Origin of the sequence: Desulfuromusa kysingii (assembly GCF_900107645.1) — a bacterium.
GTDB lineage: Bacteria > Desulfobacterota > Desulfuromonadia > Desulfuromonadales > Geopsychrobacteraceae > Desulfuromusa > Desulfuromusa kysingii.
The window spans coordinates 1-57,348 of sequence record NZ_FNQN01000001.1; the positions used below are offsets into that span (position 1 = coordinate 1).

The following is a 57,348-nucleotide window of genomic DNA, read 5'->3' on the forward strand; positions in this document are numbered from 1 at the left end:
GCAAATCATGGCGGAACAACTGGGAACGAATTACACCGCTGTTTTCGTATCCACCGGATATCCGCAAGGCGATCTATACGACTAACGCCATTGAGTCGGTCAATATGTCGCTGCGAAAGGTGACGAAGAATCGGGGCTCGTTTCCAAACGACGAGTCGATGATTAAACTGATGTATTTGGCTCTGCAGAATATATCCAAGAAATGGACAATGCCGATCCGCAACTGGCGATCGGCACTGAATCAGTTTTCGATTATGTTTGAAGGGCGGATGCCGCTACTTTAACCGGCGGGCTATTTACACAATTTACTTTACAGGCCCATTTTGACGGTTGCTCAGACATACCTCTAAATCAAATACAATCTGTCGATGGAGAGTCATTGTTGGCAAATGTTCCGGAAGAGTTAATACAATCTTTGAATTTAAAGCTAACAAAGCGACCTGACATATTCTTGTATGCGAGTGAAGAAAAGTGCTTGCTCGTAGAGTTGAAAGAACCTAACGAAGACTTGTCTGATCATCTCAATCAGCTGACCAAATATTGTAATTTAATTGCTAATTATTCTGTCCAAAAAATCAGCAGTTTTCATTGTTGCTTAATTGGTGAGAACATTAACCCAATTACTGATCTTGATGGAGATTATTGAGAAACGGTAAATGGTGACTGGATTAGACCGAATATTTCCATTGTATCAATGGATGCTAGTAGAAATACCATTGCAAATGCACAAATAGAAATTATCAAACTATCGTCAATACATGCTCGCGCACATAGGCGTAATCAAAGTTTTGCAGAAAAGCTGGGACTTCCTGGCCTCATACAAGAACAGGACTAAGGTTGAAGGAATTGTCATCTAATTCCAGATCTGATCAAGTGCCCAACCTGGATGGAATCCAATAGAAGGTAAATATGGGACAACAGCTGGGTACTTTTGGATCAATCCCTGCAGACTGACTTTCATGTTCGCAGGAATGTCGATGTTTTTGCACATGATATGGAGTACTGCAAAAAACAAATAAATTCGATTTCGATTGCGGGGTTGATACCTCTGATCTAACATGCCAAAAACACCACCAGGTTGTCGATAGTTGCAGTTCCAGAGTCTGGAATGGTGTGCACATCTATTTCGAACATCCCGGATCAAAGTTAGCCAGCTGTTTAAAGTTCTAATGTTTCTGGCCCCAAATTCTTTTGAGAGAATATCTAGTTTATTGAGATGGGGAGGATTGTTGAATTTATTTTTATCTATAGCCTTATAGAGGCTTAGAATTGTACCGAAAGTTGTAAGTTCGGCAGCGATCCAGAAGGGGGGCAAGTGCTTGAATCCATCATTAGCTTCATTGAAGTATTTAGATTTAAAATTGTTGGTAAAGTCATCCCTTGAAAATTGAAAGCTAGTGCCAATTTTTGACGCAATAGAATTCATATTAAAATCATTCTCAAAAATAAAACTATTTAGATACCAAAATGGGTCATTTAAGTGTTCTGAAATTGTTTGATCCAGTCTTGACCTGAGTTTTATTTCTAGCCTTCCAATTAATTTAAAGGTTAGGTCTCTTAATTCATCATCAAAGCGATAGAGCTCTAGGCCTTGTTCAAAAGTTGCCCCTTGTCGATAAGTATTGGTAGGTTGATCAAGAAAGGGTCTCAGGTATATTTTGAATCTATAGTAGTTTATTTTTTTAAGTATTTCTTGAGCCTTAGCTGTATCGGTTACAGTCAGATTTTTTGCTTGGAGGTGCTGCACAAGATCAACATAGGTTCTGTATGGTTTATTATATAAAGAATAGGCCATGTCCCTCTCCCTTTGTGCCGTTTGAAGCTCTTTAAAAAATCAGAATATTAAATAAATAAAAAAGGTATCAAGGTTGAGCAATGGCTGTGAAGGACTTGGTTCTATCTAAAAATAAAAAGCCCACTGACGTTCCTCGTAAGGAAGTAGCGGGCGTTGTTGGGGTGATTATCTCCTGAAATAGCACGATTGTCAATATCAAAAGACTAGTGTCATTTCATGCAGAAAAATACAATCAAGTGTTCGTCAGCCACTATCCCAACTTAGCCGCAAGATTCTCGGCTTTAAGGTGGGTATATCTCTTAAGCATCTGTAGTGTTTTATGTCCGGAAATACTAGCAACCTCCATGGGGTTCAGCCCCTTTTCAAATAATCTGGAGCATGCTTCGTGTCGCAGGTCATGCCAGTGTAAATTTTCAATTTTCAGTGTTTCACACGTCTCTCGAAACGTTCTACTGACGTGACCGCCAGTGACACCAAAGACTTTTCCATCTAGACGGCGAGGTAATTTCTTTAAGACCAACACGGCATGAGACGAAAGCGGGATGTTTCTGGCTTCACCGTTTTTTGTTTCAGGTAGGTGGGCGACCTGGCGGGCCAAGTTTATATATTTCCATTCCAGGGCTAGTAGTTCGCTCTGTCGTAAAGCTGTTTCAAGCGCCAGTTGGAATAGGGGCCTCAGTGTTATCCCAAGCGCGCCAAGCAGTTTTTCTTCTTCGCCCGGTTCTAAGCGTCTGTCGCGACCCGAGGGGAGTTTCGGGCGGGAGACCTTTGAAACCGGATTATCAATAGATTCCATGTCCCATTCACGGTGAGCTACATTGAAGAGGCTGGACAGGAGGATAAGTTCATTGTTGACGGTATAAGGGCTCTTCCCTGCCTCTAGTCGCTGATCACGATATTTGGCAATATCGGTGCTGCGGATAGTCGAAAGAAAGCGACTGGCGAGATTGGAGCGCTTGAAGAGATTAATGCGGTTCGTTTCTTGAGCGGCTCCTTTTTTATGAGGGGTTTTCTCGCGGAGATAGCGATCAAGGGCTTCGTCCAAGGTTGTTGTTTCGGCTTCTTTTCGTGAGACAAAAACGCCATCATCCATCTTTGATTCAATCTTTCGAGCCCAGCGGGCAGCATCTTCATATGTTGCAAATGTTTTGGCTTGTTTGGGCCAGCCGCGACGTCTGATTTTGACCTGCCACTGATATGGTCCACGTTTGTTGATCGATGCCAAAATCCCCTCCCTGGAAAACTGCGAGTGTCCCAAAATTGTCCCAATTATGTCATGGAAGGGTTTTTTGCACTAGTAGAAAAAGTAAAAGGCTATGGACTCAATGACCATAACCCTTTGATTTATATGGATTGGCGGAGGTAGATGTGAATCGAACACACCAGGGACGGGGTACGCCCCCCATCGGTTTTGAAGACCGTGCGCCGCACCAGCGAACGAACTACCTCCTGAACAAACTTTGGGGATTCTACTTTTATTCACTATTTTCTTCAATAGCTATTTAGTTGAATTCTATAGCTATTGAGGTCCAAAGAAAATGAAACGCAATATTCCATCGGTGACAAAACAATTTCGTCTGCTCCTGACATGCTCGATGGTTGATTTAACGCAATGCCAGTTCTTGTTTTTCGTACAATAACATCTGATCGCGTATTTCTGCGGCCTTTTCAAAGTCAAGATCTGCGGCGGCAGCGAGCATCTCTTTCTTGAGTTCGATGATCTTCTTCTTAATCTCTTTGGGGGTGCGGTATTCTTCTCCCGATTCAGCAACGAGAGGGAGATCCATATAATCTTTAGCGGACAGGTCGCCAAGGGATGAACCCAGAGATTTTTTCACTGACTGGGGAGTGATCCCATGCTCTTGATTGTAGGCTATTTGCTTGGTGCGCCGCCGTTCAGTTTCATCGATGCAAGCCTGCATTGATTTGGTAATTTTATCGCCGTACATAATAACCCGGCCATCGACGTTACGGGATGCTCGACCACAGGTTTGGATCAGCGAGCGGGTGGAACGGAGGAACCCTTCTTTGTCTGCATCAAGAATAGCGACCAGAGCCACTTCTGGGATGTCCAACCCTTCACGTAAAAGATTGATTCCTATCAGGACATCAAATTCTCCTTCGCGCAAAGCACGAATGATTTGCACGCGCTCAAGGGTGTCAATATCGGAGTGGAGGTAATTGACGCGGATGTTCAATTCTTGCAAATAGCTGGTTAAGTCTTCTGCCATCCGCTTGGTCAAGGTGGTGACCAGAACACGCGAACCTTTGGCCGTTGTCATGCGAATCTCATCAATAAGATCATCAACCTGTTCTGTCGCCGGGCGAATATCTATAGGTGGGTCAAGCAGTCCGGTGGGACGAATCACCTGCTCAACGAAGACCCCTTGCGCTTTTTCCATCTCGTAATCGGCAGGGGTTGCAGAGACATAAACTGTTTGCGGTTGCTGTTGTTGAAACTCTTCAAACATCAGAGGCCGATTATCCAGGGCACTGGGGAGGCGGAAGCCGTATTTTGTCAGAGTCTCCTTGCGTGAGCGGTCACCCCGATACATTGCCCCAACTTGACTGACGCTGACATGGCTTTCATCGATAAACATCAGAGCGTCATCTGGCAGGTAGGAAAGGAGCGTCGCTGGAGGTTCCCCCACTTCACGACCATCCAAAAAACGGGAGTAATTTTCAATCCCTTGACAATAGCCCATCTCTTCAATCATCTCGATGTCAAACAGGGTACGTTGCTCAATCCGTTGTGCTTCAAGCAGCATATTTCGTTCTTGAAAAAATTGAATTCGGAGTTGCAATTCATCCTGAATTTCAGTAATAGCCCGTTTCAGGGTCGGCTTGGTGGCTACATAGTGACTGGCGGGGAAGATTGCTGTTCTGTCGAGGCGATCGATGACCGAACCGCGCAAGGGATCAATTTCGCTGATTGCGTCAATCTCGTCACCGAAAAACTCAATCCGCAGCGCCCGCTTTTCTTCGTAGGCAGGAAAGATCTCAACACTGTCTCCGCGCACCCGGAAGGTCCCCCGATGGAAATCAACATCGTTGCGTTGATATTGTATTTCTACTAGATTGTGGAGAAAATTGTTGCGGTCAAGCTCCATTCCTGTGCGCAGGTTCACCAACATGCCGTAATAGGCCTCAGGGGAGCCGAGACCGTAGATACAGCTGACCGATGCAACAATTAAAACATCACGACGGGATAGCAGGGATCGGGTAGCGCTATGGCGTAGCTTATCAATTTCTTCATTGATGGAACTGTCTTTATCAATAAAGGTATCGGTGGAAGGGACGTAGGCTTCAGGCTGATAATAGTCATAATAGCTGACAAAGTATTCGACGGCATTGTCTGGAAACAACTCTTTGAATTCACTATAAAGTTGAGCGGCCAGGGTTTTATTGTGTGCCAGCACCAAGGTTGGTCTTTGCAACTGGTTCACCATGTTGGCCATGGTGAATGTTTTGCCTGAGCCAGTAACCCCCAAGAGCACTTGATGCCGGTCGCCACGCTCAACCCCCTCGACCAGCTCTTTGATTGCATACGGCTGGTCGCCGCAGGGTCGGTACTCTGATTGCAATTTAAATTGGGCCATTTTTTTCCCTATAATATATATGGATTAAACTTGCTCATCTCGATTGACATAGATCATCTCGAGGTTCAGAATCCCGAGTTTTTGCTGTATTTGCAAAAACAATTAAGTGTCAGGATCATGGAAGGATAAGGTATGGGCGACAATAAACGCAAATTTGTTTATTCGGTTTTTTGGAACTGCGGATTAATCGTTGTTGGTTCTTTGGTGCAAACAGTCGTACTTAAAGGGATTGCGGCTCCTCACCAATTTATTCCCGGTGGTCTCTTTGGGATTGCGGCATTGCTTCATTATCAGACCCATTGGTTGAATCCAGGGCTGCTCTATTTATGTCTTAATCTTCCGATGTTTATTCTCGGTTATCTGTTTGTCTCGCGCCGCTTTCTCTGGTACAGCGGGTTGTCGATGTTGGTTGTTTCCCTTTCGTATCAGTTTATCAACATTCAGATTCAGATTGATAACCAACTCTACGCAGCCATTGTCTTTGGTGCTGTCCTTGGTGTCGGCAGTGGCATTGTTTTGCGCTCACTTGGGTCAAATGGTGGTGCAGATGTTCTGGCAATCATCCTCTATCAGAAATATAACCTGGGTATCGGGAAGTTTTCGTTCTTTTTCAACCTGTTTCTTTATTTGATCTGCGCTTTTTCGATGCCGACTGATCTGGTTATTGCTTCAATGATCGCCGTCTTTATTACTGCACAGACCATGGATTATACCATGTCGCTGTTCAGTCAGCGTAAATTGGTTTTTATTATCTCGCCCCAGGCTGAAAAAGTTGCCGACCAGGTGATGAGTCATTTGAAGATTGGGACAACTTTGGTCCCGGCGGTTGGAGCCTATCGCCGCGAAGCGAAAACAGTGTTGATGGTGGTGATTAATAATATTCAATTGAAGCGGTTGGAGGAGATTGTGTTTACGGTTGATGGCCACGCATTGTTTATTGTTGAGAATACTTTTAATGTCCTTGGGTCGACCTTTTCAAAGCGTAAGCTCTACTGATGTTTTCCTCTGGTGTGACCGGTTAATTTGCTGCGGAGATCGATTTCTGCGGCATGGGTGGGACCAATAACGCAGGGTCAAGACGTTGATCGAACCAGTTAATCCGCCAATCCAGGTGGGGACCTGTTACCCGTCCTGTCGCCCCGACAGTCGCAATGGTTTGCCCTTGAGAGACTTTCTCCCCCTTCTGCACCAGAATTTTAGCCAGATGGAGAAAGCTGGAGGAGAGACCATGGCCATGATCGATTATCAACGTCGCTCCTGAAAAAAACATCCCTTGATGGGCCAATGTGACAATCCCTCCGGCAGGGGCTTTAACTGGAGTTCCTGTCGGAGCGGCGATATCGATACCAAAGTGGGGACGGCGTGGTTCACCATTGAAAACCCTCTGGCTTCCATAAATACCACTGATACGGCCGATTATTGGCCAGCTGAAGTTATCCTTGAAGTGCGGGAGGTCGCTGTCTTGCTGTCGGGCCTGTGCAACCAGGTTGGCTTCCTGTTGAATACGGCGTAGATCTTCTGCATTTGGAGCCATCATCCGTGCGCTAATGCCGTTGATTCTCTGGATATTATATTGACGCTCTTTAAGCTCTATTTGATGTTGCTGCGTGATGCCATCAGGGGTGACCAGCGTGAGGGTTTGTTGCTGTGTGGCATCCCGACCAAAACCGAGGATAAAGTCACCATCCAGGGAAACTTTTAATTGTCGTTCACCATAAAAGATCTGAGTGCCCGGTTCGACATGCCCGTACAGTAGTCCACTTTGCGTGAACGATCCTTCAAGTTGCAGTCCGGCAGAGCTATTTATCGGAGTGGCGATGAACAAGAAAACCATAAGTACTTTGAAAAAATGAAGTTTCATTCAACCCTCTGTTGCTCTATTTACTGCTGATGTTGAATTCTACCCGGCTGATAGGGCCATCTTTGGGAGCTTGGTAGATATCTTCTTTTTTGAGAAAAAGGCGTGGTTTGATCTCTTCGTTCGCGGCAACTAAAGCATCGCGAACGACCATAGCACGCATCTTCGCCAGTTCTTCAAGCTGTTCTTCATCGACAATGATGTTTGCCAGTAGCAGTTTTTCCATTTCTGGAACCGGCAGCTTCTTTAACATCCCGATAAAGTTGCGGGGGCGCGGGAACTCAGCTGCTTCATAAACAGCCAGCAAAATGTCTGGATACTCTGCGTCACTGATGACGATTTCTTCCTGTGTGCCCAGAGTTGATCCCTCTTCGGCCAACTTCTGTTGTTTTGTCCTGACCAACATTTGTCGTAACTGTTCTTGACGATAGCCTTCAGGATCCAGCTTTTTATCGGCAAAGGCGCTGATCTCAAGAATTAATGCCGGCCGTTGGGCGAGCATATCAGCTAAGCTTTTAAGTTTTCCTTGTTGCTTGTCGTCAAGTGTGGCTATTCCCGGTGCAAAGCTGATGGCGGTAAAATCTTCATCCCCACCCAGAGTTGCGGCCAGAAGGGAGAAGGGGGACGTCGCTGCCTTGACCAGCAGGTTTCTGAGCACCGTAAAAATGACGCCACTGATACTGAAGTTTGGATCATTCATATCCCCAGAGACAGGGATGTCGAGGTGAATCTCACCGTTACTGTCTTTGAGTAGAGAGATGGCAAAGGCAACAGGGAGAGAGGTGGCTTTTTCACTTTGAACCGTGTCGCCAAATGTAAATTGATCAATCATGACCTTATTTGTCGCTGCGATCTTCTGATGTTCAATCTGGTAGTTCAGATCGAGGTAGAGTTTTCCTCTGTCGATCACGTAGCCCAGGTATGTTCCTGAGTAAGGAGTCATTGGAGTCAGATCAATCTCTTGAAAACTGAACGTCAGATCGGTGTACAGATCCCGGCTCAAGGGATTGATTTTCCCGCTGATGGTCAACGGCGAATGGTTCTCAAGTTGTCCACGCAGATCGACATCAGCTTGCATCTCTTCTGCTGAAGATAAACCCGTCACCCGTCCACCTAGTTTGTACATAGTTGTCGAAAAAGTTTCTGGCAGATGTCTGTCGATAAAAGAGACGGTGCCACCCTGTAAGGTCAGGGCGTCAATGCTGATGTCCGGCGGTGGTTCGGAGAGCCCTTTTTCCTCAATGGCAACGGTTTCTGCCGAGCTGTTGTTGTCGGGCTCCTTTGTCGCGGTGGTCGTTTGGGCAGTCGTTAAGCTGCTCAAATTGACTTGACCCTCAGGAGTGATCTGAATATTGGCGAGATAATCATTCAAGACCACATCGGTCATGTGGAGAGAAAAGGGGGAAATTTCACCCTTGATCCCGGCAAAGGTAAGATTTTCCCAAGCAAGCAGCTCGCCGCTCCCTATCGGATCACGTAAATCAAAATCTTCAATATTTAATTTGCCGGAGAAACTGCCGCTTAATTTGTCTGGCTGTTGTTCTAGTTTGATTGCCAAAGTTGAGTAGAAGCGACCATCTTTAAGGCTGAGATTGAGGTTTTCTGGAACAAAATCGTTAAGAAGAACGAGCGGAAATGCGCTCATCGTGGTTTGTGCCTGAAGTTGCAGCGGGGTGTGAACGGCGGCGCCGGAAATTTGGATCTTACCTGCTTTGCCAACTTGTGCGGAGAGAGTGAAAGGGCTCTTTTCAGCAGCAGGATAGCTGAGATTTTCTGCATGGAAATTGAAGTCAGGAATATCAATGTGTGGTTGTTTAACCAAACTTTGATCAGTGAGCAATAGGTTGAACTTTGTCAGATCAACACTTGCAACGTGAATATTCCAAGGGGCGCCAATTTCGTTGTCGGTGTCAACAGCTGCCTTTTTTTCAGGTTGCGCTCGTAATAGTTGTTGTGGTGACAAGCTGCCGTCGGCCAGTCGGGTTGCCTTGATCTCTCCCTGGTCTAACTCAATAGCACCAAGGTTGATGAGTTGTTGCTGCAGATCAAAAGAACTGTTGTTGATCCTGAAATTAGCCAGAGTGAACTGGTCTGTATCAGTGAAGGGGACCCGTAAATTGCGGAGATTGACATTTCCTTGTTGAACCTGGATGTTTCCGTCAGCGCTATAGAAAACCTGTCCAGTCAAACTGAAAGTGCCTTCAATGGGAGCGGTGAAGAGCTCTTCCAAGTAAGGATAATAAGGTTTCAGGGGGAGATTCTCTGCCCGTAGATCCATTGCCGCCATGACTGGATTGATGCCCAGATCACCACTGATCTCAGTGATGAAGTCCCGGCCTGTCTTGAACTTGAGTGAGGTCGCAGTGAGTTGTCCCGCGTGGGTGGAGACGTGATCCAAATTTAGATTGATGGCACTGATCTCTTCGGCGAATCCTCCGGGAACGAAAGCGTCACGGTAATGAACCTTGGCATCAATTAAAGCCAGAGATTCAATCGTCAACAGTGGTAAGCTCTGAGCTTCTCCCTTTTTAGGCTCTTCTGCCACCACGGCGTGTTGAGCCGGTATGATACGCTGAAAATTCCAACGCCCTGATTGATCACGGTCGATATAGAGTTCAGGATCAATAATGTCGAGAGAGACCAGATTGAAATCTTGAGTGAAGAGGTTTGCCCAGTCAAGATCGAGGATCATGGTTGGCATCCGGAACAGCTCCCGGCCATCCAGTTCACGCAGGTCAATATCAGAGAGGGCCAGCTCACCACCAAGCATCAATCGGGGTTGTTCCGCAGCGGAGATCTGGTAGGAGAGGTCAATTTCACCGTCGAGAATCCCTTGTTTCACCTCAATCGGTAAAGGGACAGGGGAATGAAATGCGTAGAATGCCAAGTCAACATGATCAAGGGTCAAATAAAGTTTGGTCTCCAGCGAATCCTGAAACGGTTTCAGCTTCCCTTGAGCTTTGACTTCCGCCCCGTTTAAGAGCATCCGCAACATCGGTTCGACATAATCATCTGTCAGATAGGGGATGTTGCCGACAAAAGGCACTGTAACTGTGAGTTCGCGAATTTGATGTTGAGACTCTTTTTCTGTGGTTTTATCGGTAAAATCGATTTTGCCGTTGGTGAGAATAATATTATTGAAGGAGAAATGGAGCGGTTCTTTTGGTTCGGTCGTGACCGGTTCAGGGTTATCGCTCCCCAGACGGGTGAAATCAGAGAAGTTGAATTCCTGTTTGCCGAGCAATTCGACATTGATGAAAGGATTGTCAAGCTCAACCCGATCAAGAACAATCGCTTGCCGGAAGATCGATTGTAGGCTTCCAGAGAGCAGCAGCTTTGAAAAAGTGACGAACGATTGCCCGCTGTTTTGTTCCGTCAGCTTTGTCCCGTTGATTTCAAGCGTCAGGGTGAAGGGGTTGAAGGAGACTTTTTCAATAACCAGGTTGCGAGAGGTATTTTCAGCTATCCAGCTTTGTCCTTGTTTCTTTACTTGCCAAGGAACAATGGCCATGGTTGAGAGCAGCAGGCCAAAAATAACTGCAACAGCGATAAGGGTAATTTTTAACCAGCGTGACATAATTTTCTCCTCTACAATAACATTTACGAAGCCTATCATAAGGGAAAGTTCTGTCTGAGGGAAACACAACTTCAATTGTAACTCTTTTAAGTGAGGATATCTTATGTTTGCAGCGGAAATTTATCGACAACGGCGACTGAACTTAGTGCGGCAACTTAAAGGCGGCATCGTTCTGTTGTTGGGAAATGTTGCTTCCCCTTTTAATGCGGCAGATAATTGTTACCGTTTTCGCCAGGATAGCAGTTTTCTCTATTTTTGTGGTCTGGATCAACCGGGACTTGCCGTGATCCTTGATGTTGATTCCGGTAGAGAAACTCTCTTTGGTCGCCGGCAAAACCTTGATGATCTTATCTGGAGCGGCCCCCAAGTAACATTACAGGAGCGGGCTGAAAAGGCGGGAATTGCTCGGAGTACCGAGCTCAGTGAGCTTTGTGAAATCCTTTCTACCGCCGTTGCGGGGAAAAGAGAAGTTCACTATCTTCCGAATTGTCGCGCTGAGAATAAAATTATCCTTGGTGATTTATTTGGCAGATCTCCAGATGTTATCAGTCAAGGAGTTTCGCCCGAACTGATTAAGGCAACTGTCGCCTTGCGATCAATCAAAAGTGCTGAAGAACTTACGCAACTGGATGAGGCCGCTGACTTAGGTTATCAGCTGCACACAACAGCAATGAGGATGGCGCAACCGGGACGGTACGAATGGGAGATTGCCGGTGAACTTGAAGCCGTGGCCGCGCGAGCTGGACGGATGCTCTCTTTCCCCCCGATTGTGACTGTCCACGGCGAGATTTTGCATAATCACGATCGCAACAGCCAACTGCAACAAGGTGATTTGCTGCTTGTTGATGCCGGCGTTGAAAGCACTCTCCACTATGCCTCTGATCATACCCGAACCTCTCCTGTGGGTGGACGGTTCAGTCCAAGGCAAAAAGATATTTATCAGGTTGTTCTCGCAACCATGGAGTGTGCGCGCGAGTTGATCCGGCCCGGCATGACCTATCTGGATGTTCATCTCGCGGCGTGTCGGACTCTGGTCGAAGGGTTGCAATCTCTTGGGTTGATGCATGGAGATGCGGAAAAGGCGGTTGTTGCAGGTGCCCACGCCTTATTCATGCCTCATGGGCTCGGTCATCAACTGGGGTTGGATGTCCATGATATGGAGTCGCTGGGCGAAGATTTTGTCGGTTACGATGATAATATCCGGCGATCTTCTCAATTTGGCCTCTCCAGTCTCCGTTTGGGGCGAGAGTTACAAAAAGGGTTTGTGCTGACGGTAGAACCGGGAATTTATTTTATCCCGGCATTAATTGCCCAGTGGCAAGATGAAGGTCGACATGCCGATTATATAAATTATGCTAAACTGGAGAAGTACTTAAATTTTGGAGGGATTCGTCTGGAAGACGATATTGTTGTCACCATCTCAGGCAACCGTTTACTGGGCCGCCCACTGCCGTTACAAATCGCTGCCGTTGAAAATACTCTGAATTTAGTTGATAAGAATGGTCAGGATTATTCTTGACAACCCTGTGGACTCACTATAAATTTTTGTGGACAAAAACATCGTGACGTTATTGTAACGTCATTTTAGTTTTGTCTTACCCTATGAAAACAAGAGGAGGTTTCAACAATGCAAAAAATTTTAACGCGATTATTGCCAATCCTACTGCTATTGTTGTTTGTCGGTCAGGTGCAGGCCAAGACGCTGGTCTATTGTTCTGAAGGTAGCCCCGAAGGGTTTAATCCCATTTTTTACACGTCTGGGACAACTTTTGATGCGACTTCAAAAAATGTTTTTGAAGGGTTAACCCATTTTGTTCAAGGGACAACAAAACTTGAACCAGGTATGGCTGAAAGCTGGGAAGTTTCCGCTGATGGCAAGGTCTACACTTTCAAGTTGCGTAAGGGGATCAAGTTTCATTCCGCCAAACATTTTCAACCAACCCGTGACATGAATGCTGATGACGTCATCTTCACTTTTGAGCGCCAGTGGAAGAAAGATCATCCCTTTTATGCCATCTCCGGTGGTAATTACGAATATTTCAATGGCATGTCAATGCCAGACCTTTTGAATACCATCGAAAAAGTCGATGATTATACCGTTAAATTTGTTCTCAATCGTCCCGAGGCACCAATGCTGGCAAACCTGGGGATGGACTTTGCGGTGATTCAATCTGCCGAGTATGCCGATGCTATGATGAAAGCTGGAACACCTGAGAAGGTTGATCAGTGGCCAATCGGTACCGGTCCATTTGTTTTTCAGGGGTATAAGAAAGATGCGCAAATCCGCTATACCGCTTCTGCCGACTACTGGAAGGGTAAAACCCCAATCGACAAGCTGGTTTTTGCCATTACTCCTGATGCCTCTGTCCGTTATGCAAAGCTGAAGGCTGGTGAATGTCAACTGATGCCTTTTCCTAATCCCGCAGATATCGCTGCAATGAAAGCCGACCCGAACATCAACCTGATGCAGCAAGAAGGGTTGAACGTTGGTTACCTTGCCTACAACACCAAGGTTGCACCGTTTGATAATGTCAAGGTTCGTAAAGCACTCAACAAAGCGATGAACAAACAAGCTATTATTGACACTGTTTTTCAGGGCGCCGGTAAAATTGCCAAAAACCCGATTCCACCAACAATCTGGTCATACAACGAAGCAACGGTTGATGATACTTTTGATCCCGTTGCAGCGAAAAAACTGCTGGCAGATGCTGGCTATCCCGATGGCTTTGAAATGAAACTCTGGGCGATGCCAGTGCAGCGTCCTTACAACCCCAACGCACGGCGGATGGCTGAAGTAATTCAAGCTGACTGGGCCAAGGTTGGAGTGAAAGCTGAAATCGTCTCTTACGAGTGGGGCGAGTACCTGAAACGCTCTAAAGATGTTGACCGCGATGGTGCCGTTCTTCTTGGTTGGACCGGTGACAATGGTGATCCTGACAATTTTTTGGCCGTCCTGCTTGGATGTGATGGTATCGGTGGTTCAAACCGTTCTCAATGGTGTTACAAGCCGTTTGAAGATCTGATTCAAAAAGCTAAAATTGTTGCTGACCCTGCTGAGCGAACCCGCTTGTATGAGCAAGCTCAGATTGTTTTCAAGGAGCAAGCTCCTTGGGCAACAATCGCTCACTCCGTGGTCTTTAAGCCGATGAGCAAAGATGTTGTCAATTACAAAGTTGATCCTTTGGGTGGCCATATTTTTTATGGTGTAGATTTGAAATAAATCTAAAGGAATGTTATTTTTCGCCGGGAGGGCAATGTCGCTTTCCCGGCTTTTTTGTGTGGTAGATATCCTTTATGTTCAGCTTTCTTCTTAAACGTATTGGCGTTGTTATCCCGACTTTTATCGGTGTCACCTTGCTGACCTTTTCTCTGATCCGTCTGATTCCTGGAGATCCGGTAGAATTAATGGCAGGTGAACGTGGTGTTGATCCAGTCCGACATGCTGAACTCTTGGCACAAATGGGACTAGATAAACCGTTGCTGCTGCAATACTGGCATTATCTAACCGGGATATTTCAGGGCGATCTGGGAACCTCAATCGTGACGCGTGAACCTGTTGTTCGGGAGTTTTTTACCCTCTTTCCGGCAACCTTGGAATTGAGCCTCTGTGCCATCATTATTGCCGTGGCGATAGGTCTTCCCGCGGGAATCATTGCGGCAGTCAAACGGGGCAAGTTGACCGATTACACGGTGATGGGGTTATCGCTGACAGGTTATTCAATGCCGATCTTCTGGTGGGGCTTGTTACTTATTCTCCTCTTTTCCGTGGGTTTGGGTTGGACACCGGTCTCAGGTCGAATTTCGGCGATGTTCTGGATTGATGAAGTGACCGGATTTATGGTGATCGATGCTTTTCTCTCCGGGGAGGAAGGGGCATTGGTTTCAGCGCTGAGTCATCTGATCTTGCCATCCATTGTTCTGGCCACGATCCCGTTGGCGGTGATTGCGCGGATGACACGGTCATCAATGTTGGAAGTTTTGCGCGAAGACTATGTTCAGGTGGCTCGGGCCAAAGGGTTGTCCATGCCGCTGGTTGTCTGTATCCACGCCTTGCGTAATGCCTTGATCCCGGTCATCACTGTCATTGGCTTACAGATTGGGGTGCTGATGGCGGGAGCAATTTTAACCGAGACAATTTTTTCCTGGCCAGGAGTTGGCAAATGGATGCTTGATTCGATTTACCGCCGTGATTATCCTTCGGTCCAGGGGGGAATTCTGTTGATTGCCTGTCTGGTGATCATTGTCAATCTTACGGTTGATATTCTTTACGGTGTGGTGAATCCACGTATCCGTCATAATCGCTAAGGAAGGGGATGAAAGAATGAATAGTCAAGCCCAGACAGCGGTTGTCGATGAGTTGGTTCCTCCCGGTCCGTTTCGAGAATTCTGGAATTATTTCAGTAGTAATCGCGGCGCATTGATTGGTTTTGTTTTAATTGTTGTGGTTTTGCTGGCCGCTCTATTTGCTAATTTCCTCACCCCGCATTCGCCTTATGAGCAATATCGTGATTATGTTTTAACTCCTCCGGCATGGCAGGAAGGCGGCCTCTGGCAGTTTCCTCTTGGCACCGATGAAGTTGGCCGAGACATCCTCACCCGGTTGATTTATGGGGGAAGGTTGTCACTGTTTATTGGTATGATGGTGGTTTCCCTGTCGTTGATGCTTGGAACCTTGATTGGTCTGGTCTCTGGTTATGCCCGAGGGATAACCGACACCCTGATCATGCGTGCTATGGATATTATTATGGCGCTGCCAAGCCTGTTGTTGGCTTTGGCAATTGTCACGATCCTGGGCCCTGGCTTGATTAATGCCTCGATTGCCATTGCGGTCACATATTTGCCTCATTATGTCCGCATTACCCGTGCTTCGGTGATTGCAGAAACCTCCAAGGACTATGTCATTGCTTCTAAAGTCAGTGGTGCAGGGGTTTTTCGCCTGGTTTTTATTACGATTTTACCTAACTGTCTGGCACCGTTGATCGTTCAAGCATCACTTGGTTTTTCAAATGCAATCCTTGACGCTGCAGCGCTTGGGTTTATCGGTCTGGGAGCACAACCACCGAGCCCTGAATGGGGATCAATGTTGGCCAATGCCTTGGAGTTTATCCAACGCGCCTGGTGGGTCGTGACTTTTCCTGGGTTGATGATTTTATTAACAGTTTTAGCTTTTAATCTGATGGGTGATGGTTTGCGTGATGCGCTTGATCCGAAAATGAAACTGTAGTGGTGGTATAAATTATCCCCTGCAGTATGACTGGTCTCTGCAGATTTTTGCCAGACGTTATGTCTGCCTTCGGTTCTGAAAAACGCCAAGCCCCACAGGGTTGAAATACGATGTTATCTTGTGATTTGTCCCGGAAACTGAGAGAAGATCTTTAATGGCATTATTACAAATAAAAAATTTGACGGTTGAATTTGGCAGCGAAAAAAAACCATTCAGAGCTGTTGATCAAGTTTGTCTGGAGATCGAAAAAGGAGAAGTTCTCGGGATTGTCGGTGAGTCGGGCTCGGGGAAATCCGTGACGGCCAAGGCGTTGATGGGGCTGATTGATTGGCCAGGGCGGGTTGTCGCTGAAAAGCTGGAATTTGACGGACAAGATTTGCAGGAGATGTCAGATAAGCAGCGTAGAAAAATTACCGGGCGTGATATTGCGATGATTTTTCAGGAGCCGATGACCAGTTTAAACCCATGCTTTACCACCGGTTTTCAGATCGCAGAGGCGCTTAAAATTCACGAGGGAGGCAGCCGTTCAGAGCGTCGTATGCGCTCCTTGGAGTTGTTGGAGCAAGTTGGTATCCCTGATCCAAGCGCACGACTTAAAGCTTTTCCACATCAATTGTCTGGAGGGATGAGTCAGCGGATCATGATCGCTATGGCAATTGCATGCAATCCTCGTTTGTTAATTGCTGATGAACCGACAACCGCACTCGATGTCACCATCCAGGCGCAGATTATCGACCTGTTGCTTAATCTGCAAAAACAACGGCAGATGGCTTTAATTTTGATTACTCATGATCTGGCATTGGTTGCTGAAGCCGCGCATCGGATCGTGGTTATGTATGCTGGACAGGTTGTCGAAACTGGACCTGTTCCTGAAATTTTTGAAACACCACGGCACCCCTATACCGCTGCTTTACTTGAAGCGCTACCGGAACGTTCCATTGGTGCAACCCGTCTAAAGACGATCCCTGGAGTTGTCCCTGGCCAGTTTGACCGCCCCACCGGGTGCTTGTTGAATCCACGTTGTGAATTTGCAACGGAGCGTTGCCGACGTGATATTCCGTTACTTCAAACTGATGCCGACGGTCGTCAGGTCCGTTGCCATACGCCGCTGGATAGAGAAGGAAAACCACAACCATGAGTTCTCAGGATCTGATTCTTGAAGCCCGGGATCTAACCCGCTATTACACGGTCTCTCAGGGCCCCTTCAAACCTGCAGCAACGGTTAAAGCCCTTGATGGAGTCAGCTTTGAAGTTGAGGCAGGAAAAACCCTTGCGGTTGTTGGCGAGTCGGGTTGTGGTAAGTCAACTCTGGCACGACAGTTAACCATGATAGAGCGACCGACCAGTGGTGAGTTGAAATTTGATGGCTTTGATCTGGTCAACGATTCAGATTATCAGCTGAAGTTGGCACGGCAGCGGGTTCAGATGATTTTTCAGAACCCTTATGGCTCTCTGAATCCCCGGAAAAAAATCGGCACCATCATTGGTGAACCACTGGTTATCAATCGTCATCTGGCAAAAATGGAAGTCGAAGAGCGGGTTCGCAGTATCATGACCAAAGTGGGGCTACGCCCGGAGCATTATGACCGCTATCCACATATGTTTTCAGGCGGACAAAGACAGCGGATTGCCATTGCTAGAGCATTGATGTTGGAACCCAAGCTGGTGGTGGCAGATGAACCTGTTTCCGCCTTGGACGTATCGGTTCAGGCCCAGGTATTGAATCTCCTCAAGGATTTGCAACAGGAGATGACCCTGGCGTTTGTCTTCATTGCTCATGATCTGTCGGTGGTCCGCTATATCGCTGACAAGATTATGGTGATGTATTTAGGTCAGATTGCTGAATATGGTCAATCGGAGCAAATTTTTTCCCGCCCTCGCCATCCCTACACTCAAGCTTTGTTGGCTTCAACGCCACACTTGAAAGTGCAGAACCGGAAACAGCGGGTGATTCTTTCTGGTGAACTCCCTTCACCACTCTCCCCCCCTTCCGGTTGTGTTTTTCATACTCGCTGCCCTTTTGCAACATCGCAGTGCGCTGAACAAGTTCCTGAAATTGTAGAATTTGATGGTCGTTTGACGTCCTGTTTAAGGGCGGCTGAGATTGCTGCAGAACAGGATTGAGAGCTGGTTAGAACATTGCCTTCTGAGGACTCTTAACCGTTCTTTGTTGCCTGTTTTGTCCCTAATGGAGCCCGTGTCTCACCGAGGCCCTTCATCTAAACCCTATTCGCGTCCACCGTTCACCCACCACTCCTGATCGTCATCGAACCACCATTTGGACGAGTCTGTCTCCCAGATGGTGTCGACCAGTTGTTTGGCAATTTCCGTTTTTATCCGTAATTTGGAAAATGGATACCATTCATCTGCATTGCGATTCCCCAGATCTTTACGTTCTTTGAGCGAGAGCACCATTTCGATCTGATCGGCGTCCTGTGCTAATTGCGATTCAAGAGATTCTTTCGCATTATATTCGTGGAGAGTGTCACGATAATCATCCCCAAAGGGTAACTGTCTGGCTAAGTCTTCCACCGCTTTATCTTCGTTGGCGATCACATATTTTTTGTTGACGTAATTCAGATCCCCCATCCGAGCTTCGGGGAGGTCATGAAATAAGCATAACTGCAATACCCGGCCAACATCTGCATGGCCATCCATCTGGGCCAATGTATAACCAATCATGGCGGCGCGAAAGCTGTGCTCAGCGACAGATTCAGCTCCAGATCCGAGAAACTGAAAACCTGTTCTCGGTGTCCGTTTCAGCATTCCAACTTCAAACAAAAAATTAGCGATGTTTTTCATTTTGTCTCTCCAAAAATATGAGTTATCCATGCCAGATAAATATGACACCTAGCAGTATCAATCCGCTGGATAGTAAACGAATTCGACCAAAAGGTTCCCGAAGAAAAAATAGACCAATCAAAACCCCTATCAGCAAGCTGACTTGTCTTACCGGAACGGCGTAACTGACCGGTGAGAGCTGTAAACCAAAACGAAACGAAAGAAACGATGCCAGCATGACAGGCCCCGACCAGAGGATTAACCCACGACTTTGGTGTAGCTCTTTTAAGACTCGCCCACGGTAACAGGGGCGCAGAAGGTTGAGGGACATGAAGCTGAGCATGAAAAATACCAACACATAGGTAAAATGAAGAGCTGAGTAATTGTCGACCCCGGTCTTGTCGAGCACAGCTCCGATGGAATAGACAAATCCGGCCAGCAGGGCAGCCTGAACGGAGTGGTTCTTCAGTTGTGAAAACGGGCGGAGGAGTTCAGTTGAAGATAGCCGTCTGAGCTGGATACAATAGGTCCCCATGATAATCAATAGAATTCCCAGTCCACCAGCAATAGTTAAACTCTCTCCCAGTAAGACAATTCCCCAGAGCGGCACATATAACATGGCCGTTTGTGCCAATGGGTAGGTCATCGACAGATCCCCTTCGCGGTAGGCGATCCCTGTGAACCAGTGGTAGAGGACAAAGCAAACGGCAGCAGCGGCAGCCAGAGATAATGAGCGCACTGAGAGGGCGGGGAGGCCGATCCCTGCCCCAAACATAAAAGCACTCATCAAGGTCCAGGAACAGAGGAACATCCACCAGATAAAGATGGTCTTGTCGTGGCTCTGTTTGACCAGCAGATTCCAGGAGGCGTGCATGAGTGCAGAAAAAACAATAAGTATGAGAGCTAGATTAGTCATGGTGGGTATCGCAGCTGAAAGTCATTGGAGAAAAAGCTCTTTACAGTCTTCGGGAACACGCTATCATTGAGATAGAGGTAAGATCAACCTTTAGACAAAAAAGGATTTAGATATGGATGATTTTCGCATTGAAAAAGATTCTCTGGGGACGATGCAAGTCCCTGTTGATGCCCTTTATGGGGCACAGACGGCCAGAGCTATTGATAATTTTCCAATTTCAGGGATTTCACTCCCAAGGCCGATGTTAAGGGCGCTTGGATTGATCAAAAAGAATGCGGCGCAGACGAATCAAGGTCTGGGACTTCTCTCCGCAGAGGTCGCCAGTGCGATTGTCCAAGCTGCGGAAGAGGTCATCGCTGGCAAGCAGGATGAGCAATTTCCGGTGGACATTTTTCAAACGGGATCAGGGACCAGCAGCAATATGAACAGCAATGAGGTCATTGCCAACCTTGCCGCTCAATTACTCGGACAGTCGCTGGGGAGTAAGGCTGTCCACCCCAATGATCACGTCAACCTTGGGCAGTCAAGCAATGATGTCTTTCCAAGCGCAATCCACATTGCCTGTGCTGAACAACTGCACCAGAATCTTTTGCCTGCATTAGAGCAATTATTGCAACGGTTGGACAAAAAAACTGATGAGTTTAAAGATGTCCTGAAAATTGGCCGCACCCATTTGCAGGATGCGACTCCAATTAAACTTGGTCAGGTGTTTTCGGGGTATAGCCGACAAGTTGAACTTAGCCACGAACAAATTGCCAATAATATGAACCGACTGTTTGAGCTTGCCCTTGGCGGTACGGCGGTTGGTACCGGAATTAACACCCATCCCGACTTTGCTGCGAAAACCATTGCCGGCATTGCCAATGAGACGGGCCTCCCTTTTCGGGAAGCGAACAACCATTTTGAAGCACAGGGGGCAAAAGACGGTCTTATCGCTGTTAGCAGCAGCTTGAAATGTTGTGCTATCAGTCTGTTCAAGATAGCCAATGATATCCGTTTTCTCGGCAGTGGCCCACGTTGTGGTATCGGTGAGTTGATCATCCCTGCAGTACAACCGGGGAGCTCTATTATGCCAGGGAAGATCAATCCGGTTATGGCTGAGTCCTTGATGCAGGTCTGTGCTCAGGTTATTGGTAACGACGCCACCGTCTCCCTCAGTGGCCTGTCGGGTAACTTTGAACTCAACGTGATGATGCCGGTGATGGCTTACAACGTCTTGCAGAGTATCGAACTCCTTAGCCAGGGGATAACAGCATTTGCACAAAAGTGCCTTGATGGTCTTCAAGCTAACGAAAAACGTTGCGGAGATCTATTGGAACAAAGCCTCGCTCTGGTCACCGCACTGGTGCCGGAGATTGGTTATGATCGGGCGGCAGATTTAGCCAAACAAGCACATAAGACAGGAAAAACCTTGCGGGAATTGGCGTTGGCAGATGGCGTTGCCGCAGAAACGTTGGATACGCTTCTTGATCCCGCTACGATGACAGAACCGAAGAGGTAGGATGATAATAGACTAAGGACTGCGGCATGGAACATTTGCTCCGCAGTGTTTGTTGTTGTGGTATCCTTAAAAATCAAACTAAATGAAAATGAACCTTTTTTGACTGCAGGTGAGAAGCTATGTTTTTTAGTACAACTTTATTCGGCAGCTACGAACTGGACATATTCGTAAAAATTTTTCTAGCTGTTGTTGCCGGTGCAGTGATCGGACTTGAACGGGAGAAACATGGTCGTCCTGCAGGACTGCGAACTCACTTATTGGTTTCAGCAGGGTCCTGTTTGATGATGATTGTCTCTGAGGCATTTTTCCTCAAATATGGTGATCTCCCCGGTACCGGTGTTGTCCGTATCGATCCGGGGAGGGCCGCAGCGCAAATTATTACCGGTATTGGTTTTCTTGGTGCCGGTGTCATTATCAAGGAGGGCTTTGTTGTCCGTGGCCTCACCACCGCTGCCTGCTTATGGATGGTTGCCGGTATCGGTATGGCTTTTGGGATGGGCTTAATAAGCGGTGGAATTATTGGCACCTTGGTGGCCCTATTTTCTCTGATAGCGCTAAAGAAACTGGAACCCATCATAAAAAAAGACCGTTATCTCCATATTTATGTCACCGCAAAGGCAGAACCGGACATTTATCCACAACTAGAAGATATTTTTGCTGATAATGGTTTGCGTCTGTCAAATATCGAAGCAGACTGGAATCTCCATGACGGTCGTGTTTCCTACCGCCTTGTTCTCACCCAGCATAAAGTGAGAATTGGTCGAGAAATAAGCCGACTTATTAGTCAGATTGAAGGGGTGCAGAAAATCAGTTATAAGTAGTGACTCCTCGGAGGACAATCTGCTTCGCTGTCTTTAGCTCAAACTCTGAAGAATCCCTTCGCCAAGAACTTGCCGTTGCCAGTTTTTCAACAACACAATTTCGGCCAATTCGTCTTGGTCGCGTGGTTGTTTGCGGGCGATTTCATCCAGTAAGGCGTTGTTGATCAACACCCCTGGATCGAGCTGCAATTCTGTGGCGACCTGTTTACGCCAATCTTTAAGCCGATTCATCCGCTTTTCAATCTGGGGGTCTTTGAGGCGCCGTTCTCCACGAGGATAAGTTGGCAGATCCTCTTCGGCAATTTCATTGGCCATTGTGATCTGCTGTAGAAGTGCGTTGCCGTAGCGTTCGATCAAACGTGGCGACAGCCCCTCCACCTTCTGCATGCTGCTTTGATTCTCTGGAGAGAGTTTTGCCAGCTGTAATAAGGTTTTGTTGCCAATGACCTTGTAGAGTGGAGTATCGCGCCGCTTGGCTTCTGTATCGCGCCACTGCAACAGGTTTTCAAGGACTGCCAACTGCCGACGATTCAGAGTCCCAGCCCCTTTAAAGCGGAGGAAAAGTGGACCTTCATGGACCATGAAACGTACCTTTTCCATCAGCATGAACTCTTCTTTCACCCATTCAAGGCGGCCTTTGGCAATTAATTGTCCTTCAAGATTCTCAACCAGCTGATGCAGGTAGCTGGTATCTCCAGCGGCATAACGGATCATGGCTTCAGAGAGTGGCCGCTTTGACCAATCGGCACGTTGATACTGTTTGTCCAGTTCAACGGCGAAATATTTACGCAACACATCAGCCAGACCGAAGCGTTCTTCCCCCAAAAATTGACTTGAAATCATGGTATCGAACAAACCATTAATTTCAATATCAAAATCACGCGCCAGACAGCGAATATCATAATCGGCAGCATGGAAAATTTTGCGAATCCGGGGATTTGCCAGGACTGGTTTGAGGGCGGCTAAATCAGCACCCTGAAGCGGGTCAATCAACACTGTGGTTTGGGGTGTGGAAAACTGTAACAGACACACTTTTTCCTGATAATTATGCATCGAATCTGCTTCCAGATCGACGGCAATGACCTGGTGTTTTTCCAACTCAGTGGCAAATTCAGTGATTTCATCTGTGGTTGTTAAAATTGGGGGTAAAGACATTTAATCTCCATGTTGTAACCGCTTGGCAAGGATCTTTTTATGCGCCCCATGCAAAGCTATCGTAGGTAATTCATGCAGTGGAAACCAACAATTTTCCCCCTCAGACAAGTGGGAAAAATTGTCAATTTTTATGTGATAAGCATCTGAATGTAGCCGGAAATGGCTATAAACGTGCTCAATGCTACCTAACTTTGTGGCTGCACCAGTCAGAGCAAAGTCAGATAAAAGTAACTGTAATTTTTTTTCGGGGTCTTCCTCGGCAGTCATGCTCAGGGTTGGAAACTCCCACATTCCGCCCAGAAAACCGGTGATGATTCGGCGTCTGAGCAGATATCGGTCTTGATGGTTAATCAATAAAGCAATTTCGTAACGTGTCGGGATTTTTTTGCTCGCCCCTTTCAATGGCAGACTCTGTGCCAACTCCAATTTATGCGCCTGGCAGATTCCAACTGCGGGGCATTGGTGACAAAGAGGGTTACGTGGAACACAGATCATCGCCCCCAGGTCCATTATTGCTTGGGTATAGTCATGGACTTGTTCGGCAGGGGTCAATTGTTCTGACCAACGCCAAAGTTGTTTTTCTGCTTGGCTTGAACGGGGTGGCTCTTGCAAGGCAAACAGACGACAAAGAACTCGCCGGACATTGCCATCTAGAATCGCTGCTCTCTGGTCAAAGGCCAATGCTGAGATGGCTCCAGCGGTTGAGCGTCCCACACCGGGGAGTTGTTGCAGGGATTCAACGTCCTCAGGAAAGCGTCCGTGAAACTGTTCGACGACCATCTTTGCTGCGGTGTGAAGATTTCTAGCCCGAGAGTAATAACCCAACCCCGCCCAAAGGTCGATGACATGTTCCAGAGAGGTCGCGGCAAGAGTTTCTACCGTTGGAAATTTTTCCAGAAAGCGTTGGTAATAATCAATCACTGCCGATACCGTGGTTTGTTGTAGCATGATCTCTGACAGCCAGATCCGGTAAGGGTCGCGGGTATTTCTCCAAGGCAGATTGCGTCCTGATTGACCGTACCAGGCCAATAATTGCTGAGAGAAATCAGTCGGTCGAAAAGGGAGCTCAGTCGAGTTCACTGAGAACCGCCAAGGTTTTTTCCATCTCTTCACGAGTGCCCATAGAGATGCGCGTCCCCGATGCGAGGAGAGGGTCGGAAAAGTAGCGGACGAGAATTTTGTGAGCAAACAAGGTGTCGTAAATCCGTTTGCCGTCGCCGTCTGGAGCTTCGGCAAAAATATAATTTGTCTGTGAAGGGTGGACGTGATAACCCCGTTGGCGCAATTCAGCGCTGAACCAATCGCGGGTGGCACAAATTTTAGCAACGGTGGAACGCAGGTAGGGTTGATCTTTTAGCGCCGCCGCAGCTGCAACTAAAGCCAATCGATCGAGATGGTAATGATCGCGGATTTTGTCCAGAGCGGCAATGACTTCGGGTCGTGCAACGGCCAGTCCCAGACGCATTCCCGCGAGTGAATAACTTTTTGAGAAGGTTCTGGTCACGACAATATTTTCATGTTTTTTGACCAGCTCCATGGCCGAAGTATTGGTGAAATCGACATAGGCTTCATCGACCACTAGAACGCCCCTACAGCGGTCCGCCAGTTCCGAGATATAGGTGTTATCGAAACCCAGTCCTAGTGGTGCATTAGGGCTGGTGAGAAAGAAGACTTTGCCTCTGTAGCTGTCGGGAAAATCTGCAATTTTAGTGTCAGCAGTTAAACCGAAAGTGACGACTTTTGCCCCTTGAATATGAGCAAGGGTGGAATAGTAGGAATATGATGGGTGGACGAAACCAACTTCATCGCCAGCATCGGCAAACGCGCGAATCAAATTGTTGAGGAGTTCATCCGAACCATTCGCCATAATCACCCAGGATGGGTCGACCCCATACAACTCGGCAGCGACGCGGCGAGCTTCTTTACTCCCAGCATCTGGATATTTACGCAGGTTCTCTCCACCGTTGACCAGCTCTGCTTGAATTGCCTCAACAACTTTTGGTGACGGTGGATAGGGGTTTTCGTTGGTGTTCAGTTTAATCCAGCCCGTTTCTTCCGGTTGAAACCCCGGCACATAACGATCCATCGCAGCGATATTTTTACGTAAAGTGATCATGATGAGTATTCCTTTAACACTTGATATTCGGTTGTCCTTCTGGCGGGGGTGAAGCCGGCACCAAGGACCAGTTCAACAATTTCATCCTGCGACATCCGAAAGGAACAACCGGCGGCGGCAACAACGTTCTCTTCCAGCATCGTTCCACCTAGGTCATTGCCACCGAAAAACAGAGCGACTTGCGCCATTCGTGCCCCTTGAGTGACCCAACTCGCTTGAATGTTTTCAATATTATCAAGGACAATCCGCGACACGGCCAGAACCTTCAGGTATTCAATTCCACTGGCTGATTCACCGCCCAGTTCTGTATTGTCCGGTTGATATGACCAGGGGATGAAGGCTGTAAAGCCGCCACTGCGCTGCTGAATTTCACGAATACGGAACAGATGTTCGATGATGTCTTCGGCTGTCTCTTTGCTGCCAAACATCATCGTAGCAGTGGTTCGCATGCCAAGCCGATGAGCTTCCTCCATGACCCAGGCCCATTGTTTCCAGCCGATTTTATTGGGGGAGATCATTTGTCGTACTTCATCCACCAGAATCTCTGCGCCGCCACCAGGAACCGAAGCCAACCCAGACGCTTGTAAGCGTCTTAAGCACTCCTCCATGGTTAAGCCAGAGAGCTTGGCAATATGGATCACTTCTGCCGGGGAGAGAGAATGAATCTGTACTTGTGGAAAACGTTCTTTTAATTGCCGAAACAGATTTTCAAACCACTCGATTTTCAGGGTCGGATGGAGTCCCCCTTGCATCAATAGCTGTGTGCCATCGTTTTCAACCAACTCTTGTACCTTGGCGAAGATGGTCTCGTTGTCCAGAAGGTAGGCATCATGATCATCAATAGAGCGGTAAAAAGCACAGAATTTACATTGTGATTCGCAGATATTAGAATAGTTCACGTTGCGGTCAACAACAAATGTCACCCGGTTTTCGGGATGCTTTTTTTGCCGGATGGCGTCTGCCAGTTGACCAACTTGAAGTAGGTCCCCTTCGGTCAGTAACCAGAGCGCCTGAGCGCGGTCGATACTCTGCCCATGAGCAATAGTGGTCGCGATGTTTTTATAAATATCCATAATATCCAACTAATAAACGGTTAACTCGTTATACAGGGTATCACGCTCCACCGGCGTTTTTCCGGCCTTGCGAATCAGGCTGATAATCCGATCCTTGGCAATCACCTGCGGAGAATCGGCACCGGCGTCATGACCAATTTGTTCTTCAATCACGGTTCCATCCAGATCGTTGACCCCGAAGCAGAGGGCCGTCTGGGCAATTTTCATCCCCAGCATCACCCAATAGGCTTTGACATGCTGAAAATTGTCCAGATAGATCCGACTGATCGCCAGTGTCTTTAACGCATCCACGCCGCCAACCCCTTTTGCGCCGGGGACCCGGGTGTTGTCCGGTTGGAAAGCGAGGGGAATAAAACTTTGAAAACCGCCGGTACGATCCTGAAGTTCACGCAGGCGGCGCATATGGTCAACTCGGTCAGCGTGGTTTTCCAGATGGCCAAATAACATCGTCGCATTACTTTTCAAGCCGGCATTATGGACCTGCTCGATCACCTCAAGCCAACGTTCTCCCGATATTTTTTCCGGACAGATTTTATCCCGAACCTCTTTTGCCAATATTTCGGCTCCACCTCCGGGCATCGAACCCAGTCCCGCTTGTTGCAACGCCTCGATAACTTCGGTAACGGATGTCTTGCTGATCTTGGAGAAGTAGTCGATTTCTACCGCAGTAAATGCTTTGATGTGAAGTTGTGGGGAAACTGATTTGATGGTGCGCAACATATCAAGGTAGAAGTTAAACGGTAATCGGGGGTGGAGCCCACCAACAGAGTGGATTTCCGTCGCCCCCGCAGCAACAGCCTCTTTTGCCTTTGTGCGGATATCATTTAACGCCAGAGTATAACCCTCTTCGTCCTTCTCCAACTTGGAGAAGGCACAAAAAATACACTGGTTGACGCAAATGTTGGTGTAATTAATATGTCGATTGACATTGAAGTAAACCTTGTCAGCGTTCTTTTTCTGATTCACTGCTGCCGCTAGTGATCCGATTGTCAGTAGATCATTTGATGCAAATAATGCCAGAGCATCAGCATCACTGATACGCTGATTGTTCCGTATCTTATCTTGTATTTGTTGCAACGGATCAGTCATGTTTGTCCCTGTCTTTTTTATTTATCTGTTCCCCAGCGCTTGAAAAGCTGGTGTTCCACATCAAGGCTATCCAAAATTTTTCCAACGACGAAATTGATCAGATCGGCAACCGTCTCTGGCTGTTGATAGAATCCCGGCATCGCTGGCAGGATGTGTGCTCCCACTTTGGACAACCGTAGCAGGTTTTCCAGGTGAATCTGATTGAACGGGGTCTCACGGGGGACCAATAGTAATTTCTTACCTTCTTTCAGCGCAACATCGGCGGCCCGTTCCAATAAATTATCAGACAAGCCAGCGGCAATGCGTCCCACTGTTCCCATTGAACAGGGGCAGATAACAACGGCTTCCGCCGGGTTTGATCCACTGGCTGTCGGAGCAAAAAAATCATTCAGTGCATAATAGTTTAAGTTGTCAGTGGCTCCAAAGTATTGCATCAGCTGCTGATGGCACTCTTGGACGTCCTCTGCCAGATTGAGACCGGTTTCAAAACCAAGCACCTGACGACCGGCATCGGTCACTAGAACGGTGACCTGCATTTCTGCATGCAACAGTTCTTCAATCAAGCGTAAGCCATAAATAGAACCTGAAGCTCCGGTTATGCCAACAACGATTTTTTTCATAACGACTCACTTAAAATCAAAAGATTGCTCTGCGCACTCTCCGTTCTTAGCATCTCTTTGTAAAAAACTTTTCCGATTCTCAGGTTAACGCATCGACCAGGGTAAATGCAAAAATCGCGACACTGATATAACCGTTCATATTGAAAAAAGCGGCATCCAATCTGGAAAGATCATCTGGTTTAACTAACAGGTGTTCATACACCAGCAGCCCGGCTACGACCACGACCCCGGAGAAATAGATCCAGCCCAGACCGCTTCCCGGCAAAACCAACAACAGAAAGATCAGCATCAACCCGTGGAATATCCGAACCAGAAAAAATGATTTCTGCTTACCGAGCTTTGATGGGATAGAGTGTAAACCATTGGCGATATCATAGTCATAATCCTGCAGGGCATAAAAGATATCAAAGCCGGAAACCCAGAAAAGAACTGCAATCCCCAAAGAGATGACCGACCAGCCCAGATCGCCACGTAAAGCGACCCATGCCCCGATCGGTGCAGCGGCAAGACAGAGTCCGAGAACCACATGGGCAAAGTGGGTGAAGCGTTTACAGTAAGCATAGAGGATAAACAATCCAACCACGGCGGGCGCGAGTTTCAAGCAGAGTGGATTCAACATCCAGGCGGAGAAAAAGAAAATGACCAACGCGACGAGGATAAACAGGCTCGCCTCGAACATGGAGACTTTCCCGGCGGGGATGTGACGATCGGCAGTGCGTGGATTACTCGCATCGATTTTAGCATCAATGAGTCGATTCAGGCCCATTGCAGCTGTTCGCGCTCCCACCATAGCGATGCAAATCCAGAAAACCTGACTGACCCCGGGAGCCTTTCCGCTTGCTAGTGCTGCCAGCACCACCCCCATCAGGGCAAAAGGAAAAGCAAATATCGTATGGGAGAATTTGATCATCTCCAGCAGAGTTTTAATCTTATCGAAAATTTGTTTCTTATCCATCACGCCTGCTCTCTTGTCTTGGAAAATAACGAAGCGGACAATTTACACCCTGCGAAGTCGAGCGACAAGCCATTTTCAGCCATTTGTTTCTCACTGTAGCTCTGTTATGATCCTCAGCATGATGGAACTCGTGAATGAATACGGTTTGTTGTCGCTTTTTCTCCTCAGTTTTTGTGCCTCAACTCTGTTGCCGCTAGGGTCGGAGTGGTTTTTGGTTGTGCTGCTTTTGCAAGGAACCAGTCCGGTTACAGCGATTGTCGTTGCGACCATCGGCAATTCACTTGGGTCGGCAACCAATTATCTGATTGGCTTTTATGGTGGGGATTGGTTTGTTGCAAAAGTGTTGCGAATCGACAAAAAAAGGCAGCAGCGGGCTGAGTCATGGTTTCGTCGTTATGGCAGTTGGTCTCTGCTTTTGGCTTGGCTCCCAGTGATCGGTGATCCATTATGTCTGGCCAGTGGGATGTTGAAAACCCCGGTCTGGCGTTTTGTGCTGCTGGTCACGTCCGGTAAAGGGTTGCGCTATTCTTGCTTGGCTCTGGTCACCCTTCAAGGGGCGACGATGCTCAGGTGAACAGGATTTTTTATCCTTTTGTGCTGGTCACCGTCTACTGTTTTAGGATTCAATCTAGAGATAACTCGCTGACCTTAACCTTGAGGTCCTCTTTGTGGGCTGTCAGCAGTTCCAGGGTTTTTTTTGTGTACTCCTGAGTATTGACTTCATTGGCAATATATTTTTGTAACAACTCCAACCATTGGTCATGAATTGCACAATGGTCCTGTGTCTTATCATCACATAATGGGCAGTCTAAGCAGCGATGATTTGAGGCTTCTGCCGCGATAATTTTTTTATTCCACCGATCCCGATAACCCCTTGCATACTGCTCAATCCATTGCAGTGCACGTTTCCCCCGTTCTTCCGGTTGGTATTGAGCGATGTGCGCTCTTATCTCTTCCAGTTGTTTTTTACAGAACTCATCATCGTGAGAAGATAGTTCTTGGGTAAAGCCGGCAAAGCGTAAAAAGAGCGAAAAACAAGAGTCATCAATTTTTGGGCTCATAATCAGATCCTCAGTTGAAGAAAAGAAAACAAGGTCAAGACAGTGCAAACTCCGCCCAGATGGGACAATGATCTGAGGGTTTCTCCATGGCGCGTAATTGATAATCGATCCCTGTCCCGGTGCATACTTGATTCAGTGCCTGAGTCGCAAGGATCAAATCAATCCGCAAGCCCCGCTTTGGATCCTGATCAAAGCCGCGAGAGCGGTAATCGAACCAACTGAACTGATCATCTACCTCAGGATTGGCCAGACGATAAGTATCAACCAGTCCCCACCCCTTAATCTTATCAAGCCATTGCCGTTCTTCAGGTAAAAAACAACATTTTCCGGTCCGTAACCAGCGTTTTTCATTGTTCGGCCCGATGCCAACGTCACTGTCTTCTGGGGCAATATTCATATCACCCAGAACAATCAGATGTTCCGTTGGCGTTGCCTCCTGTTCCAGCCACAGTTGCAAGTTGGCATAAAAGTCTTTTTTATTTGGGAACTTGATCGGGTGGTCACGACTCTCCCCCTGGGGAAAATAGCCGTTAACAACCCGCAGTAACTTTCCATCAGCCAATGGATAGCCGGTAATCAGCAAGCGTCTTTGATGGTCAGGATCTTCTCCGGGATAACCTTTATGCACTTCAACTGGTGCGACTCTGGAAAAGGTCGCAACCCCATAATGCCCCTTTTGACCATGATGGATCATGTGATAGCCCAGATCAGCCAGGTCGGCATGGGGAAATTCACTGTCGTGAACCTTGATCTCCTGCAGAGCAATAATGTCTGGGTTGTGCTGCTCCACCAGAGCTTGCAGCTGATGAATTCTTGCCCGTAAACCATTAACATTGAACGATACTATTTTCATAAAAGAGACCTTTTAACGGATTTGTCCGTACTCAAGAGTTGCAGAATGTCTGGTGATTATAAGGGAATTATGGGCGGAAATAAACGGTATCAGGCGCATTTAAATTGTGGCCTAAAAAAGTGGTCGATGTTGGGTGGATTCCGGGGGTAGGTAACGAGTACTTATCCCCAAATAATCCCGTTATTGTTGCTTCGCTAACTGCTCCATCATCAGGTCAGCCAGACCAATCCCCCCTTGTTGAGCGGCAATTTTAGCGGCTTCCATGTCTTGCATCTGAGTATAGACATCATCGGCATTGCCACGTTGGATGAGACCATCGTTGGGGATGGATTTACGCATCTCCTTGTACATCTGCTGGATGAAGATGGCCTCGAACTGTTGGGCCACTTCCCTTAGTTCTTCGGGCTTCTGGCTTTTCGGCGCTTTGACTGGTTGTGAGGTCTGGCTGAGTAACTGGGCCGGATCAATTCGCGATTCCATTATAATACCACCAGGTCAGCATATAGGGCACCGGCTGCTTTGATTGCCTGGAAGATGGCGATCAGATCCCGTGGTGTCGCTCCGATGGCATTTAATGCGGTGGCTACGTCACCGATACTGACACCTTGGTTGAGAACCACCAGATTTCCAGCTTCTTCGACAACACCAATATCGGTCTCTGGTGTTGCGACCGTTTCTCCTTCGGCAAAAGCGTTAGGTTGTGAGACGTTAGTTCTTTCGCTGATTACCAGATTAAGGTTGCCGTGAGAAACAGCGACGGTTGAGATGCGGACCCCTTCGCCCATGACGATTGTCCCGGTTTTTTCGTTGACGACAATTCGGGCCAGAGTGTCGGGAGTCACTTCTAAGCGTTCCAACTCGGAAACAAAAGCGACGACTTGATCCTGATAGGTTTTCGGAATTGTGACTTGCATTTGGCCAGCATCAAGCGCTTGGGCAACCTGACTGCCAAAATGGGCATTGACGGCCTGGCTCATGCGCGAAACGGTTGTGAAGTCAGAATCCTTAAGGCGATAGTTGAGTTGATTATGTTCGCCGAATACGAAGGGGACTTCCCGTTCGACTAGCGCTCCGTCAGGGATTCGTCCTGAAGTCGGGTGGTTTTTTTGTACTTTTGCGGCTTTACCGCCGAAGGCTAAAGAGCCGACCACCATAGAGCCTTGTGCGACGGCGTAGTATTTGCCATCAGCACCTTTGAGTGGTGTCATCAACAAGGTGCCACCGGCGAGGTTTTCGGCATCTCCAACCGAAGAGACCGAGACATCAATGGTGTTTCCAGCGCGGGCAAAAGCGGGAAGCTCTGCCGTAACAACGACGGCAGCGACGTTATCGACTTTGACCGTATCAGGGTCAACGGTGACCCCCAAGCGTTCCATCATGCTCACCAGAGATTGCACCGTAAATTGAGTGCTGGAGCTGTCTCCTGTGCCATTGAGACCAACAACGAGACCATAACCGATCAGTTGATTCGAGCGTACCCCTTCTATCTGAGCCAACTCTTTAATCCGAGAGGCTTCAGCCGTAGACAGGAAAACTGTTCCACAGAGAAGCAGAAGAACAATGATCATTTTATGGGTAAAATGTTTCATTTTAAACCTCTTTAAAATGGCCAGACTTGGTCGAGTGCCCTGACGAGCCAGCCTTGTTGTTGTTTGTCGCTGATGACACCTTCACCAATATAGGCGATCCGGGCGTTGAGGATATTTTTCGAATCGACAATGTTTTGTGGTGAGACATCCGCTGAGCGGATAATCCCTGTCAACTTGACAATTTGCATCTCATTATTGACGGTGACGGTCTTATTGCCTTCAATCTTGAAATTATCATTGGGTAAAACCTCAACGATTTGGGTGGTTAATGTTGCAACCAGATTTTCTGACCGTTCAGTTTTCCCACCGCCGCTGAAATCGTTGGTCGCCGTGGCATTGACCAGTGCCGAAGGGTCTATAGAGCTGTTGCCCAATTCCCCAATATATTTTTCCAACCCAAAGATATTGCTGATTCCGGCTGACATGGAACTGGTTCTATCCGTTTCAGTTGTCGCCTCTTTGCTTGCGCTGGCGCTCTCAATAATGACGACTGTGATGATATCGCCTACAGTTTTCCCCTTCATATCGACAAACAGCCCACCGCGGCTTTCAGTCCACAGCGATCCGGCGGTTTGTGGTGGAGCTGGGCCGGTGACTACCGGCACAATGGGTTCAACATCATTTAAATCAACTCGTGAGGCTGGCCCCGCACATGCACTGAGTAGCAGAGCGATCAGAATGAACCAGAAATAGTTTTTTAACATTTTATAACTCCACTTTCACAAGTCCGGGAGCGACAACTTGACATAAGATTTCTTTATGAGAGTTACTGTTCATAACCCGGATGGCTTCGCCGGTACTGCCATCTTGTTTTGCTTCACCGGCAGCAGACAACATCAGTCCCATGCTCTGAACCTGAATAGTCACTCTTTCACCGCGCTTGATCACCGGTGGAAATTCAACCTGATTTATTTGTAGAGGTTCCCCCAGACGAATGGATCTCTTCAACCGTTTGCCAATGATATCCTCAGCTGCAAAGATAGGGTCTTTTAGCTTGGAGATATCCTGATATTGCAGCTCGAAATTGCCGGCATCAAGAATTTCACCACGCCTGAGTGAGCTTGTCGCAATGGCAACCTCAGCCATGGCTTCCAATTCAACTCTGATAGACTGATTGCTGATGATTTGCCCGTCAACACGGGTCATCAATGTGACCCGACGGCTGCCGATCATCCCCGGTTTTGCTGGGATCACTTCGTGGGAAATGCGTCCTGCCGGAACCCGATAAGGTTCTGGGAGCTTCACGGATTTAAAGTGTAGATCGACTTGTGGCAACGACAGTGACTGCTCTGCCAGATAGTCGTTAAGAATCTGTTTCATCTCCTGCTGATTGATCAACGGACCGGTGGTGGCCGTCGATTGTCCTGTCGCCGCAAACACGGTCAATGGCAGAGCTAAAATCAGAAAAAGAGATAACAGGTATTTCATTGGTTTATCCTTTACCGGACGAGCCCGGAGGTCATTTGTAGCATTTCATCGGCAGTCGTTATGGCCTTGGAATTAACTTCATAAGCCCTTTGTCCCGCGATCATGTTGACCATCTCTTCCATGATGTTGACGTTGGAACCTTCCAGAAAGCCTTGAGATAAAGTGCCAAAACCTTCTTCTCCTGGAGTTCCTATTTGTGGATCACCCGTCGTCGCCGTTTCTGCATAAAGGTTACGTCCGAGGCTGCTGAGTCCCGCAGGATTTGCAAAGCGAGTCAGTTCAATAGTGCCGACTTCAGTGGCGGTGCTTTCGCCGTCAATGAGAACGTCAACGGTCCCGCTACCATCGATAGCGATGGCGGTGGCCCCTTCTGGGATGACAATCTCCGGGATGATTGGATAGCCATCAGAGGTGACCAGTCGACCGGTGCTGTCCTGCTTTAAGGCTCCTGAACGGGTGTAGGCTTCCGTTCCGTCAGGCAGTTCAACCTGGAAAAATCCTGAACCCTCAATAGCGAGATCAAGTTCATTTTCCGTCTGTTGAAAATCACCGGTGGTGAATACTTTTTGTACGGCGGCAACACGGGAACCCAGACCAACCTGTATTCCGGTGGGAACTTCATTGCCATCCCCACCTGTCCCGGCGGCTTTCGATGTCTGATAAAGGATATCTTGAAAATCTGCCCGGCTCTTTTTAAACCCGGAACTGTTGACGTTGGCCAGATTATTGGCAATGACATCCATATTGACCTGTTGTGACTGCATCCCACTTGCTGCGGTCCAAAGTGCTCTAATCATCTATGTAACTCCTTTATTCTGGCGTAATGTTTAAATATTTATTGAACCAGACCAATATCTGCGGCCTTGGAACCCATATCGCTATAGATCTGCAATGCTTTCTGAGTTGCTTCAAATGCCCGTAAATTCGAGGTCATTTGGATCATGCTCTTCATCATATCGACGTTTGATGACTCGAGATTTTGTTGTGACATCTGTGGGTTAGGATGGGCCTCTGGCTGCGTGTCGTCGCTCGGAACAAACATGTCTCCTCCAGCCCGTTTTAACACTGCGGTGTCAGCAAAGCGAAATAACGCTACCTGACCGATGCGAGTATCACTATCCCAGATAGTGCCATCGGTTAGAATGCTTACGTTAGGGCCCGGCAAAGTGATATTCCCACCTTCCGTTCCCATCACTGGATAGCCATTGGTGTCAATCAATTGTCCTTCGGCATTGAGTCCAAAGTCACCTTTGCGAGCATAACCAAAGGTGCCGTCAGGGCGTTGAATCTGAAAGAAGCCATCACCATTGATTGCCAGATCAAGCGGATCGCCGCTGTATTCTATATGACCCGGAGTAAAGTCGATTTCCGGTTGTGACAGGCGGGTAAAGTTGGTTCCTTTAGTGGCCATCCCGGATTTTGCCTCTCCCAGTCTTGCCTCAAAGGTGACCATCTCTTTTTTGTATCCGGGAACTTTTACCGCAGCAAGGCGCTCACTGATGTTTTCCAGCATCTGCATGCGTGCAACTGCTCCTGATATCGCTCCGTACTTACCACTTGACATCTTTTGTCTCCAATTTTAAATCCTGTACGCTTGTCGACCTTATCCCGGTAAATCTTTAACCTTCGGTCTGATGCTTTAACTGTGACAGTTTTAATAGCTGTTCCACCTCGACTGGAGCCATTTGTAGCGCGACTGCAATTCCCTGTGCGTCAAAACCTTGAGCCGCCAGTGACGCAACATAACGATATTTTTCAGAATGACTGCGAGGCGGGGTGATCCCTTTTTGTTCGTGCTCGACCTGATCGAGACTCTTGGAAAAACTCGCTTTCTGTTCCGATCTGGTTTGAGAGGCTAAAAGTTCCTGACGGAGCGTATCCAGTTCGCGGCGCAACATCGCTGAGACCCGCAACTGCCAGAAGCCAAGCAACAGGGCGAACAGGGCAATAGCGCCAGTGAGGCAGAGATATAACGACTCCATCGCCATCACCGATCCTCAGTATGGAGCGCGTTGATGCTGCGTTTCATTTTAATTTTTAATTTTCCCAGAGCTTGGCTGTGGAGTTGGGAGATGCGTCCTTCCGACAGTTCCAATACTTCTGAAATCTCTTTTTGGGACAGTTCTTCGTAATAAATCAGGGCCACGACCAGGCGCTCTTTTTCTGAGAGCTGTTCCAGGTAGCCTGCCAGTTCTCCAGTCAGTTCATTGGCTTCCATCCGCTCCTGAACGCTGGCCTGCTGAGTGTCTTCAAGATTGTCAATAAAGGTTTTTCCGGAATCGTCATCATCGACACTTTCATGTAGGCTGATGGTCCCTAATTGGCTCACTTGAAGTTGGAGTTCACGAAAATCATCCAGAGTCATGTCTAGTTCTTCAGCTACTTCAGTGTCTTCAGGGATGCGGCCCAGTTGCTTGCCTAAACTGTCTGTGACTTTGGATAAGCGTGATTGTTTTTCGCGCAAGGTTCTGGAGAACCAATCCATCCGCCGGACTTCATCAAAGACCGCACCACGGATTCTCCGCTCAGCAAAGGTTTTAAACAACACGCCGCGGCGTGGATCGAAGCGGTTTGAGGCATCCATAAGGCCCATCAGGGCAGCACTACGGATATCGTCTCGACTGACAAAAGCAGGGACCTGGGTCATCATCCGGTCAACCAGAAAATCAACCAGTGAGAGGTGTGATTCGATCATTTTTTCTCGTTCCGCCGCTCCTGGCGGACCATAGCCGTTACTGAAAGTCATCAGTTCGCCTCCGTATCAACTCCGAGAAACTGCTTCCAGAAAAATTGCAGGGTTCCTTGTGCTTGGTTATCGACCTGGGCATCAATCAGGTTCTCTGCCAAAGTGGTAAAAGCCTTGGCGACTTTATTATCTGGATAGAGATCCACCATCACTTGCTGCTGACGGACGGATTCGTGCATTTTCCGGTCAAAAGGGATACAACCGAGGTAATCAAGGAAGATATCGAGATAGCGACCTGAAACCATAGTCAACTTTTCAAAGACGTCCAACCCCTCATCGGCGCTGCGAACCGAGTTTACCGCCAACAAGAAACGTTTCTGATGGTATTGGGTCGAAAGCAGCTTCATCAGCGCGTAGGCATCGGTAATTGCTGTCGGTTCCGGGGTGGTCACCACCAGAATGTCCTGAGCGGCGACATTGAAGTAGGTCACGTTGTCCGAAATCCCCGCTTCTGTATCGATCAACACGACATCGAAATGTTCTTCGAGGGCGTCGAGGGAATCAATCAGGCGCATTTTTAATTGCGAGTCAAGGCGGGTGTACTGTTGCACGCCAGATCCAGCGGGCAGAATTTTCAGACCGTGCGGACCTTCAACCATCACCTCTTCCAGGGTCCGTTCGCCGCTGAAGAAGTGGTTGAGGTTGTATTCAGGAGACAATCCAAGGACCACATCAATATTGGCCAAGCCAAGATCGGCATCAATGACCAGAACTTTCTTTCCCTGTTTGGCAAAGGTCACGGCAACGTTTGAAACGACGGCGGTTTTACCAACGCCACCTTTGCCACTGGTGATGGATAAAACCCGTGTTGCAGGCATTTGTAGTTCCGTTGCTGGTGTGTCCAGCTGGCTCTGCATATTTCTCAGGGTTCCAGCCTGATCGGTTGCACCGCTCATCATACTGCCATCCTCCGTGGTTCATCCGTTGTTCCCATAACGATTTCAGCGACCATCCTAGGTTCGGCGCAGAGCAGGTCTTCTGGCACTTGCTGACCATTGGTCAGGTAGGCCAAAGGCAGGTTGCTGCGAATCGGTAAGTTTATCATTGAGCCACAATGATCCGCTTCATCCAGTTTTGTGAATATCAATCGGGAAAGTGGTATGGGGCTGAATGCTTCCAGAGTTTTCTGCTGTAACCGTTCTGCTGTAGGGGCGGCCAGGACCAAGCAGTTTTCAACCGTTGAATCCTGTCCAAGGAACTGGTTCAGTTCATCGATCTGCATCTGATCACGAGGACTCCGTCCAGCGGTGTCGATCAGAATAAGGTCTTTATCCTGGTGACGACGGAACGCTTCTTGTAACTGTTCTGGAGAGAGGACGACTTCAACCGGCAAGCCCATAATTTCGCCATAAACTTTGAGCTGTTCAACAGCTGCAATCCGGTAGGTGTCAATGGTGACCAGGGCAACGCGTGCCCCGCTCTGGGAGATTGCTTCTGCTGCTAATTTGGCAATTGTTGTTGTCTTTCCAACTCCTGTTGCCCCAATCAGGGAAATCCGTTTCTGTTGCTCACCCGGCGACCAGAGGGGACCCGTTGTCTGCACTAAGCTGGCAATTGTCGTGGTCAGAAAATCGCGACATTGAGCAACGTCCCGACGTTGTCGGTCATTCATCTGCGGGGCGGCAAAGCGGGCAATGGTTGCTGCAGCTTCATGGTCAATTCCCCGCTCTACCATGAGATCAAGCAGATCTGCCAGAGGTTGCTGAGAGGATTGTTGTACGTGAGGCAGCGGCCGTTGAGGCTTCACTTCTTGAGGTTGTGGTGCTTGCGGTAGTATCGGCTTTTCCGGGATATCGATGCGACTCTGTTGTTGCGCCTGAGCCAGCTGTTGCATCAGCTCTTTTAACTCATTCAGCTCCTTCTGCAACTGGTTGACATTTTGTGCTTCCAGTTGTGAGCGCAATTGACGGACTTCATCTTCCAGAGGGTTGCTTTGAACCGCGGTCTTTTGACTTATGGCTGTCTTCGATAAAGAGACCTGCTCATCTTCAAGGGTCTCGACGCGTTGGCTGAAATCTCTGTAGGTTTTCCCCAGAGTGGTGGGCTGCGGATCTTCATTGGGGACCGCCTTACGGAAACCATTCCTCATGGCTGGAGATTCGATCGCTGCAGTCACTTCGATGATCTGCTTGCCGAGGACGCCGAGCCCTTTTTTGCCTAAAGTTCGGGTCGAGAGGATCAGCGCTTCAGAGCCGAGGGTTTGTTTTACTTGTTGGAGTGCAGCCGCCATATTGTCTGCTTCAAATTTTCTAACTAACATCGACAGTCACCGTTCCTATTGATCGCACTTTCAGATTCGGCGCGATTTCGTTGTGAGAGATAATTGCCAAACTGGGGAGGTACCGTTCAGTCAACCTTTTGACATGGAGTCGAATTGTTGGCGTACAAAGTAGTACCGGATTTGACCCTGCAGCCTTCTGTAATGTTTTGGTCAAAGCATTGATCAGAGACTGGGCAAAGCCAGGCTCCAAAGCCAGGTAGGCCCCTTGTTCTGTGGTGTGCAGCGCTTCCTGGATCTTTGTCTCAACGTTTCGATCAAAGGTCATCACTTCTAATACCTGCCCATCATTGCTGTAGCTGTTACTGATTGAACGGGCCAGAATGGCACGTACATGTTCAGTCAGTTGATCTGGGTCTTGCACAACTGGTGCCCAATCTGCCAAAGTTTCTAAAATAGTTCTCAGATCGCGGATTGAGACCCCTTCTCGAAGTAAGTTCTGCAATACCCGCATCACGGTTCCAAGGTTCAAAAGAGCAGGGACTAATTCTTCGATCAGCTTGGGATATTCCTGTCCCAGATTGTCTAAGAGGTTCTGAGTCTCTTGGCGACCAAGGAGCTCGTGACCGTGGGTTTTAATCAATTCACTGAGATGGGTTGCAACAACGGTAGTGTTGTCAACGACGGTGTAGCCAGAAATCTGAGCCCGCTCTTTTTTATCTTCAGAGATCCAGACAGCCGGGAGCTTAAAGGCAGGTTCAATCGTTTCAACCCCTTTGATGACCTCTGTTGCGGTACCGGGGTTCATGGCCAGATAATGACCGGGGAGTAGCTCTCCGCCACCAATCTTCACCCCTTTGAGAATAATCGCATATTCGTTCGGTTTCAGTTGTAAGTTGTCCTTGATATGGACAGGGGGAACAATGAAGCCCATATCGAGGGTGAACTGTCTGCGGATTGACTTGATCCGTGGCAACAGCTCACCATTTTGAGCCGTATCAACCAGAGGGATTATGCCGTAACCAACTTCCATCTCCAACATGTCGACGGAGAGCATTTGTTCGTAATTCTCTTCTTCGAGCAATTTGGGTGTTGGAGCTGCTTCAAGTTCACGCTGCTCGCTTGTTTGATCCTGAGTCTTCTGTACCCGCCAAGCGATCCCGGCGATCATGATTGCGAGGAGGAGGAAGGGGAGCTGTGGTAATCCCGGAATCATAGCGAAACCTAAGAGAATCCCTGAAACCACCCAGAGTGCTCTGGGATGGATGGTGAACTGGTGCTTCATCTCGGCGCCGAAGTCACCATTGCCGGTTGTCCGGGTGACCATGATGCCAGCACCGGTGGAGATGATCAGTGCCGGGATCTGCCCAACCAGACCATCACCAACAGTAAGGATAGTGTAGTTTGCCGCCGCTTCTGCCATGGGCATCCCTTTTTGCATAACCCCAATGACAAAACCGGCGCCGATATTGATCAAGGTGATAATGATCCCGGCAATCGCGTCCCCTTTGACGAACTTACTAGCACCATCCATCGCCCCATAGAAATCGGACTCAGAAGCCACCTCTTTCCGCCTTGTCCGAGCCTCGGCGTCGTTGATGAGTCCGGCATTCAAGTCAGCGTCAATGGCCATTTGTTTGCCTGGCATGGCGTCCAGGGTGAATCGTGCGGCAACCTCAGCAACCCGGCCAGCACCTTTGGTGATAACCATAAAGTTGATCAATACCAGGATGATAAAAATAACCACACCAACAACGTAGTTACCACCGACAACGAACTGTCCAAACGATTGAATCACACTCCCCGCCGCAGATGGTCCTTCATCTCCGTGCAGGAGGATCAAGCGGGTTGAGGCCACGTTGAGGGAGAGACGAAACAGAGTTGTGATCAGAAGCACGCTGGGGAATACGGCAAAATCCAGGGCTCTGGTCGTATACAGGGTAATAATAAGAATCAGGAGACCGATGGTGATATTCAATGACAAAAATATATCCAGCAGCATCGGTGGTACGGGCAGAATCATCAACATCAGAATCATGACTAAACCCGCGGCAACCAAGACGTCACTCCGGAACAGTGATTCTCGCCAGCGATTGTTGATAATTCCATCTATTGTTGCCATGTTTTCTCCATCAAGACTGAATTCTGACAGGGTAAGTCAAGCTTTTGGCTTTGAAAAAAAACCGGTCAGATATAGTTTAAACGATCAATAAGTACATATTTATTAACGGTTTAGCGCTTTTTTAGACTGTAAACATAGGCAAGAAGTTCAGCCACAGCAGTAAACATTTCTTCGGGAACTTCATCGCCAATCTCTTGCTTGTACAAGGCCCGTGCCACCGGCTTGTTTTCAATGATGGGAACTTTATGTTCGCGGGCAATTTCACGGATTCTGAAGGCCAGGTGATCGGCCCCTTTAGCAACAATTTTTGGGGCACTCATTTCACTTCTCTGGTAAGAGATAGCGACGGACAAATGGGTCGGGTTGGTGATAATGACATCAGCTTTGGGGACCTCAGCCATCATCCGTTTGCGTGCCATCTGCTGTTGCATTGACCGGACCTTAGCTTTGAGCTGCGGATCACCTTCGGTCTCTTTGAATTCCTCTTTAATCTCCTGCTTGGTCATCTTCATCTTTTGGTCCATCTCATAACGAGAAAAGGCAAAATCAATGACTGCCAGCAGGATAATAATCCCGCAGGTTTTCCCTAGAACCAAGGCCGCGACCTGAGCAAGAAAGACTAACGACTGGTTGAGTTCCAGCATAGGTAAGGTCAGAGCAGTCTCAAACTCATTGGCAACGGTTTGGTAGGCGACAAAACCAATCAAGGAGATTTTCGCCATAGATTTGATCAACTCGACGGCTGAACGTTTTGAAACAAACTTAGCCATCCCCTTAATCGGGTTAAACTTGCTTAGCTCGGGTTGGAAGACTTTGGTCGAGAAGAGCGGGCCGACTTGAAGAAAGGAGGCAAAGAAGCCGACGACGAGAGTCAGAAGGAAGACCGGCCAGAGGAGCTTTGCCATCACCAACCCCATCTCCCAGAACAGATTCACCACGGCTATTGGGGTTGCTTGGAACTGCGCCATCATTTTCAGCAGGCTGATATAAAGGCTGAGCAACTCGGACCAGAACTGACGAGCATAAAAGATCCATAACAATAAAGACATGGCCAATAGTGCCGCAGTTGCAACCTCTTTACTTTGTGCGACTTGACCCTTCTCGCGAAAGTCCTGACGCCGTTTTGCTGTTGCGTCTTCTGTGCGTTCTTGACCGGAATCTTCAGCCATGTCTTTGGTCTCTCCCAAGATTGAACCCGACGAACTCAGCGGACGCCGCTACAATCTATTTTTGTTCATCGCCAGAGGTCCTTATGGACTCCTACCGATTCGCAATAGCTGTCGGATTTTTGGCTAATGGGGCTAAAAAAACGACATTAAGCTGAAGAGATTCAAGAATCGTTCCGGAAGTGAAAAAAATTCGTCACGAAGGAGATTGGCGACGATACCAAGGGTTAATCCCATGACGATAAAGGAGATGCCGATATTCAGGGGGAAGGAGATCATGAACACATTTAACTGGGGGAAAACCCGCGACATAATCCCCAGTGTCAAAGTGGACAGAGTCAGAAGAACGAGGATAGGTGCAACCAGTCGGATGCTTAAAACCAGGGAATGGTTCGCCACCTCGACAATCATCGGGATAGCACCACCTGACAGGGTCAGGCTTCCCGGCGGCAACATCTCGAAGGAGGCGACAATGGCTTCAAGGAAAAGATGGTGGATGTTCAAAGAGAGGAACAGCAGAATCGCAAAAATTCCCTGGAACCGGGAGATGAGGGCAACCTGTGACTGGGTGCTGGGATCGAAGATGTTGGCCGCAGCGAACCCCATCTGATAACCGATCACTGAACCCGCGAATTCTGCCGCCATAAACGCCAGCTGCGCTAAAAATCCGACCAATAGCCCAAGGATCACCTCGGCAGAAATCAGCAACCCTAGATCGAGAGGAGTCAAGCTTCCGGCGGGGATATAGTCTTGGACAATCGGATAGGTCAACATGGCAAACAGAACAGCAACAGCCAATCGTAACTGTGGGGGGATTTGGCCTCCGCTGAAGACTGGTATCGCTGCAAACATCGCCGCGACCCGCGCCAAGCAGATGAGAAATCCCTGGATCAAAGATAATGAAAATACGGGTAAGTCCATTTGCTTTGATCCCGAATTATGGGGTGATGGTTGGGAGTTGGTTAAATATAGAAATTAGAAATCCGGTCGCTTTTTGTAATATCCAGGGGGCAAAAATCAACAGTGTTACAAAGACACCGATGATTTTGGGGATAAAGGTCATCGTTTGTTCGTTAATCTGGGTCGCCGCTTGAAAAATACTGATGATCAAACCGATTCCCAATGCTGCAATTAACATGGGGGCAGAACACATCAAAGTGGTTTCAATCGCTTGTCGACCAATAGTGACGACGTATTCAGGAGTCATAAATCACCTCACTCGAAACTCTGGACGAGAGAGCCGATAACTAGCGACCAGCCGTCCACTAAGACAAAAAGAAGGATCTTGAACGGCAATGAAACGATGATTGGTGGCAGCATCATCATCCCCATTGACATCAGGATCGAAGCGACGATCATATCAACCATCAGAAAAGGGATGAAAAGGAGAAATCCCATCTGAAATGCCCGTTTTAGTTCTGAGAGCATAAAGGACGGAATCAAAGTCATCATGGATATATCATCCTGATTTTCCGGTTGTGGTGATTTGGAGATATCGACGAGCAGCTGTAGGTCTTTTTCGCCGACCTGTGAAAACATGAACTGGCGCATCGGCTGCAGAGCCAGATCCAGCGCTTGTTCCTGACTGATCTGTTGATCCAGATAGGGTTTAAGAGCTTGCTCATTGATCTGGTTAAAGACCGGGGCCATAATGAAAAAGGTCAGAAACAGGGCCAACCCGACAATAATTTGATTGGACGGTGCTGATTGGGTCCCCATGGCTTGGCGTACGAACGATAAAACAATCACAATTCGGGTGAACCCTGTGGTCATCAACAGGATGGCCGGAGCAACGGAAAGAATTGTCAGGACAACCAGAATCTGTAAAGCCGTCGAGACCTCACCCGGATCAGTGGCTTCTCCGATTCCAAGGGTGATTGTTGGTAACCCTGCAGCATAAACACCCACAGGAAGCGACAACATCAATATCAAGAACGCTAGTTTCAATCTCATGATTGGTCCTCTTCAACTTGCTGGAGTGTCTCAGCAAATTTAGCGTCTGCTGTGAGCTTGCTCAGGCATTCAATGCGATCATTGCTCAAGCCAAGGAGCATCTCCTGTCCACGGACTTTTACCACGCAAAGGAATTTTCTCCCTCCGAGCGGACGGGTCTCCAGGACTTCAATCAGGCCATTTCTTTTATGTGGCAAGATACCAAAGCCTTTACGGCTAGCGGCATATATCAGCAACAGCAGTCCGATCACGACACCTAGCGCTGCGACCATCTTCAGTGATGATCCCAGCAAACTTGGTTCTGCGGCGTTGGTCGCGGCGAAAACCGGCTGAGCTATGAATATAAAGGTGATGAAAAACCAGCGCATAGATTAGCCTAAATGCTCAATCCGCTCAGAGGGACTGACAACGTCCGTCAAGCGCAGGCCGAACTTTTCATTGACAACAACCGCTTCACCTCGGGCGATCAGGCGAGAGTTCACATAGAGATCCAACGGTTCTCCCGCTAACTTATCGAGTTCGACTAATGAACCTTCCTGGAGTTGTAACAGGTCTCGAACCAAAATCCGCGAGCGACCCACCTCGACTGAAACTTCGAGAGGAATATCCAGCAACAGGTCGATCCCACGATCGTCAAATTTGTCTTTGTTAGCTGCCGCTTCTACTGCTTGCCCATTTTCCAGATTTTCAGTGCTCATTATCTATCCTCCATGGGGATCCGCCCCTTGATACGAATTGCTTTTTTCCCGCCTTGAACGCCTGCCATAGCGAGGAACTTCGGCCGGTTTTCTACCATCACTTTGAGTGGTATGTCCGGTTTGCAGCCCAGGTCAATGACGTCTCCGACCTGAAAGTTAAGGATGTCCCGGACCCGCAGCGATAAGGTTGCCAGAGTTGCCTCTATTTCGACATCCATATGGTCCAGTTCATTGAATACTAATGATTGCCATTTGCTGTTTTGCCCTGCGCTGGTTGGTACTGCTTTTACGCGCTGTTTCTTTTGCAGCGGCTCTAATGCTGTATGGGGAAGGACGAGAGTGATGTCTCCTTCAAGGATGTCGATGGAAACTTTGAAACGGGCGGCAACCACCCCCACTTCCGGATTGACAAAATTGAGCAGGCGTAGATTGCTGACGACCTCAACCAAAGAGGCTTTAATTTCCTGTAGTTGTAAAAAACCTTTATTGAGTTCAGGACATCCTGAGTTGATGACATCACGAATCACATTCAGTTCAATGGCGCTCATGCTCCGGCTTGGAATCAGTGGCTGGTTGTCCGATGTCCCGCCGAGCACCATCTCGACCAGAGAGAAGGAGAGTTGTTCGTCAAAAATCAGTAATGCTCCCCCCGTCAGCGGTTCCATCTGCAACACCCCAATAGCCCCGTGTCCGGATAAACGCTGCAATAATGCGGCAAAGGTCATCGACTCCAGAGCTTCCAGTTTGATCTGTGCTGAACGTTGAAACCGGGTTGAGAGGGAGAGGGCATAATTGCGGGCAAAACTATCGAGGATGAGGTCGTAGTTTTTGAGTTTCCACCCTTCTGGCCCGTCAGCTTTGAACAGGTTGCAGAGTTCTGCCGATGCAGATCTTTTGGCTTGGGACGCAGGTCCGGTCTCAGAGCCAACGGATTCTATATCGACATCCCCGTGTCTGACTGCTGACAGGAGATCGGCGATCTCCTCTTTGCTGAGTATTTTTTCCACGCCAGAGCCCTTTACTGGACGACAAAATCGGTGAAATAGATGCGCTTGACTTTGCCTTTAAGCAGAATGCTATTCACTTTGTTAATCAGCTCTGCCCGAAGTTGAATCTTCCCTTGTAGATCATTTAATTCCCCAAAAGTTTTATTCCCGATCAACAAGAGGATGGCATCTTTAAGCTGTGGCATCCTTGCGTTGATCTCCATGGCGGCCTCTTCCGTGTCAACTTCAAGAGTAATGGCGGCTTTCAGGTAACGACTTTCCTGATCATCGAGAATATTGATGATGAAACTGTCAATATTAACCATCGGCCCCACGGACTTAGCTTGCATTGCTAATTGGGCTTGTTCTTCTTCGGGAGACATTTTTTCTTCTTTTTCTCCCCCTAGAAACAAAAATGCTCCGATCCCTGCACCGATCAGGAGAACCAAAACGGCAACAATGATAATCAATGTCTTCTTTGATCCACCACTTTTTTCAGTATCTGCGGCCTCTTTTTTTGCCATGATTCTTCCCTTCTCTATCTGTTTCTGATTCTATTTTCTGTAGCGACTGATGTTGCTAAAATGGTGCCTGATCTTTTGCGTCCATCAGGTAGGGGAGCTCCTGATCTGGGTCGCCCTGACTTTCCAAAACAAATTCTACTCGGCGATTTAGTGCCCGTTCACGCTCACTGGTGTTGGGGAAAAGCGGTTTTTGAGAACCATATCCCGTAGCAGATATGCGGTTCAGTGGGACAAGCTGGTTCGTCGCTAGAAACCGGAGAACGACGACAGCACGATTGACAGAGAGGTCCCAATTTTTCATCTCATCGCCAATGTCATCCGTGTGTCCTTCAATTTTCAGGTTCATAGGTAATGGTCGGATCAGTTCAGCGACTTTTTGTAGGATTGGTTCTGCTTCCGGTTGCAAGTACCTTTGTCCTGATTTGAACAGTACGGCTTCATCGATTCTGAGAACAACCGCGCCGCGATCTTTCACCAGTTTAATTTTTTTATTTAATTTCAGTTCGCGCAACTTAGTTTTTAAGCGCCGGTAGACTTGTGAGGTAAAATCATCGTTAACAGGTGAAAAAGTCACCACTTTCGGGGAGGTCACTTCGGTTTTATCACTACTACCAAGGACTCCGAATGCGCCTGCAAGAGAGTCGCTGGCCTGGTTGAATTTGACTTGATCCATATTGGCCATTGACAACAACAGGACAAAGAATGTCAGTAGCAGCGTGACCAGGTCACTGAAGGTTACCATCCACATGGGCGCCCCGGCAGCGGGACATTTTATTTTTTTTGCCATGCTTGAATTCCCTTAGCCGAAGTTACTCTGACGTTCTTTAGGAGAGACAAAGGCGTGCAGACGTTGTTCCATCAGTCGAGGGTTTTCTCCTTCCAGAATGGCTTTCATCCCTTCTGTCACCAAGGTTTTATCCAGCACTTCACTGGCAGAACGGAGCTTGAGCTTTCCAGCTATGGGGTTGGCCACAATATTGGCAATAACTGCCCCATAAAAGGTCGTCAACAGCGCAACTGCCATTGCCGGACCGATAGACGAAGGGTCGTTCATATTTTGCAGCATCTGCACCAGACCAATCAGGGTTCCGATCATCCCCATGGCGGGGGAATAGGCGGCGATTGTGGCGAAGATATCGGCCCCTTTGTCGTGACGTTCAATGACATATTCAATTTCTTTTTCGAGCATATCTTTCAGCGCCTCAGGCTCTTGACCATCAACCGCCATCTGCAACCCTTTCAAAAAGAAATCATCATCAATTTCACCCATCACTGATTGCAGGGATAATATCCCCTCTTTACGTGCCTTCCCGGCATAAGTGATCAGCTTTTCAATAGTATCAATAGGCGATTTGGCCTTATGAAAAAAAGCTTTGCGGGCGACATTAAAAGCGCCGAGAATATCACCGAGAGGAAAATGTACGAGAACGGTGCCGATGGTTCCACCGATAACGATGAGTAACGAAGCAATATCGATAAACATCATCAGGGAACCACCTTGCAGAATGGCAGAGAGCATCAACCCAAAGGCTGCAAGTAAACCGATAATTGTTGCGATATCCATAACCGTCCTCTATCCCGTTTCGATTCAGTCGTAAAAAATGTTTGGTCTATAACCCAAAAATCAAGCTGGAAATATCCAAAGGTATGACCATAAAGATCATAAGATTCAATGCTGGCTAACTGTAAAGCAGGTTGCGTGCCACATTAAAGAAATATTTTTATAAAAATAAAACTGTTTAAAAACAAATAGTTAGTCTTGTTGAAAAGGGTGTCGTTCTGTGCTTGCAGTGACGGCACCCTTTTTGTGTCATGATTTTGACCTAGCGTCGTTATCTTCCTTGATATCGTTGTTTATAGGCCACTCATATCCTTGGTGAAGTCTAAAACCGTATCATTTTATCAACATGCCCCTAAGTGCAAAATGACGGAGTGAGAGTTGGCATGCAAGTTGAGCAAGTATAAAATCGGACGCTATTGTCTTCACTTCGACTGAACTCTGAGATTTGTTTAACTTTTATTTTTAATCAGTTTTTTTTAGCGGAGGTCAACATTCTTTTGACAACCATGAAAACTCGTGTCAATACAACGGTCGATAGTTTCAAGCTGAATTCATCAGCGGGATTTTGTCGCTCTGTTTGGCGTCACAGAGGTTGCTCTGGATGAGGGTTATTCTTTGATTTGAAGGAAATGAATGGATATGTTTATATGTTGATGTAAAAGGGGCAATGAAACTTAATAATATATCCGGTGGACATATTATTCTGCCAGTTATCATCATGTTCTGCAATGAACTCCTAGAAGGGAATCAAACTCTCTATGCACCGACGATTACAAGATTACCTGTCTGTCTTTGCCGCAGGTGCGCTCTATGCCATCGCTCTGAAGTATTTTGTGCTGCCATCAAAGATCATCCTTACTGGGACCGAAGGTATTGCCGCTGCGCTGTCCTATTATTTTGACAGTTACAAGCTGTTCATCATTCTTTACGTGATATTTCAAACGGTCTTGTTGTTGTTTGCCTTTGCGAAGGTGGGCCGGGTTTTTGCTGCTCGCTCACTGATTACCGTCGCGATGGTCATTCTCTCTCTGGCATTGCTCCCAGAGTTTCAGTTTGCTCAGCCAGAGCCACAAAATGAGCGCATTATTCTGGTGTTGTTTGGCGGTATTCTGGCCGGGGTCGCAAAGGCACTTGCCTTCAGAAGTCGAGGATCTACCGGCGACGAAGATGTACTGGGGGCCTACTTCGCGATGAAATACCTCAAACCGGTTGGCTATATCGCCGTCATCGCGGCGGTTGGATCGACGGTCTTTGGTCTGGTTATGGAATATTTGAAGAATTATGACTTTGCAGTTGTCGTCAACACCCTCATGTATACGTGTATCTACATTTTCTCTTCTTCAGCAACCCTGAACAGCTTGTACCGAAAGTTTCAGCTAACGATGGTAACCGTCATCACCCACGAATCCCAAAAGCTCGGCAAGGCGATCACTACAGCATTTGATCATCGAACCTACACGGTGCAGGAGGGGGTCGGCGGTCGGAGTGGCGATTCGTTTTCAATGGTTCGAACCATGATTACCAAAGAAGAACTTCCGGGGTTGGTTGATGCTATTCGGAAGGTTGATCCTGATTGCTTCTACTATTTTCACGCTATCGATGGAGTCTCTCGCCGCTATTACATCACGCCCATGGGTTGATCTGTGTCGTCAGATTATTGAAAGGGGGCGAGTATTGTTAACGGCGGGGCGAAGAGTTTAGATGCATTGAATCAGGCGCTGCAACCAGTAAACCCCTAAGTCTGATGACTTAGGGGCAACTAGTAGTTTTTTGTCACTAGAGGTTATCTACCGTTTCAGGTTGATAACTTCTGCCAACATTTCATCGGTCGTGGTGATTGTTTTGGAGTTGGCTGAGAAACCCCGCTGGGTCGTGATCATTTTGACAAATTCCTGAGCCATATCAACATTGGACAATTCCAGCGAATTTGTAAAAATACTCCCAACACCAGAGCCAATGGTTCCGACAACCGGGACGCCAGAAGAGGTGCTCTGAGCATACATATTGCTGCCAATTTTCGTCAGGGCGCTAGGATTGGTGAATTTTGCTAACGGGATGCGCATCAATTCGCGTGGGGTTCCGTTAGAAAAATTGCCGATAACATTCCCTAACTCATCAACGCTCAATTTTACCAGAGTTCCCGTGCCGTAACCATCTTGCTCTTGCGAAACAACCACTGAGGGGCTGGCATATTGACTGGTTTGCATGTCAATGGAAACCTGTTGGTCTTGAGATGCGCCATTGACCCAATCCAGGTCGCCAAGATTTGTTGTTGCGGTGGGCCGTGGATAAACCGGATCACTGCTGGTATCACCTGAGATAGAGTAGAGGTCATTTCCGTCGATGGTAATTAAATCACCACTGGAATCAAATCCCAGAGTCCCCGAGCCCACAACCTCTAGCTCTCCAGAAGTTCCGCCAGTCACTTCACCGCCATCGACAACGGTGTTCCACTCCCATGTCTGGTCAGCGGTCTTGGTGAAGTAAGTTGTCATCAGGTGGGTACTGCCCAGGCTATCAAATACCTGAATTGAGGTTGCAGTATTTGAAGTTGTGACTGGATCTGTAGAGTCAAAGCCGGTCGCGATTGTCACCGAATCAGAATCAAGGTTGGTGTTGAGGTCGATATTTGCTGTGGGTTCTGCCGGGGTAAAGGACTCGGTGTTGGCCCAGATGGGAGTCAGGTCGCCGACAGCGTTACCGTCTGCGTCCAGCTCATATCCCATGACATTGTACCCTTCAGGATTGACAAGGAAACCATCGGCATCAAAACGGAAGGACCCGGCTCGGGTATAGTTGTTGGAAGCATTGCCGGTGGAAGGATCACTGACAATGAAGAAACCTGCCCCTTCAACGGCAAGATCCGTATTGGTCTCGGTATTTTCAAAGGTTCCTTGACTGAAGACTGTATCAATGGTTGAGAGGCCGACACCGCGACCAACTTGCGAGGTCCCGCCAGAGCCAGACACGGAACTGGATAGCAGATCACCGAAAATCGTCCGGCTCGATTTAAAACCAACGGTGTTGGCGTTGGCAAGGTTATCACCCAGAACGCTCATCGCGTTTGCATTGGCGTTAAGTCCACTGACTCCACTATAAAGGGCACTAGATACTCCCATTGTGTTTCTCCTTGTTTGAAAGCCGCGTCAATCAGTCGGCGACTTACGAACCTCCTCAGAGAGGACCGGTTCGGTTAGGCAATCACTGCACTGTCAATATTGGTAAAGACGTTGTTCTTAAGTTGTTCCTTATCGACTACCGTGACGACGGTATCGTTTTTGACACTCACGACCAGAGCGGTATTATCAAGCATGACCAAGGACTCGCGGCCCCCTTTGGCGCTGACTTGAGAGACAGCTGATTCCAGGCGCTGCATCTGGTTGGAGCTAAAGTTGATGCCACGACTCTGCATCCGATCGGTGGCGTGTTTGGAAAATTTGACACCTCCTTGCGCAATCTTGTTTTGTAGTAACTGATCAAAGCGACCAACGTCCTTGGTTGTTGTGGTCTGGTTGTTCCGAGCGATGTTTTGCGGTCGCGTCGGGGCTATTGGTTGCGGCATGATCGTTATGCGATCGGTCATAGCGCGACTCCGGCTTTTTCGATCTTACTCATGGCGAAAGTCCCGGCGTCGGTTTCCAGCTGAGTTGCCGTACCAGTCATGTCAACCGCTTCCACGCGACTTTTAATCAAGCTGTCGGATGACACAATGTTGTCATCGTCATCAACTGCTCTGATGACCAAGGAGTAGTCACCTGGATCCAAGGGCATACCGAGATCGCCAAGGCCATCCCAGTCGACAAAGTGTTCACCCACCCCTGTTTCCTGTGCCGAAACTGTGGCAACCGTGGATCCGGTCTGATTCAGGACATATAGTTTGACATTATCTGCCTGATTGTCGAGGCGATAGCCCAGTTGCACCGGATCGCCACTGAAATGGAATTTCTCTGTTTGGGCAACAATATCCTGTCCGATTAAACCGAACGCTGACATCCGCTCCATTTCGCCACTCATCGAAGCCAGTTCTTCCAGACTCTTGTTGGCGTTTTCCAATTGTTCCAGAGAGCTGAATTGGGCCAACTGAGAAGTGAACTCTGTGGCATCTTCTGGGTTCATCGGGTCTTGATTTTCCAATTGAGCAACGAGTAATAAAAGAAAATCATTTTTACCCATAGAGACACTGTCTGAAGTTGTTGATATCGCGCTCGTGTAACTTGTATCAATTCCGCTAATTGCTGACATCTTGTTTAAACCTCCTTTCTTTTTATTCTATACGTGGAGATTGATGCCTCCACCAGCATTCTGCATCAGCTGGGCGAGAGGGATATTCAGTTCTTCTGAGTCAAGGGGCTGCTGCCATCCCTTTTGTCCTTCGGAACCATTATTTTGTTGCTGTTGAGACAGGTTCTCAAATTGTCCATCTTGTTGCTGTTGATCAACATTGACTTGAAATTGATCAATCTTCAGGCCTTGTTCTGCCAACGCGTTGCGCAATTGCGGCAAGTTCCGTTCCAGCACTTCCTGGACCTGATGGGTCTGGGCATGAAGATTGGCTTTGATTCGATCACCTTCGACGATCAACTCAAGTTTCAATGATCCAAGTTCCGCGGGTTGTAAACGGAGAACCATGCGTCCGGTATCACCATTAACGCTGCCAGAGAGATGGGTCACCACCTGATCAATAACCTGACTCTCAGGGACTTGTTGACCACTTGCCAACTGTACTACTGGAGTTTGTGGCATCAACTTGTTGGTTTCCAGACCTTGAACTTGAGACTGGCCTTGGGCATTGAAGTTCTGTTGGGACTGTTGCACTAAATTTTCCAGAGACAAATTGTTCCCCGATGCAAGTTGAGCAGTGCCAACGTCGAGAGCGGTTTTGGTCTCGGTAGTCACAGCTTCAGCAGACTGTAACTTAAACGGTTGATTCTCTTGTTTCGATGACAGATGCTCCTGTGCTGATCGAAGCAGCTGAACGGTTTGATCTGCCCGTGGTTTGACCAGGCCTGCAAAGCGAGGATCAACCGTATCGGCCGTTGCACCAGGCAGTGTTGCGATTGCCTCTTCAGTGCTATTTTCACTCACAACGGGTTGCGGTGAAATGACGCTATCAAAGGCTTTTTGTAATGCTTGTCTCACTTGAGCATGATTCTCCACAATAACCGGAGTCTGATTCTGTGGTGTTGCCGCGACCATCTCGGTAAGCAGTCCGACGGTGTTTTCTCCTTGCCGTTGATTGCTCAGTTGTTCCTGTACTTGCACAACGAATTGTGTCAAGAACTCATCACGATCGACATCACTGTTCAACGTTTCTAGCTGCTCTGTAACATGAGACAGGTCAATCCCTGCAACGACCTGTTGTTCTAGGTCTTCAGTCGATTCAAGTTGTTGTAGAAGATTGGTTAACAATGTTTCAACGGCGTCGGTATCCTCGGCATTGGCTGTCTCTTCTTCGGAGAGAACCGCTATCAAATCGGTGATAGTGCTTTGAATTCCTGTCTCCTGCGTAGAGGTTGCGGCCTCTTCAGGTTGTGGATCCGTTTTCGTTGCAACTTCATTTGACTTGCTTTCTGGGTTGATAACATCCGGCGATGCTTCTGGTTTGTTATCAGAACTTGCAATTGGTTTATCTTGTTGGATCTGTTGTTTTTGCTCCAAAACACGATTAAATGATTGTTCGCTGTTGCTGTTTGCTTTTATGGGAGCAACAGTTTGTGGTCCGCTGTCGATAATTGATAATGCATCCATATGTGTCACCTCCTTCCTTGTTTATTTTCTCTTCGGGCTAAGTTCCCGAATTATTCTTCACCGGTATTTCGGTAAAAGCTTTACTTAGTTCTGTTGCGGTTTCGGCATCAAGGTTGTCTAGAATTTTTCCTGCCGTTTTCTTTTTGATACCAAGGAGCAGATCGACCGCTAACTGATCATCAAGTTCTTTGATTAATGTGGCCGCTTTTTGCGGGTTCATCTTTTCGTAGATCTTACTGAGCTCTGCGATTCGCTCCCCTTCAGTTTCTTCTTTACGGTCAAGCAATATGACCAGTTCATTTCTGAGCTGTTGCATAGCCGCAATTTTCTTATCGACCTCTGCCTCTAAGGTCTTTAGCTGCATTTCTCGAGTCTTTATTTTACTTTCCTGGACATCTAGTTTTGCGTATTCATCTTCGATTGAGACTAAAATCCGACGTTCCTCTACAGAGGAGATATTCTTGTCAGTGAGCAATCCGGGTTCTGCCGCGTAGAGATTTCCGACACAGAAAAGCACCATTATTGGCAGAGATAGTGTTCTCAATATCATGGGTTATATCCTTTATTCCGTAAGCTGATTTCATCCAACAGTTCCCGTTCTTTGCGTGACAGCTGTTGTTGATATTCAGCTTCCTGCTTATCTTTCAACTTTTCCATAACCTGACGGTCTCGCGCCGCATTGAGGAGTTCATTTCTTTCAGAGAGGATCTGCTCTTCTAAGCGTTGGATTTGTTTTAGCAGCGTTTCCATTTGCGCCCGGCAATGTTGAATCTGTGATTCATACAAGATCAATTCGGCAACTGCTAAACCGTCGACCTGGCGAATTTTTAGTTCCCGGTCATAGCACTGTAATTGCTGTTGCTGTTCTTGCAACCGGGCTTTTAACTCCGCTTGTTTCTGCAAGCTGGTCGTCAGTAACTGTTGGGCCTGATCTTCCAAAGATTGCCGATAATTGAGCACCACCTGTAATTTAAACTTCGCAGCCATGATCTAACGTCCCCCCTGACGGCGATCCTGTAGCAGTGCTGTCAACTCTTTCTGTGTCGTCTCCAAATCGACAGCTTCGTTCATCCCTTGTTGCAGGAATGCGGTAATGGCTTCAATCTGGGAAATAGCGTAGTCGATTTTGCCATTGCTCCCTTCGATATAGGCACCGATATTGATAAGGTCTTCAGCCTCTTTATAGGTCGCCAGAATCTCCCGAACACGGCCACCTAACTGCATATGTTCAGGGCTGACAATGTCACGCATCACCCGGCTGGCAGAGGTGAGGATATCAATGGAAGGGTAGTGGTTGCGTGCTGCCAGATCGCGTGAAAGGACGATGTGCCCATCAAGAATGGACCTGACGGCATCAGCAATCGGTTCATTCATGTCGTCACCTTCGACGAGGACGGTATAAAGTCCGGTGATGCTCCCTTTTCCCTTGAAGCTCCCTGCCCGTTCCAACAGTTTTGGCAGGGTGGCAAAGACCGATGGTGTATAACCTTTGGTTGTTGGTGGTTCGCCGATGGCCAGACCGACCTCACGCATTGCCATGGCAAAACGGGTGACGGAATCCATCAACAACAGAACATTTTTTCCCTGTGCGCAGAAGTGCTCCGCTATTGTGGTTGCGACGAACGCTCCTCGCATCCGTAACAAAGGAGATTGATCTGACGTTGCGGTGATAACGACGGAACGGGCGAGCCCTTCGGGGCCCAGATCGCGTTCAATAAATTCACGTACTTCTCGTCCCCGCTCACCAATCAGGGCGATGACGTTGACATCAGCCTGAGTATGTTTGGCCATCATCCCCAGCAGAACACTTTTGCCTACGCCTGAACCTGCCATGATTCCCATCCGTTGTCCCGAACCGCAGGTCAGAAGACTATTGATTGCCCGTACCCCTAGGTCAAGAGGATCGACAATGGGTTTACGTGCCATCGGGCTTGCCGGAAGGGCATAGAGAGGACATTCATGATCGCAGGATTGTAGCGGACGTTCATCGAGAGGTTGTCCTAAGGCATCAAGGACCCGACCCAGAAGATGATCACCAACCGGGATTGACGCGCTGTCGCGAACAACTTGAATCAGACTGCCAGGGCCCAGTCCGCGAAGTTCACCTAGAGGCATCAATAATGCACGGGAATCGCGGAAACCAACCACCTCAGCGGGGACCGGTTCACCGCTGCCTTGCGGGATCAATTGACAGAGAGTTCCGACCGTGGCATTGGGGCAGTAACCTTCGACCACCAGACCGACAATCTGAATGACTTTGCCACTGACTTTGAGCGGATTGACCGCTTTAACGCGCTCGACGAGGCTTTTCATCCCACATCCGATATCGCTTCACTTAACGATTGGCGAATGGTTTCAAGCTGGGTTTCAAGCGTAGCATCAACATCGCCAAGATCAGAATCGACCCGGCAACCTCCAGGTGAAATGTCAGGGTCGGCTTCGATGTTCAAATTTTTTAAACCACTGATACTGGCAAGAAAAAGGGGTTTTTGTTGGGTGACACTCTCGAGATCCGCCGGATTGATGTGGATGCGATATTGGTCGGTGCGCACCGATGATTGCAGGGCATTTTCAATAATGCTCAAAAGAATCTTGGGGTCTGCTGCGACCTCTCTGCGGATAACCTGCTCGGCAATGGCCATGACTAATCGCAACATGTCCTGACCGCTGTTTTTGGCGACAGAGTCACGCAACCGGTTTATTTCTGCGCTTGCGGTCGCAAGGGCTTGTGCCGCTGCTTCCAGGTTGTTCTCGGCATTTTCCAGCGCTTCCTTATGGCCACGGTTATAGGCGGCTTTAATTTCTTTGGCTGCGTTGCCAGCAGATTGAGATGGTACAACCGTTGTTGAACTTTTAGCCGTTCCGTTGTCCTGAGAAGGAGGGCTTGACTCCGCTTCACCGAATGACCGGAACTGAAACTCTTTAAGGCCATTGGCTTCGGACCCTCGGTAAATTTTAGACAAGCTCATCGCCACCGCCGCCTCTCCCTGGGATCACAACAGATCCTTCTTCTTCGAGTTTAAGAGCAACTTTGACCACTTCCATCTGCATTGTTTCAACTTCAGAGAGCTTACGTGGCCCCATGGCCTCAAGATCTTCTGCAATCATGTCGGCAGCTCGTTGGGAAATGTTGCTGAAAATTTTCTCTTTAATCGGATCACTGGCGGTTTTCAATGCCAGCGTCAGCATGTCGGTACTGACCTCTCGAAGGATCGCCTGCATGCCACGACCATCGAGGGCCACGAGGTCTTCAAAGGTGAACATTCTCCTGCGGATCTCTTCAGCCAGGTCGGGGTCGGTCGCTTCGATACTGGTCAAAATAACCTGATCACTCCCTTTGTCCATTTTTCCTAGAATCTCAACCACCTTATCGATCCCGCCGACCTGTTTGCGGTCTTTGCCGACAACAACGCCGACTTCACGCTGCAAGGCTTCTTCAATCTGATTGATCACCTCAGGAGAGACGTTGTCAATTTTGGCAATGCGGTACATCACATCTGCACGCATTTCTTCCGGGAGTTCTGCCAGAATCCGACTGGTATGATCTTCTTTCTGGGTCGATAGGATCAGTGCTACAGTTTGTGGGTGCTCATTTTCCAACAAACCTGAAACCAT

General features: G+C 48.0%; 59 protein-coding genes and 1 tRNA gene (1 of these 60 only partly in view). 13 read left to right on the forward strand and 47 right to left on the reverse strand.

Features of this window, described 5'->3' with window-relative positions; translation table 11 throughout:
• Both BLU87_RS00005 and BLU87_RS00010 read left to right on the forward strand, forming a co-directional pair.
• A partial coding sequence (locus BLU87_RS00005) for a transposase (RefSeq protein WP_139167424.1) occupies positions 1–284 on the forward strand: 284 nt, incomplete at its 5' end.
• 98 nt (positions 285–382) lie between these two features.
• Complete coding sequence (locus BLU87_RS00010) at positions 383–646, forward strand: type I restriction enzyme HsdR N-terminal domain-containing protein (protein WP_175498217.1); 264 nt, start codon at positions 383–385, stop codon at positions 644–646.
• Between the two features lie 207 nt (positions 647–853).
• Here the strand turns inward: BLU87_RS00010 and BLU87_RS00015 are convergent, their stop codons facing one another.
• The 4 genes from BLU87_RS00015 to uvrB all read right to left on the reverse strand — a co-directional run bounded on the left by BLU87_RS00015 (position 854) and on the right by uvrB (position 5,394).
• Complete coding sequence (locus tag BLU87_RS00015; protein ID WP_092343886.1) at positions 854–1,795, reverse strand: Abi family protein; 942 nt, start codon at positions 1,793–1,795, stop codon at positions 854–856.
• A 250-nt stretch (positions 1,796–2,045) separates the two neighbouring features.
• On the reverse strand, positions 2,046–3,020 hold the full coding sequence (locus BLU87_RS00020; protein ID WP_092343887.1) for a tyrosine-type recombinase/integrase: 975 nt from the start codon (positions 3,018–3,020) through the stop codon (positions 2,046–2,048).
• Positions 3,021–3,149: 129 nt separating this feature from the next.
• Positions 3,150–3,245 (reverse strand) — tRNA-Sec (locus BLU87_RS17250).
• Between the two features lie 154 nt (positions 3,246–3,399).
• A complete protein-coding gene (uvrB, locus tag BLU87_RS00025; RefSeq protein WP_092343888.1) occupies positions 3,400–5,394 on the reverse strand; it encodes an excinuclease ABC subunit UvrB in 1,995 nt (664 codons plus the stop codon).
• 132 nt (positions 5,395–5,526) lie between these two features.
• Between uvrB and BLU87_RS00030 the strand changes: the two genes are divergently transcribed.
• Entirely contained in the window at positions 5,527–6,390 is an 864-nt protein-coding gene (locus BLU87_RS00030) for a YitT family protein (protein ID WP_092343889.1), read from the forward strand.
• Positions 6,391–6,412: 22 nt separating this feature from the next.
• On the opposite strand, the gene BLU87_RS00035 is transcribed toward BLU87_RS00030, so the two are convergent.
• Both BLU87_RS00035 and BLU87_RS00040 read right to left on the reverse strand, forming a co-directional pair.
• On the reverse strand, positions 6,413–7,255 hold the full coding sequence (locus BLU87_RS00035; RefSeq protein WP_245706314.1) for a M23 family metallopeptidase: 843 nt from the start codon (positions 7,253–7,255) through the stop codon (positions 6,413–6,415).
• 16 nt (positions 7,256–7,271) lie between these two features.
• Entirely contained in the window at positions 7,272–10,829 is a 3,558-nt protein-coding gene (locus BLU87_RS00040; RefSeq protein ID WP_175498218.1) for a DUF748 domain-containing protein, read from the reverse strand.
• A gap of 103 nt (positions 10,830–10,932) precedes the next feature.
• Between BLU87_RS00040 and BLU87_RS00045 the strand changes: the two genes are divergently transcribed.
• From BLU87_RS00045 to BLU87_RS00070, 6 genes are all read left to right on the forward strand, one after another.
• Positions 10,933–12,348, forward strand: coding sequence for an aminopeptidase P family protein (locus tag BLU87_RS00045; protein ID WP_092343891.1), 1,416 nt, complete (start codon positions 10,933–10,935; stop codon positions 12,346–12,348).
• 108 nt (positions 12,349–12,456) lie between these two features.
• A complete protein-coding gene (locus tag BLU87_RS00050; RefSeq protein ID WP_092343892.1) occupies positions 12,457–14,049 on the forward strand; it encodes an ABC transporter substrate-binding protein in 1,593 nt (530 codons plus the stop codon).
• Positions 14,050–14,123: 74 nt separating this feature from the next.
• Positions 14,124–15,134 carry an ABC transporter permease subunit gene (locus BLU87_RS00055; protein WP_092343893.1) on the forward strand — a complete coding sequence of 337 codons (1,011 nt, stop codon included), beginning with the start codon at positions 14,124–14,126 and terminating at the stop codon, positions 15,132–15,134.
• 16 nt (positions 15,135–15,150) lie between these two features.
• Positions 15,151–16,053 carry an ABC transporter permease subunit gene (locus BLU87_RS00060; RefSeq protein ID WP_092343894.1) on the forward strand — a complete coding sequence of 301 codons (903 nt, stop codon included), beginning with the start codon at positions 15,151–15,153 and terminating at the stop codon, positions 16,051–16,053.
• Between the two features lie 154 nt (positions 16,054–16,207).
• Positions 16,208–17,191, forward strand: a complete 984-nt coding sequence (gene dppD, locus BLU87_RS00065; RefSeq protein ID WP_092343895.1) for a dipeptide ABC transporter ATP-binding protein — start codon at positions 16,208–16,210, stop codon at positions 17,189–17,191.
• Positions 17,188–18,177 carry a dipeptide ABC transporter ATP-binding protein gene (locus BLU87_RS00070; RefSeq protein ID WP_092343896.1) on the forward strand — a complete coding sequence of 330 codons (990 nt, stop codon included), beginning with the start codon at positions 17,188–17,190 and terminating at the stop codon, positions 18,175–18,177. Before dppD ends, BLU87_RS00070 begins: the two co-directional genes overlap by 4 nt.
• Positions 18,178–18,279: 102 nt before the next feature.
• Here the strand turns inward: BLU87_RS00070 and BLU87_RS00075 are convergent, their stop codons facing one another.
• Both BLU87_RS00075 and BLU87_RS00080 read right to left on the reverse strand, forming a co-directional pair.
• Positions 18,280–18,855: an HD domain-containing protein gene (locus BLU87_RS00075; RefSeq protein ID WP_092343897.1), complete on the reverse strand. Its 576-nt coding sequence runs from the start codon at positions 18,853–18,855 to the stop codon at positions 18,280–18,282.
• 22 nt (positions 18,856–18,877) lie between these two features.
• Positions 18,878–19,750, reverse strand: coding sequence for an EamA family transporter (locus tag BLU87_RS00080; RefSeq protein WP_092343898.1), 873 nt, complete (start codon positions 19,748–19,750; stop codon positions 18,878–18,880).
• A 112-nt stretch (positions 19,751–19,862) separates the two neighbouring features.
• On the opposite strand from BLU87_RS00080, the gene BLU87_RS00085 reads away from it, so the two are divergent.
• Together BLU87_RS00085 and BLU87_RS00090 are read left to right on the forward strand one after the other, a co-directional pair.
• Entirely contained in the window at positions 19,863–21,251 is a 1,389-nt protein-coding gene (locus tag BLU87_RS00085; RefSeq protein WP_092343899.1) for a class II fumarate hydratase, read from the forward strand.
• A gap of 119 nt (positions 21,252–21,370) precedes the next feature.
• On the forward strand, positions 21,371–22,072 hold the full coding sequence (locus BLU87_RS00090; RefSeq protein ID WP_092343900.1) for an MgtC/SapB family protein: 702 nt from the start codon (positions 21,371–21,373) through the stop codon (positions 22,070–22,072).
• Positions 22,073–22,105: 33 nt separating this feature from the next.
• Here the strand turns inward: BLU87_RS00090 and BLU87_RS00095 are convergent, their stop codons facing one another.
• The 7 genes from BLU87_RS00095 to BLU87_RS00125 form a co-directional block, all read right to left on the reverse strand.
• Entirely contained in the window at positions 22,106–23,227 is a 1,122-nt protein-coding gene (locus tag BLU87_RS00095) for a ribonuclease D (protein ID WP_092343901.1), read from the reverse strand.
• Positions 23,228–24,307, reverse strand: a complete 1,080-nt coding sequence (gene mutY / locus BLU87_RS00100; RefSeq protein ID WP_092343902.1) for an A/G-specific adenine glycosylase — start codon at positions 24,305–24,307, stop codon at positions 23,228–23,230.
• A complete protein-coding gene (gene hisC, locus BLU87_RS00105) occupies positions 24,294–25,343 on the reverse strand; it encodes a histidinol-phosphate transaminase (protein WP_092343903.1) in 1,050 nt (349 codons plus the stop codon). The genes mutY and hisC overlap by 14 nt, the downstream gene beginning before the upstream one ends.
• Positions 25,340–26,416 (reverse strand): cyclic dehypoxanthinyl futalosine synthase, encoded by a 1,077-nt coding sequence (mqnC, locus tag BLU87_RS00110; RefSeq protein ID WP_092343904.1) that lies wholly within the window; start codon positions 26,414–26,416, stop codon positions 25,340–25,342. The genes hisC and mqnC overlap by 4 nt, the downstream gene beginning before the upstream one ends.
• 9 nt (positions 26,417–26,425) lie before the next feature.
• Positions 26,426–27,505 carry an aminofutalosine synthase MqnE gene (gene mqnE, locus BLU87_RS00115; RefSeq protein WP_092343905.1) on the reverse strand — a complete coding sequence of 360 codons (1,080 nt, stop codon included), beginning with the start codon at positions 27,503–27,505 and terminating at the stop codon, positions 26,426–26,428.
• 17 nt (positions 27,506–27,522) lie between these two features.
• Positions 27,523–28,125, reverse strand: coding sequence for a UbiX family flavin prenyltransferase (locus tag BLU87_RS00120; protein ID WP_092343906.1), 603 nt, complete (start codon positions 28,123–28,125; stop codon positions 27,523–27,525).
• Positions 28,126–28,204: 79 nt separating this feature from the next.
• On the reverse strand, positions 28,205–29,080 hold the full coding sequence (locus BLU87_RS00125; RefSeq protein WP_092343907.1) for a UbiA-like polyprenyltransferase: 876 nt from the start codon (positions 29,078–29,080) through the stop codon (positions 28,205–28,207).
• Positions 29,081–29,198: 118 nt separating this feature from the next.
• Here BLU87_RS00125 and BLU87_RS00130 point away from each other — a divergent pair, with 118 nt between their 5' ends.
• On the forward strand, positions 29,199–29,654 hold the full coding sequence (locus tag BLU87_RS00130) for a YqaA family protein (protein WP_092343908.1): 456 nt from the start codon (positions 29,199–29,201) through the stop codon (positions 29,652–29,654).
• A gap of 49 nt (positions 29,655–29,703) precedes the next feature.
• Here BLU87_RS00130 and BLU87_RS00135 read toward each other — a convergent pair whose 3' ends face one another.
• From BLU87_RS00135 to BLU87_RS00245, 23 genes are all read right to left on the reverse strand, one after another.
• Positions 29,704–30,141, reverse strand: a complete 438-nt coding sequence (locus BLU87_RS00135; RefSeq protein ID WP_092343909.1) for a hypothetical protein — start codon at positions 30,139–30,141, stop codon at positions 29,704–29,706.
• 34 nt (positions 30,142–30,175) lie between these two features.
• The gene (gene xthA, locus BLU87_RS00140; RefSeq protein ID WP_092343910.1) at positions 30,176–30,994 is read right to left on the reverse strand and encodes an exodeoxyribonuclease III; all 819 of its coding nucleotides are present in this window, start codon (positions 30,992–30,994) and stop codon (positions 30,176–30,178) included.
• Positions 30,995–31,174: 180 nt separating this feature from the next.
• Complete coding sequence (locus tag BLU87_RS00145) at positions 31,175–31,474, reverse strand: rod-binding protein (protein WP_092343911.1); 300 nt, start codon at positions 31,472–31,474, stop codon at positions 31,175–31,177.
• Positions 31,474–32,583: a flagellar basal body P-ring protein FlgI gene (locus BLU87_RS00150; RefSeq protein WP_092343912.1), complete on the reverse strand. Its 1,110-nt coding sequence runs from the start codon at positions 32,581–32,583 to the stop codon at positions 31,474–31,476. Before BLU87_RS00150 ends, BLU87_RS00145 begins: the two co-directional genes overlap by 1 nt.
• Before the next feature lie 11 nt (positions 32,584–32,594).
• Positions 32,595–33,287, reverse strand: coding sequence for a flagellar basal body L-ring protein FlgH (locus tag BLU87_RS00155; RefSeq protein WP_092343913.1), 693 nt, complete (start codon positions 33,285–33,287; stop codon positions 32,595–32,597).
• A 1-nt stretch (position 33,288) separates the two neighbouring features.
• A complete protein-coding gene (gene flgA / locus BLU87_RS00160) occupies positions 33,289–34,011 on the reverse strand; it encodes a flagellar basal body P-ring formation chaperone FlgA (protein ID WP_092343914.1) in 723 nt (240 codons plus the stop codon).
• Positions 34,012–34,022: 11 nt separating this feature from the next.
• Complete coding sequence (gene flgG / locus BLU87_RS00165) at positions 34,023–34,808, reverse strand: flagellar basal-body rod protein FlgG (protein ID WP_092343915.1); 786 nt, start codon at positions 34,806–34,808, stop codon at positions 34,023–34,025.
• Positions 34,809–34,846: 38 nt separating this feature from the next.
• Positions 34,847–35,575, reverse strand: coding sequence for a flagellar hook-basal body protein (locus BLU87_RS00170; RefSeq protein ID WP_092343916.1), 729 nt, complete (start codon positions 35,573–35,575; stop codon positions 34,847–34,849).
• A gap of 55 nt (positions 35,576–35,630) precedes the next feature.
• Entirely contained in the window at positions 35,631–35,993 is a 363-nt protein-coding gene (locus tag BLU87_RS00175) for a hypothetical protein (RefSeq protein ID WP_139167427.1), read from the reverse strand.
• Positions 35,994–35,998: 5 nt separating this feature from the next.
• Positions 35,999–36,757, reverse strand: a complete 759-nt coding sequence (locus BLU87_RS00180; RefSeq protein WP_092343918.1) for a FliA/WhiG family RNA polymerase sigma factor — start codon at positions 36,755–36,757, stop codon at positions 35,999–36,001.
• Positions 36,757–37,656 (reverse strand): MinD/ParA family protein, encoded by a 900-nt coding sequence (locus BLU87_RS00185; RefSeq protein WP_092343919.1) that lies wholly within the window; start codon positions 37,654–37,656, stop codon positions 36,757–36,759. The genes BLU87_RS00180 and BLU87_RS00185 overlap by 1 nt, the downstream gene beginning before the upstream one ends.
• Positions 37,653–39,017 carry a flagellar biosynthesis GTPase FlhF gene (gene flhF, locus BLU87_RS00190; RefSeq protein WP_092343920.1) on the reverse strand — a complete coding sequence of 455 codons (1,365 nt, stop codon included), beginning with the start codon at positions 39,015–39,017 and terminating at the stop codon, positions 37,653–37,655. The genes BLU87_RS00185 and flhF overlap by 4 nt, the downstream gene beginning before the upstream one ends.
• Positions 39,007–41,097 carry a flagellar biosynthesis protein FlhA gene (gene flhA, locus BLU87_RS00195; RefSeq protein WP_092343921.1) on the reverse strand — a complete coding sequence of 697 codons (2,091 nt, stop codon included), beginning with the start codon at positions 41,095–41,097 and terminating at the stop codon, positions 39,007–39,009. The genes flhF and flhA overlap by 11 nt, the downstream gene beginning before the upstream one ends.
• Positions 41,098–41,207: 110 nt before the next feature.
• A complete protein-coding gene (gene flhB, locus BLU87_RS00200; protein WP_092343922.1) occupies positions 41,208–42,266 on the reverse strand; it encodes a flagellar biosynthesis protein FlhB in 1,059 nt (352 codons plus the stop codon).
• A gap of 132 nt (positions 42,267–42,398) precedes the next feature.
• Positions 42,399–43,184, reverse strand: coding sequence for a flagellar biosynthetic protein FliR (gene fliR, locus BLU87_RS00205; protein WP_092343923.1), 786 nt, complete (start codon positions 43,182–43,184; stop codon positions 42,399–42,401).
• Between the two features lie 16 nt (positions 43,185–43,200).
• Positions 43,201–43,470 carry a flagellar biosynthesis protein FliQ gene (gene fliQ, locus BLU87_RS00210; protein ID WP_092343924.1) on the reverse strand — a complete coding sequence of 90 codons (270 nt, stop codon included), beginning with the start codon at positions 43,468–43,470 and terminating at the stop codon, positions 43,201–43,203.
• Between the two features lie 8 nt (positions 43,471–43,478).
• Positions 43,479–44,216 carry a flagellar type III secretion system pore protein FliP gene (gene fliP / locus BLU87_RS00215; RefSeq protein ID WP_092343925.1) on the reverse strand — a complete coding sequence of 246 codons (738 nt, stop codon included), beginning with the start codon at positions 44,214–44,216 and terminating at the stop codon, positions 43,479–43,481.
• On the reverse strand, positions 44,213–44,584 hold the full coding sequence (locus BLU87_RS00220) for a flagellar biosynthetic protein FliO (RefSeq protein WP_092343926.1): 372 nt from the start codon (positions 44,582–44,584) through the stop codon (positions 44,213–44,215). Before BLU87_RS00220 ends, fliP begins: the two co-directional genes overlap by 4 nt.
• Before the next feature lie 3 nt (positions 44,585–44,587).
• On the reverse strand, positions 44,588–44,914 hold the full coding sequence (gene fliN, locus BLU87_RS00225) for a flagellar motor switch protein FliN (protein WP_092343927.1): 327 nt from the start codon (positions 44,912–44,914) through the stop codon (positions 44,588–44,590).
• On the reverse strand, positions 44,914–45,921 hold the full coding sequence (locus BLU87_RS00230; protein WP_092343928.1) for a flagellar motor switch protein FliM: 1,008 nt from the start codon (positions 45,919–45,921) through the stop codon (positions 44,914–44,916). Before BLU87_RS00230 ends, fliN begins: the two co-directional genes overlap by 1 nt.
• An 11-nt stretch (positions 45,922–45,932) precedes the next feature.
• Entirely contained in the window at positions 45,933–46,424 is a 492-nt protein-coding gene (locus tag BLU87_RS00235) for a flagellar basal body-associated FliL family protein (protein WP_092343929.1), read from the reverse strand.
• A 55-nt stretch (positions 46,425–46,479) separates the two neighbouring features.
• Entirely contained in the window at positions 46,480–47,211 is a 732-nt protein-coding gene (locus BLU87_RS00240; RefSeq protein WP_092343930.1) for a flagellar motor protein MotB, read from the reverse strand.
• A gap of 12 nt (positions 47,212–47,223) precedes the next feature.
• On the reverse strand, positions 47,224–47,988 hold the full coding sequence (locus tag BLU87_RS00245; RefSeq protein WP_092343931.1) for a motility protein A: 765 nt from the start codon (positions 47,986–47,988) through the stop codon (positions 47,224–47,226).
• Between the two features lie 755 nt (positions 47,989–48,743).
• Here BLU87_RS00245 and BLU87_RS00250 point away from each other — a divergent pair.
• Positions 48,744–49,625, forward strand: a complete 882-nt coding sequence (locus tag BLU87_RS00250) for a YitT family protein (protein WP_092343932.1) — start codon at positions 48,744–48,746, stop codon at positions 49,623–49,625.
• 147 nt (positions 49,626–49,772) lie between these two features.
• Here BLU87_RS00250 and BLU87_RS00255 read toward each other — a convergent pair whose 3' ends face one another.
• The 9 genes from BLU87_RS00255 to fliG form a co-directional block, all read right to left on the reverse strand.
• Positions 49,773–51,104 carry a flagellar hook protein FlgE gene (locus BLU87_RS00255; RefSeq protein WP_092343933.1) on the reverse strand — a complete coding sequence of 444 codons (1,332 nt, stop codon included), beginning with the start codon at positions 51,102–51,104 and terminating at the stop codon, positions 49,773–49,775.
• A 74-nt stretch (positions 51,105–51,178) separates the two neighbouring features.
• Positions 51,179–51,568 carry a TIGR02530 family flagellar biosynthesis protein gene (locus BLU87_RS00260; RefSeq protein WP_092343934.1) on the reverse strand — a complete coding sequence of 130 codons (390 nt, stop codon included), beginning with the start codon at positions 51,566–51,568 and terminating at the stop codon, positions 51,179–51,181.
• Positions 51,565–52,227: a flagellar hook assembly protein FlgD gene (locus BLU87_RS00265; RefSeq protein WP_092343935.1), complete on the reverse strand. Its 663-nt coding sequence runs from the start codon at positions 52,225–52,227 to the stop codon at positions 51,565–51,567. The genes BLU87_RS00260 and BLU87_RS00265 overlap by 4 nt, the downstream gene beginning before the upstream one ends.
• Positions 52,228–52,254: 27 nt before the next feature.
• Positions 52,255–53,733: a flagellar hook-length control protein FliK gene (locus BLU87_RS00270; protein WP_092343936.1), complete on the reverse strand. Its 1,479-nt coding sequence runs from the start codon at positions 53,731–53,733 to the stop codon at positions 52,255–52,257.
• A 37-nt stretch (positions 53,734–53,770) separates the two neighbouring features.
• A complete protein-coding gene (locus tag BLU87_RS00275) occupies positions 53,771–54,283 on the reverse strand; it encodes a MotE family protein (RefSeq protein ID WP_092343937.1) in 513 nt (170 codons plus the stop codon).
• Positions 54,280–54,720 (reverse strand): flagellar export protein FliJ, encoded by a 441-nt coding sequence (gene fliJ, locus BLU87_RS00280; RefSeq protein WP_092343938.1) that lies wholly within the window; start codon positions 54,718–54,720, stop codon positions 54,280–54,282. Before fliJ ends, BLU87_RS00275 begins: the two co-directional genes overlap by 4 nt.
• Before the next feature lie 3 nt (positions 54,721–54,723).
• On the reverse strand, positions 54,724–56,046 hold the full coding sequence (locus tag BLU87_RS00285) for a FliI/YscN family ATPase (RefSeq protein ID WP_092343939.1): 1,323 nt from the start codon (positions 56,044–56,046) through the stop codon (positions 54,724–54,726).
• Positions 56,043–56,702 (reverse strand): FliH/SctL family protein, encoded by a 660-nt coding sequence (locus BLU87_RS00290; RefSeq protein ID WP_092343940.1) that lies wholly within the window; start codon positions 56,700–56,702, stop codon positions 56,043–56,045. Before BLU87_RS00290 ends, BLU87_RS00285 begins: the two co-directional genes overlap by 4 nt.
• A protein-coding gene (fliG, locus tag BLU87_RS00295) for a flagellar motor switch protein FliG (protein WP_092343941.1) crosses the window boundary here: on the reverse strand, positions 56,689–57,348 show its 3' portion. Its footprint extends 354 nt past the window's final position; the window shows 660 of its 1,014 coding nt (coding positions 355–1,014); its start codon lies off the right edge, out of view — the gene reads right to left on this strand; it ends in the stop codon at positions 56,689–56,691. The genes BLU87_RS00290 and fliG overlap by 14 nt, the downstream gene beginning before the upstream one ends.

Coding starts and splice junctions, on each gene's coding strand:
- fliJ (WP_092343938.1), bottom strand. CDS start 54,720: ATGGCTGCGAAGTTTAAATTACAGGTGGTGCTCAATTATCGGCAATCT.
- fliR (WP_092343923.1), bottom strand. CDS start 43,184: ATGGACTTACCCGTATTTTCATTATCTTTGATCCAGGGATTTCTCATC.
- BLU87_RS00070 (WP_092343896.1), top strand. CDS start 17,188: ATGAGTTCTCAGGATCTGATTCTTGAAGCCCGGGATCTAACCCGCTAT.
- fliN (WP_092343927.1), bottom strand. CDS start 44,914: ATGAGCACTGAAAATCTGGAAAATGGGCAAGCAGTAGAAGCGGCAGCT.
- BLU87_RS00080 (WP_092343898.1), bottom strand. CDS start 19,750: ATGACTAATCTAGCTCTCATACTTATTGTTTTTTCTGCACTCATGCAC.
- BLU87_RS00095 (WP_092343901.1), bottom strand. CDS start 23,227: ATGTCTTTACCCCCAATTTTAACAACCACAGATGAAATCACTGAATTT.
- BLU87_RS00120 (WP_092343906.1), bottom strand. CDS start 28,125: ATGAAAAAAATCGTTGTTGGCATAACCGGAGCTTCAGGTTCTATTTAT.
- BLU87_RS00125 (WP_092343907.1), bottom strand. CDS start 29,080: ATGGATAAGAAACAAATTTTCGATAAGATTAAAACTCTGCTGGAGATG.
- BLU87_RS00260 (WP_092343934.1), bottom strand. CDS start 51,568: ATGACCGATCGCATAACGATCATGCCGCAACCAATAGCCCCGACGCGA.
- dppD (WP_092343895.1), top strand. CDS start 16,208: ATGGCATTATTACAAATAAAAAATTTGACGGTTGAATTTGGCAGCGAA.
- BLU87_RS00015 (WP_092343886.1), bottom strand. CDS start 1,795: ATGGCCTATTCTTTATATAATAAACCATACAGAACCTATGTTGATCTT.
- flgG (WP_092343915.1), bottom strand. CDS start 34,808: ATGATTAGAGCACTTTGGACCGCAGCAAGTGGGATGCAGTCACAACAG.
- BLU87_RS00275 (WP_092343937.1), bottom strand. CDS start 54,283: ATGATATTGAGAACACTATCTCTGCCAATAATGGTGCTTTTCTGTGTC.
- BLU87_RS00030 (WP_092343889.1), top strand. CDS start 5,527: ATGGGCGACAATAAACGCAAATTTGTTTATTCGGTTTTTTGGAACTGC.
- BLU87_RS00235 (WP_092343929.1), bottom strand. CDS start 46,424: ATGGCAAAAAAAGAGGCCGCAGATACTGAAAAAAGTGGTGGATCAAAG.
- flgA (WP_092343914.1), bottom strand. CDS start 34,011: ATGAAATACCTGTTATCTCTTTTTCTGATTTTAGCTCTGCCATTGACC.
- BLU87_RS00270 (WP_092343936.1), bottom strand. CDS start 53,733: ATGGATGCATTATCAATTATCGACAGCGGACCACAAACTGTTGCTCCC.
- BLU87_RS00155 (WP_092343913.1), bottom strand. CDS start 33,287: ATGTTAAAAAACTATTTCTGGTTCATTCTGATCGCTCTGCTACTCAGT.
- xthA (WP_092343910.1), bottom strand. CDS start 30,994: ATGAAAATAGTATCGTTCAATGTTAATGGTTTACGGGCAAGAATTCAT.
- BLU87_RS00170 (WP_092343916.1), bottom strand. CDS start 35,575: ATGTCAAGTGGTAAGTACGGAGCGATATCAGGAGCAGTTGCACGCATG.
- BLU87_RS00290 (WP_092343940.1), bottom strand. CDS start 56,702: ATGAGCTTGTCTAAAATTTACCGAGGGTCCGAAGCCAATGGCCTTAAA.
- BLU87_RS00245 (WP_092343931.1), bottom strand. CDS start 47,988: ATGGATATCGCAACAATTATCGGTTTACTTGCAGCCTTTGGGTTGATG.
- fliP (WP_092343925.1), bottom strand. CDS start 44,216: ATGAGATTGAAACTAGCGTTCTTGATATTGATGTTGTCGCTTCCTGTG.
- BLU87_RS00255 (WP_092343933.1), bottom strand. CDS start 51,104: ATGGGAGTATCTAGTGCCCTTTATAGTGGAGTCAGTGGACTTAACGCC.
- BLU87_RS00060 (WP_092343894.1), top strand. CDS start 15,151: ATGAATAGTCAAGCCCAGACAGCGGTTGTCGATGAGTTGGTTCCTCCC.
- BLU87_RS00130 (WP_092343908.1), top strand. CDS start 29,199: ATGATGGAACTCGTGAATGAATACGGTTTGTTGTCGCTTTTTCTCCTC.
- BLU87_RS00045 (WP_092343891.1), top strand. CDS start 10,933: ATGTTTGCAGCGGAAATTTATCGACAACGGCGACTGAACTTAGTGCGG.
- uvrB (WP_092343888.1), bottom strand. CDS start 5,394: ATGGCCCAATTTAAATTGCAATCAGAGTACCGACCCTGCGGCGACCAG.
- BLU87_RS00145 (WP_092343911.1), bottom strand. CDS start 31,474: ATGGAATCGCGAATTGATCCGGCCCAGTTACTCAGCCAGACCTCACAA.
- BLU87_RS00265 (WP_092343935.1), bottom strand. CDS start 52,227: ATGTCAGCAATTAGCGGAATTGATACAAGTTACACGAGCGCGATATCA.
- BLU87_RS00175 (WP_139167427.1), bottom strand. CDS start 35,993: ATGGAGTCGTTATATCTCTGCCTCACTGGCGCTATTGCCCTGTTCGCC.
- hisC (WP_092343903.1), bottom strand. CDS start 25,343: ATGATCACTTTACGTAAAAATATCGCTGCGATGGATCGTTATGTGCCG.
- BLU87_RS00150 (WP_092343912.1), bottom strand. CDS start 32,583: ATGAAACATTTTACCCATAAAATGATCATTGTTCTTCTGCTTCTCTGT.
- BLU87_RS00035 (WP_245706314.1), bottom strand. CDS start 7,255: ATGAAACTTCATTTTTTCAAAGTACTTATGGTTTTCTTGTTCATCGCC.
- BLU87_RS00285 (WP_092343939.1), bottom strand. CDS start 56,046: ATGAAAAGCCTCGTCGAGCGCGTTAAAGCGGTCAATCCGCTCAAAGTC.
- BLU87_RS00040 (WP_175498218.1), bottom strand. CDS start 10,829: ATGTCACGCTGGTTAAAAATTACCCTTATCGCTGTTGCAGTTATTTTT.
- BLU87_RS00180 (WP_092343918.1), bottom strand. CDS start 36,757: ATGACTTTCAGTAACGGCTATGGTCCGCCAGGAGCGGCGGAACGAGAA.
- BLU87_RS00090 (WP_092343900.1), top strand. CDS start 21,371: ATGTTTTTTAGTACAACTTTATTCGGCAGCTACGAACTGGACATATTC.
- BLU87_RS00135 (WP_092343909.1), bottom strand. CDS start 30,141: ATGAGCCCAAAAATTGATGACTCTTGTTTTTCGCTCTTTTTACGCTTT.
- BLU87_RS00055 (WP_092343893.1), top strand. CDS start 14,124: ATGTTCAGCTTTCTTCTTAAACGTATTGGCGTTGTTATCCCGACTTTT.
- flhF (WP_092343920.1), bottom strand. CDS start 39,017: ATGTTAGTTAGAAAATTTGAAGCAGACAATATGGCGGCTGCACTCCAA.
- flhA (WP_092343921.1), bottom strand. CDS start 41,097: ATGGCAACAATAGATGGAATTATCAACAATCGCTGGCGAGAATCACTG.
- BLU87_RS00185 (WP_092343919.1), bottom strand. CDS start 37,656: ATGATGAGCGGTGCAACCGATCAGGCTGGAACCCTGAGAAATATGCAG.
- fliQ (WP_092343924.1), bottom strand. CDS start 43,470: ATGACTCCTGAATACGTCGTCACTATTGGTCGACAAGCGATTGAAACC.
- mqnC (WP_092343904.1), bottom strand. CDS start 26,416: ATGGATATTTATAAAAACATCGCGACCACTATTGCTCATGGGCAGAGT.
- flhB (WP_092343922.1), bottom strand. CDS start 42,266: ATGGCTGAAGATTCCGGTCAAGAACGCACAGAAGACGCAACAGCAAAA.
- BLU87_RS00250 (WP_092343932.1), top strand. CDS start 48,744: ATGCACCGACGATTACAAGATTACCTGTCTGTCTTTGCCGCAGGTGCG.
- BLU87_RS00240 (WP_092343930.1), bottom strand. CDS start 47,211: ATGGCAAAAAAAATAAAATGTCCCGCTGCCGGGGCGCCCATGTGGATG.
- BLU87_RS00050 (WP_092343892.1), top strand. CDS start 12,457: ATGCAAAAAATTTTAACGCGATTATTGCCAATCCTACTGCTATTGTTG.
- BLU87_RS00220 (WP_092343926.1), bottom strand. CDS start 44,584: ATGCGCTGGTTTTTCATCACCTTTATATTCATAGCTCAGCCGGTTTTC.
- mqnE (WP_092343905.1), bottom strand. CDS start 27,505: ATGACTGATCCGTTGCAACAAATACAAGATAAGATACGGAACAATCAG.
- BLU87_RS00075 (WP_092343897.1), bottom strand. CDS start 18,855: ATGAAAAACATCGCTAATTTTTTGTTTGAAGTTGGAATGCTGAAACGG.
- BLU87_RS00085 (WP_092343899.1), top strand. CDS start 19,863: ATGGATGATTTTCGCATTGAAAAAGATTCTCTGGGGACGATGCAAGTC.